Raw genomic sequence first — 57,671 nt, forward strand, 5'->3', positions numbered from 1 at the left:
ACCAACCCCAAAAACAGAAAACACCCCCAACCAACAACTGAGGGTGTTCACTATGTCGCGAGACATCTGTCCTCGATGTCTCGCGACATCACAGGGTGCGGGCGGAGGGACTCGAACCCTCAAACTCTCTCGAGCACCGGCACCTAAAGCCGGCATGTTTGCCAATTTCATCACGCCCGCGGCTTGCCGATCCTATCTCCCGACTGAGCGATAAATCTGTCGGCGGCCCCATTACCGTGACCATCACGGGAGGCAAGGGGCTGCCGGGTGCGATCCGCACGCGGCCGAGCTTGCACACAATCGCCGTCTACCGCAGGGCGGCTGTGACGTGTCTCGACGAATTTATTGGGCCGAAATCCTGAGGCACCACGCCTGTTTGGCATGCCTAACCTAACCCCGAAGTCCGACTCGGGTAAGGTCAGCAAACGATGAACGGAGCCGCAAGCACCCAGACCGATGATTCGTCGACCCAGGTACTCAAGCGTGAACGCAGGGACATCTCCGACGATGTCCGGCGAGTCGGCCCGCTTCCGGTCCCCGCGCTCGACTCGCCATACGGCCTGCGCGCCGCGGTCAGCGGTGACGCAGAAATGGTGTCGGAGTGGATGAATCGCCCGCATCTCGCCGAGACCTGGGAGTACGCCTGGCCGGTGTCACGCTGGCGCCGCCACCTCGATGCACAGCTCGAAGGGACCTATTCGCTGCCACTGATCGCCACTCTGCGCGGCGAAGCGTGCGCCTACCTCGAGATCTATTGGGCAGCTAAGGACATGATCTCGCGTCACTACGACGCTCGTCCCTACGACATCGGGCTGCATGCGGCCATCGCGGATCTGCGGCTGGTCAATCGCGGCTTCGGCCCGCGGGTGCTACCGCGAATCGTGGCCAGCGTGTTCGCACAGGAACCACGCTGCGACCGGATCATGTTCGACCCGGATCACCGCAACACCGCCGTGCGCCGGCTGTGCGAGTACGTCGGATGCCGATCGCTGGGTGAGCACGACGCGCCGAACCGGCGGATGGTGCTCTACGCGTTGGACCGCACGACCCAATCCTCGTAGCCGTCGTGGTCGGCCTTCATGCCGGCCGCGACCAATTCCCAGAGGACTTCGTCGGTACCGCCGCCGACCCGGGCCAGCTTCATGTCCCGCCACACCCGGCCCAGCGGTGTTTCGTCGACGAGATAGCCGGACCCGCCGAAGATGTGCATGCACTCGCCGATGACTTCTTCGCCGAGGCGTGCCGCGGTGACCTTGATCCCCGCGGCCGCCCGCAGATCGAGCCGCTTCTGAGCGGCGATGCCGTGCAGCGCGAAACGCAGCTGGTCGACCCGCGCCTGCAGGTCCGCCATCCGTAGCCGCAACGCCTGATGCTCCAACAATGTGTTGCCGAATTGGCGCCGATTCATCATGCGGGCCAAGGTAATTCCGATCACGCGCTGGCACGATGCCGCGATCTGGCCGGCGATCGACATGCGCTCGTGCGCCAATCCCCAACTGATGGCCGCCAGCCCGGTGCCGGCCCGCGCGACCATCGCGTCGGCCGGGACCCAGGTATCGATGTGGACCGCCGCGGTGTCCAGCGGTCCGGCACCCACCTTGTTGTACGGCTGCTGCACGACGACATGCGTAGTCGGTACCGCCACCACGACGACGTTGCCGTGCCGGCTGGACGAATCGTGGTCGACGCTGCGCGCCACGACCATGATGTGGTCGGCGATCGGAGACAGCGAGACGAACTTCTTGATGCCGCGGACCGCGAAACCGCCGTCGTGCGAACGGACCTCGGTTTCAACGATCTGCAGATCTGATCCACCGGATTCTTCCGAAGCACCGATGCAGAGTACGGCCTCGCCGCGAATGGCTTTCTCGCAGATGTCCTTCAGGTAGTCCGATTTGCCGAACCGGCGCAGCACCGCGATGGCCGAGTCGTGCAGGCTGACGCCCACTCCGATACCGGCCGACGCCAGGTGGCCCAGCGCCAGGGCAAGCTCGACGAGCTTGCTGACGTCGGGGTGGACCTGGTCGGTCCACTTGGCGGCAAAGACTCCGCTTGCTCCCAGATGCTCGATCAGCTTACGCGGAAAGCGTTGCTGCGCTTCGGCTTCTGAGGTCCACTCAGTGACGCGGTCGTCGAACGCCTCGGAGAGCAGCACGCGATAGTCGGCATCGAAAACCATCTGACCTGTCGCGGTCACGTCAGTCCACCAGCTCGAGGGTACGGCGCACTTCCAGCCGACGCAGCTTGCCCGACGAGGTGCGCGGCAGGGAACCCGGCGACATGAAAACCACGTCGGCCGGCACGATTCCGCATACCGACGCGATGCGCTGGATCACTTCGGTGCGGGCCTGGGTCTGGTCGTCACCTTTGAACTCGGCGGCGACGACCAGGCCGGGGCGAGCGGACCGCTCGCCGGTACCCAGGGCGACCACGCAACCTTCTCGCACCCCGGTGACTTGAGCGGCGATCAGCTCGATCTCCGTCGGGAAGATGTTGCGTCCCGCAATCGAGATGATTTCCTTGACCCGGCCACACACGACCAGACCGCCGTCGCCCAAAAAGCCCAAATCGCCGGTGGGAAACCAGTCTTCACGGTCGATGGCCGGGTGCCCCAGGTAACCATCCATCATCGATGTGCCGCGAATCTCGATCTCCCCGATCTCACGGTCGGCCGTGCCGGCATAGCGATCGCTGGATACGACCCGGATTTCCATGCCCGAAAGCGCCTCGCCCACGACGGCGTATTTACGTGAACCGCTCTCGTCCGAGACGGTGGCGAAGGTCAATCCGGTACCGGGCGTGGGCAGGGCGACCGCGCAAGTGGACTCGGCGAGGCCGTACGACGGGGCCGGCGCACCAGCGTCAAACCCGAACGGCGCCATGGCTTCTGTGAACCGCGCAAACCTGTCGCAGTCCACCGGTTCGCCACCGTTGATGGCAACCCGCATGGCGCGGAGATCGACGCCGGACACCAGCGACGCGTACTTGCCGAGGATGTTGTAGGCGAGGTTGGGTGCGGCGGTGATCGTCGCACGGCTTTCCGAGAGCCACTTCAGCCAGTTGAACGGCGATGCGGAGAACGCCGTTGGCGACGACAGCCACAATGGCATCCCCGCCAGCGTCGCGGCGAGCACGCAGGTAAGCCCCATGTCGTGAAACAGCGGCAGCCATGAGCACACAACGTCACGGGACGGGTCGAGGGTGAATCGTTGATCGAGACCGCGCATGTTGCTGAGCACGGCGCCCGGCGACAGCATCGCGGTTTTGGGCGATCCGGTCGATCCCGCCGTTCCCTGCAGAATGGCCGGGCCGATTAGGTCGGCGTGGGGGATGCCCGAAGTCGAGCGGTTGGTGCGCGCCGCGGTGGCGAGGTCTTCGGTGACGATGCTCGGGCGCGCAGCAGTTCGCAGGCTTTCCAAGTGCGAGCCGTGGCTTAGTACAGCGCCCACCCCGATGCCGGCAAACCGGGTCAGCGTCGAGTCTGCCCAGTGCTGGGAGTCCGCGCCTCGTACCGGCCCCGGCAGGATCGAGATGGCTGCGCCGGTTAGCCACGCACCCTGGATCGCGGCGATGAACTCGACGGTCGGCTCGCCGACGAGACCGACCGCGGCGGGCCGGTCGTGGTCCAGTAGCCAGGCCGCGACCCCTTCGGCTAACCCGTGCACTTCCGGCCACGGGAGCCGCATCCAGTCCGACGACTCCTTATCGAAGACAGCCAATTCGGAGGTCGCGGTCTGCATCGACCGGGTGATTGCCGCCGCCAGTTCGCTCATTACGGTGTTTTCGCCGCGATCGCCGCGTCCAGATCGCCGACGGTGTTGCAGGTCAGCAGCTCTTCCTCGGACAGCGCGACGCCGAGCCGCTCTTCGATCGCAACCATGCCCACAGCAAAGGCCACCGAATCCAGGCCGACATCGTCGACCAGCCTGGCGTCCGGGGTGACCCGGGCCATGTCCACGTTGAGGTCGTCACGCAGAATGCTTTGCAGCGCAGTGGTCACCGCAGGGGAAGAGGAGGCCATGGCGAGCGACCTTACACGGCGAAATAAGGCAAGGCTAGCCTTCTATTACGCGGTGAGAGTTTTGCCACATTAGGCGCCCAGCGAACCCACCGCGCTGCTGTCACCGGGCGTCAACGGCGCGCGGTACCGTCGAGGGGTGTCCAGTGAGGCCCGTCGGGAGCGCCATCACCGGCCCGCACTGATCGTGTTGGCGATCGTCGCGGCCGGTGGCTGCCTGGCCTTGGGCTGGTGGCAGTGGACACGCTTCGAGTCCCCGTCGGGCACGTTCCAAAACCTCGGCTACGCATTGCAGTGGCCGTTGTTCGCGTGGTTCTGCGTCTACGCGTACCGCAACTTCGTCCGCTACGAAGAAGCCCCGCCGGAGCCGCGCAGTCACGGGGCAATCACCGAGATCCCGGCCGGGCTGCTACCCGAGCGCCCCGCTCCCGCGCAGCAACCATCCGACGACGACCCCGCCCTGCGGGAGTACAACGCCTATCTGGCCCAGCTCGCTGCCCAAGATGCCGAAAAGCAGAACAGGACCACCGCATGACCGCACCCGAGACACCCTCCGAGACCAGCGGAACCGTCTCCGCTGACCGCATCCGCCCCGCCCTGCTCGGCTACCGGATCATGACGTGGACGACGGGTCTGTGGCTGATCGCGCTGTGCTACGAAATCGTCTCGCATCTGGTGTTTCACCACGAGATCCGGTGGATCGGAATCGTGCACGGCTGGGTCTATTTCGCTTACGTGCTAACGGCTTTCAATCTGGCGATCAAGGTGCGCTGGCCGATCGGCAAGACCCTCGGCGTGCTGCTGGCCGGCACGATCCCGCTGCTGGGCATCATCGTCGAGCATTTCCAGACCAAGGACATCAAGGCCCGCTTCGGGCTGTAGCGGCGAGTCACATCCGCACGCTCGGGGACAACACTTTTTGCCCGCCGCCGAGCGACAAATCGCGTTGAGCCCGGTTGCGCGGGCCGGCGGTCGTCGCGTTGTCGCTCGGAGGCGGGCAAGTCGCCTGTTGGGTCTGCGGCGGCCCTTCGGCCACCCACCGCTTAGGCCAACGCGCGCAACGCGGGCAGCAGCAGCGCCAGGGCTCGACCACGATGCGAGACCGCGTCTTTCTGCGCGGGACTCAACTCCGCCGCGGAGCGCTCGGAGCCGGCTGGGATGAAGACCGGGTCGTAGCCGAATCCGCCGTCGCCGCGCGGCGCGTGGGTGATCGTGCCCGGCCACTCGCCGCGGACCACGACTTCTCCCCGGTCCGACACCAGTGCGCAGGCTGACACAAATGCCGCGGAGCGCCGTTCGTCGGGCACATCACGCAACTGGGCAAGCAGTAGCGCGGTGTTGCCGGCGTCGTCGCCGTGACTGCCCGCCCAGCGGGCCGACAGCACGCCGGGCATACCGCGCAGCGCCGCCACCTCCAGGCCGGAGTCATCGGCGACGGTCGCTATCCCGGTGGCCGCGAACGCATCCCGCGCCTTCGCCAACGCATTGTCCTCGAAGGTCGCACCGGTTTCCGGCGCCTCGTCGAACGGCGCCACGTCGTCGAGCGACACCAGCGTCAGGCCCGTCAGCCCGGCGCCATCCAGCACCCGGCGCAGTTCGGCCAGCTTCTTGGGGTTGCGGCTGGCGACGAGCAGCCGGGTCAGCTGCCGAACGCCTTCGACTGCCCGGGCCCCTCGGGAAGCACCCCCGGATATGGCAACTCCAGCGCCTCGCGCTGGGCGGCGAAGAGCGTGTCACAAGCGCCGAGCGCCATATCGAGCAGCTTGTCGAGCGTCGAGCGCGGGAACGTCGCACCCTCGCCGGTGCCCTGGATCTCCACCAGGGTTCCGGTGTCAGTGGCGACGACGTTCATGTCGACCTCGGCGCGCGAGTCCTCCTCGTAGGGCAGGTCGACGCGGATCCTGCCGTCGACCACACCTACGCTGACCGCCGCGATCGCGCAGGACAACGGCCGCGGATCCGACAGCTTGCCCGCCGCCGACAGGTAGGTCACGGCGTCGGCCAGCGCCACATAGGCACCCGTGATCGCCGCCGTGCGGGTACCGCCGTCGGCCTGCAGCACATCGCAGTCGACGGCGATTGTGTTCTCCCCCAGCGCCGCCAGATCGATACACGCGCGCAGCGATCGACCGATCAGCCGACTGATTTCCTGGGTGCGCCCGGACAGCCGGCCCTTCACCGATTCCCGATCGGAGCGAGTGTGGGTGGCCGACGGCAGCATGGCGTATTCCGCGGTCAGCCAGCCCAGGCCAGTCCCCTTACGCCAGCGCGGTACTCCCTCGGTGACACTCGCGGTGCACAGGACTTTGGTTCCACCAAATCCGATCAGGACCGAACCCGCGGGATTCTCGGTGAAGCCCCGCGTGATGACTAGCGGGCGAAGCTCGTCGTCATTGCGACCGTCTTCTCGTTTCGACACGACGCCACCCTAGCCCGCCGGTGCGTCACGCAGGCAGGTCGGCTGAATCAGACTCGTTCGGAGTGCCGAACGTCGAATGTCTCGTTGCACACCACGGCGTGCACCGGACCGTCGAACTCGGCCTTGGCCTCGCTGATCACGTCCTCCCGCGAGGTCCACGGCGGTATGTGGGTCAGCAACAGCTCGCGGACCCCGGCCTGTGCCGCGACCCGGCCGGCCTCGGTGCCCGACAAGTGCAGGGCGGGCGGACGATCCGGCGCGTGCGTCCAGGACGCCTCGCACAGGAACACGTCGGCGTCGCGCGCCAGCTCGACGAGCTGATCGCAGACTCCGGTGTCCCCGCTGTAGACGAACGACGCGCCGCTGGGATCGGTGATCCGCAAACCGTAGGACTCGGTGGGATGCGCGACAATGCGTGGTGTCACGGTGAGGGCACCGACTTCGACCGGCTCGCCGTCGACCCAGTGACGGACGTCGAATATGTCCGAGCAGTCGTCGATTTCGCCGCCGTAGGGCGACGACGCGGCACCCAACCGCGACCAGGTGTCGCTGGGGCCATACAGCATCGCCTTGCCGAGGGGCTTCGACGACGGGTGGTAGCGGCGCCACACGAACAGCCCCGGCATATCCAGACAATGGTCGGCATGCAGATGAGACAACAGCACGTGCACGGAACCCGGGTCGGCGTAACGCTGTAACGCGCCGAGCACACCCCCGCCGAAGTCCAGGACCAGCGGCGGAGTGTCCGGAGCCCGAAGCAAATATCCCGACGCTGGCGAGTCCGGACCGACCACGCTGCCCGAGCAGCCGAGCACGGTTATTCGCACAGGCACTACTGTGCCATGCCCGGAACGACCATGAGAAAAACATCGCGCGATTGATGTGATGAGAATCTCGCCACGGGCTAACCGATCGGCGAGTGGTGCACGGGCCGCACGCCACTGACGGCGGGACCCAGGAATCGCGCCGCCAGTTTCGTGAAGGCCTCCGGATCGCCGGTGGCTTCGAAGACGCGAGTGGCCGGCGGCGCGTCATGCGGGCGCAGCAAATCCTGTTCGGTGAGCACCCGGAGTACTTCCTTCGCGGTTTCCTCGGCGCTGGAAACCAGCGTCACGTTCTCGCCCATCGCCAGCTGAATCAGCCCCGACAGCAGCGGGTAATGCGTGCAGCCCAACACCAGCGTGTCGACCTGAGCGCGCTGCAGCGGCTCCAGATAGCCCTCGGCCAGTCCCAGCACCTGACGCCCGCTCGTCACGCCGCGCTCGACGAAGTCGACGAAGCGCGGGCAGGCCACCGCGGTGATCTCGGTGTCGCGGGCGGCGGCGAACGCGTCCTGATAGGCATGCGAGGTGATGGTCGCCTGGGTGCCGATGACGCCGATGCGGCCGGTGCGGGTGGTGGCCACGGCGCGGCGCACCGCCGGCAGGATCACCTCGACGACGGGCACGTCGTAGCGCTCGCGGGCATCGCGCAGACAGGCCGCCGACGCGGTGTTGCAAGCGATCACCAACGCCTTGACGCCGCGGCCGACCAGATCGTCACCGATGGCCAGCGCATGGGCGCGGACCTCGGGGATGGTCAGCGGGCCGTAGGGACCGTTGCCGGTGTCGCCGACGTAGACGATGTCCTCGTCTGGCAGTTGGTCGATGATCGCGCGGGCGACCGTCAGTCCCCCGACGCCGGAGTCGAAGACCCCGACGGGCGCTAGCGGCGAGTTCATGTGTGCGTGCCGGCTTTTCGCTTCGCCCGGGCCTTGCGTTCGGGGGCGGACAACAGATACGCCGCGACAACGCCGGCGATGGCGCCACACAGGTGGCCCTGCCAGGACACCCCGCCGCATTGACCGAGCACCGGCATCGCGCCGAGCAGCACGCCGCCGTAGATGAACAGCACCACCAGCCCAATGACGATGTCGACGAACCGGCGCACGAATATCCCGAAGACCAGCAGAAAGGCCAGCCAGCCGAAGATCAGCCCGGAGGCCCCGATATGGTCCGTCGGCCCGCAGTTGCTGCCCCAGTCGCCGATCAGCCAGGTGCCGAAGCCGCCCAGGATCCACACGATCGCCGTCGCCCACACGAAGCGGGACAACCCGGCCAGGGTCATCAAAAACCCCAGCACCAGCAGGGGAACGGTATTGGCCATCAGGTGCTGCCAGTTGGCGTGCAGCACGGGCGCGAAGACGATGCCCCACAGGCCGTCGGCTTCCAGCGGCCTGATGCCGTTTGCGTCCAGGGAATGCCGCGAGAGTTGGTCGAACAATTCGATCAGGTAGAGCAGCGCCACGAAGGTGAGGATTGTGGCCCCGCCCACCACCCACTCGGGCCGGTTTTTTTGGGTAGCGGGTACGCGTTGCTGTCTGGGGCTCATGCCCATAACTGCCCTTCTGAAGCGTCCACGGCATCATCCAGGCTACCGGCACAGGCGCCGCGAGCCTGGTACTTCCGCCCAGCGTCGGCACGGATCACCAGCACCTCAGCTCCCTGTCCCGAATGCACCCGGCAAGGTGTCGCGGTAGGTCGGTATTCCGGCGACCGACTCGGCCGACAACACACCGACCAGCACGGCACGGGCCAGGCAATCGGCCGCGGCCGCGCCCACCTCGGTGACCAGGGGCGTCTCCGGGGACATCGCCGCGGGCGCATCGGCCGGCGGCGGCACCTCGACCGCCCCGGTCGCCAACGCGAACACGGTGTCGCCGTCCAGCGGGGTGTGCGCCGGGCGGATGGAGCGGGCCAGGCCGTCCTGGGCGGCGATCGCGACCCGTCGGCACGCCGCAGAACTCAGCGCCGCGTCGGTCGCGACCACCGCGATCGTCGTGTTGAGCGGTTCCAGCGGCGACGGTAGCTGCGCGAGCGCGTCGATCTGGTCGGCCGGCGGCGGCGTCAACGCGAACGCCTTGATCGCATCCGCCATCCACGGCAGGCCGGTGGTCCGGTCGACGACCTCGCCGGCGGAGTTGACCGCGACGACCGCGCCGACGGTGACGCCCGACGGCAATGTCGTCGACGCCGTGCCGATGCCGCCTTTGAGCACGCCGGCCCGCGCCCCCACCCCGGCGCCGACCGTGCCGACGGCCACCGTCGCGCCGGCGGCCTCGCAGGCCGCTTCGCAGGCGGAGTAGCCGAACTCCGCCGTCGGCCGGCAATCCCAGCCGCCGACCGGCAGATCGAATATCACCGCACCCGGGACGATGGGCACCAGTCCACCCTTCATCGCCACGCCGCGCTCGTGTTCCTCCAGCCAGCGCATCACGCCGTCGGCGGCCGCCAAACCGTAGGCGCTGCCGCCGGCCAATAGGACCGCGTCGACGAACCGCACCGTGTTGGCTGGATCCAGCAGATCGGTCTCCCGGGTGCCGGGTGCGCCGCCGCGGCAATCGACCGCGCCGACGGTCCCCGGCGGGGTCAGCACGACGGTGACGCCGCTGGCCCACCCGGCGCCCAAGGACGCGTCCGGATCCAGGCGCTGATAGTGGCCAACGCGGATGCCCCCGACGTCGGTGAGCGCGTTCATCCGGCCTGCTTACCCATCAGCACCAACACCAGGTACTCCTGCAATACGGTCAGCCACTGGTAGACGTCGAAGTGGGTGGCCATCGGATGGTCGGCCGACAGGCGTTCCGGCCCGTGCGGCCCGATTTCGAGCATGACTCCCAGCGCCAGCCGAATGTCGTTGACGGCCGAGATCCAGGCGTTGGCCTGGTCCTCGCTGAGCTCGAATCGTCCGCCGCTATCCGGAATTGTGCGCAACAGATGCTGTGCCGCAACGCGTTTGGCGTCGATAATCTCGGGCTCGTGCAGACTGCGCAGCGCCGAGTTCAGGCCTTCGGGTGTTTGCGACCCGGTGCTCGTCGTGTCCTCGTCGTCGGGCCGGAAGAAGTCCGGCAGCAGCCGTCGCAGCGTGGGGTCTTGAGGCGGCTCGGAATTTCCGGTCTTGATGCCGGTGATCTCCTCGAGTTCGTCTGACGGCGAAGAGGATTCGCGCTCGTCGAGCAGGCCGATCAACGCGCCGACCAGATTCTTCAGCAGCTCCGCCTCATGCGGAGCCAGGGAGGACCGGAAACGGGGACCATCGGCGGTCTCAACCCGCTTCCATTTGCGCACCGGAAATCGATCTCAGCGGTCCTGCTGCAGCGTCGCCCACAAACCTGCGGCGTGCAGCTTGGATACGTCGACTTCCATCGACTCGCGGCTACCTGCCGACACCACTGCCTTGCCTTCGTTGTGCACCTGCAGCATCAATTTGGTGGCATGCGGCTCGCTGTAGCCGAACAACTTCTGGAACACGTAGGTCACGTAGGTCATCAGATTGACCGGGTCGTCCCACACGATGGTGACCCAGGGACTGGCGGTGACCTCGACTGGAGCGGACTCGCGTTGCCCGGTGGTACCGGGCTTGGTGGGCGCTGATGCGGCAACCATGGCCTCCAGGATACCGAGAGACCGGCCGCCCGCCGCCAGCCGTTACCGTTGGCAGAATGAACGAGCCGGCCTTAGCTGGGCTGTTAACCGACAAGTACGAGTTGACGATGCTGGCAGCGGCGCTGCGCGACGGCACGGCAGAGCGCCGTACCACGTTCGAACTGTTCGCCCGCCGCCTTCCCGCGGGCCGTCGCTACGGTGTGGTCGCCGGCACCGGCCGGTTGCTGGAGCTCTTGCCGCAGTTCAGGTTCGACGACGACGCGTGCCGACTACTGGGGCAATTCCTCGACGCCGACACGGTGCGTTATCTCCGCGATTTCCGGTTCACCGGCGATATCGACGGCTACGCCGAAGGCGAGCTCTACTTTCCGGGCTCGCCGGTGCTGACGGTGCGCGGCAGCTTCGCTGAATGTGTGATGCTCGAAACGCTGGCGCTGTCGATCTTCAACCACGACGCGGCGATCGCCTCCGCGGCGGCGCGCATGGTCAGTGCGGCCGCCGGGCGCCCGCTGATCGAAATGGGATCCCGGCGAACCCACGAACGATCTGCCGTCGCCGCAGCCCGCGCGGCCTACATCGCCGGTTTCGCCGCGTCATCGAACCTCGAAGCCGAGCGTCGCTACGGCGTACCAACCGAGGGCACCGCCGCACATGCGTTCACGATGCTGCACACCGGCGAGGGTGGGCCCGATGAGCTCGCCGCGTTTCGGGCCCAGGTCGACGCGCTGGGCGTGGACACCACCCTGCTGGTCGATACCTACGACGTGACCACCGGCGTGACCAACGCCGTGGCCGCCGCCGGGGCGACGCTCGGCGCGGTGCGACTGGACTCCGGCGAGCTCGGCGTGCTGGCCCGCCAGGTGCGCGAGCAGCTCGACCAGCTGGGCGCCACCCGCACCCGCATCGTGGTGTCCGGCGATCTCGACGAGTTCTCCATCGCCGCGCTGCGGGCCGAGCCGGTGGACAGCTACGGTGCCGGCACCTCGGTGGTGACCGGCTCGGGCGCCCCGACCGCGGGCATGGTCTACAAGCTGGTCGAAGTCGACGGCATACCGGTGCAAAAACGCAGCAGCCACAAGGAGTCCCAGGGCGGCCACAAAGAAGCGCTGCGACTGTCCCGCCCAACCGGCACGATCATCGAAGAGATCGTGCACCCCGCGGGCCGGCCCCCGGCGACCACCGAGCCGTTCCGGGTGCTGACCGTCCCGCTCGTCCGCGGCGGCGAGGTGGTCGCGAACACCGGCGGCGTGGCCCTGTCCGCCGCCCGGGACCTGGTGGCGTCCGGGCTGCACAGCCTGCCCTGGGAGGGCCTGAAATTGGCGCACGGCGAACCGGCGATTCCCACGACGCGCGTAGCGGTCTGATCGATACGGTTTAGCTAGCCGAATCCGCGCGCAACCAAGGGAGTTATCACGCCAGAGGTGTCTGTGCCCGAGCTGCTGGCGATCGCCGTGTCCGCGCTCGGCGGCAGCGAACGCAGCGGCCAGCTGGAGATGGCCACCGCGGTCGCACGCGCATTCGAAACCGGTGAACACCTCGCCGTGCAGGCTGGCACCGGGACCGGTAAGTCGCTGGCCTACCTGATTCCGGCGATCGTGCACGCGATCACCGACGAGGAACCGGTCGTGGTGTCGACGGCGACGATCGCCCTGCAGCGCCAGCTTGTCGATCGCGACTTGCCGCGGCTGGCAGATTCGCTTGCCGACGCGCTGCCGCATGAACCGCAGTTCGCGTTGCTCAAGGGACGGCGAAACTATCTGTGCCTGAACAAGATTCACAACGGCTCTACCGAAGAGCCCGACGGCGACGAGACACGACCGCAGGAGGAGCTGTTCAATCCGATGGCGGCCAGCGCCCTGGGCCGCGACGTGCAGCGGCTCACCGCGTGGGCCGCGACGACGGATACCGGTGACCGTGACGACCTCAAACCCGGTGTGCCGGACCGATCCTGGTCGCAGGTCAGCGTCTCGGCGCGGGAATGCCTCGGGGTGAGCCGCTGCCCGTTCGGCTCGGAGTGCTTCTCCGAACGTGCTCGCGGGCGCGCCGGTGTGGCCGACATCGTCGTCACCAATCACGCCCTGCTGGCCATCGACGCCGTCTCGGAATCGACGGTGCTGCCCGAACATTCGCTGCTGGTGGTTGACGAGGCGCACGAGTTGGTCGACCGGGTGACGTCGGTGGCCACCGCGGAGTTGACGTCGGCCGCCCTCGGGGTCGCGGCGCGGCGGATCACCCGATTGGTGAACCCGGAACTGGTCGGACGCCTGGAAGCGACCACCACAACCTTCGCCGCGGCGATCCACGACGCCACGCCGGGGCGCATCGATCACCTCGACGACGAGCTGGCGACATACCTGCGGGCGCTGCGCGACGTGGCCAGCGCGGCGCGCGCCGACATCGACACCACCAGCGACGCCAAGGCGACCGCGGCGCGCGCCGAAGCCGTTGCGGCACTGAGCGAGATCTCCGATACCGCGTCGCGGATCCTGACGTCGTTCGGCCCCGCCATCCCCGATCGCACCGAGGTGGTGTGGCTGGATCACGAGGACAACCGGGGCTCGACGCGTCCCGTGCTGCGGGTTGCTCCCCTGACGGTGGCCGGCTTGCTGCGCAACCATGTCTTCTCGCGCTCGACGACCGTGCTGACCTCCGCCACGCTGACGATCGGCGGTTCCTTCGATGCGATGGCCTCGGCGTGGGGCCTGGCCGGACCCGACGATGCGACGCAACGCCCGCCCTGGCGGGGCCTCGACGTCGGGTCGCCGTTTGACCACGCGAAGGCCGGAATCCTTTACGTGGCAAAGCATCTGCCGCCGCCCGGCCGCGACGGCACCGGCTCGGCCGAACAGCTGACCGAGATCGCCGAACTGATCACCGCGGCCGGCGGTCGCACCCTGGGCCTGTTCTCGTCGATGCGCGCCGCGCGTGCCGCCACCGATGCCATGCGCGAACGGCTGTCTACGCCGGTGTTGTGTCAGGGCGACGACAGCACCTCGGCATTGGTCGAGCAGTTCAGTGCCGACCCCGAGACCTCGCTATTCGGCACGCTGTCGCTGTGGCAGGGCGTCGACGTGCCGGGGCCGTCGCTGTCGCTCGTGCTGATCGACCGCATCCCGTTCCCGCGTCCGGACGACCCGCTGCTGGGTGCCCGCCAGCGCGCGGTGGCCGCACGCGGCGGCAACGGTTTCATGGCCGTCGCGGCCAATCATGCGGCGCTGTTGCTCGCACAGGGCTCGGGACGGCTGCTGCGCCGCGACACCGACCGCGGAGTGGTGGCGATACTCGACTCGCGAATGGTCACCGCCGGGTATGGCGGTTATCTGCGGGCCTCGCTACCGCCGTTTTGGCAGACCACCAACGCCGAGCAGGTCCGCGGCGCCTTGCAGCGCCTGCGCACCGCGCCCGACACCTAACGGGCGAGCGCCACCAGGCCGAGCTCGTTGCCGGCCGCCAGCATCGGGTGATGCGGCAGCACCCGAACGGTGTATCCGACCGCCCCCGCCACCGGCAGTGAGGTGGTCGTCGAGAAGACCTGGTTGCCGCCTTCGGCCGTTCCGGTGTAGGACATTTGGACGGTGACCGGGTCCAGCAGGGCATCGCCGGAATCGACCCGGCCCACCACCGCCTCCACGGTGACCTCGTCGGGCGCCAGACCGCCCAGTTGCACGGTCGCGGTCAGGGTGAGCTTCGACCCGAGCACCGGAGTATCGGGCAGACCGGTGGAGTCGACGTCGGTGATCGCGACCTTCGGCCACGCCGCACCGGCGCGCCGCCGGTAGTCGGCCAGCTCACGCGCCGCGCCGAAAGCACCCTCGCCGGTGTCGGCAATGGTTTTGCGCAGCGACTGCGCCGCCGGCGTGTAGTACTGCTCGACGTAGTCGCGCACCATCCTTGAAGCCAGCACCTTGGGCCCGAGCGTTTGCAAGGTGTGCCGGACCATTTCGATCCAGCGCGGCGGCACCCCGTGTTCATTGCGCTCGTAGAACTTCGGCGCCACCGCTTGTTCGAGCAGTCCGTACAGGGCGCTGGACTCCAGCTCGTCGCGGCGTTCCTCGTCGCTCACCCCGTCGGCCGACGGTATCTCCCAACCGTTTTCGCCGTCGTACCATTCGTCCCACCAGCCGTCGCGGATGGACAGGTTCAGCCCACCGTTGAGCGCGCTCTTCATTCCCGACGTGCCACAAGCCTCCAGCGGCCGCAGCGGGTTGTTCAGCCAGACGTCGCAGCCCCAGTACAGCAGCCGGGCCATGGACATGTCGTAGTCCGGTAGGAACGCAATGCGGTGGCGCACCTCGGGCCGATCGGCGAAGCGCACCACCTGCTGGATCAGGGCCTTGCCCCCGTCGTCGGCCGGGTGTGACTTGCCCGCCACGATCAGCTGGATCGGGCGATCCTCATTGAGCAGCAGGCGCTCCAGGCGGTCGGGGTCGCTCAGCATCAACGTCAACCGCTTGTAAGTCGGGACCCGGCGTGCAAAACCGACGGTGAGCACGTCTGGATCGAAAGCCTTTGCGATCCAACCCAACTCAGCATGTGGCGCGCCGCGCTCCAGCCACGAGCGGCGCAACCGCCGCCGGACGTCGTCGACCAGCAGCGCACGCAGTTGGGAGCGGATCCACCACAGATGACCGGCGTCGACTTCCCGCAGCCGCAACCACACACCCGGATCGCTGAATGCGGCGTCGTCCGGCCCGGCCAGCTCGCGGCCCAGCTGCAGCCATTGCGGCGCCGCCCAGGTGCGGGCGTGCACACCGTTGGTGATCGACCCGATCGGCACCTCGGCGCGGTCGAATCCCGGCCACAGTTCGTTGAACATGCCACGGCTGACGCGGCCGTGCAGCAGCGAGACACCGTTGGCGCGTTGCGCGAGCCGCAGCCCCATGTGCGCCATGTTGAATTTCGTCTCATCGTCCTCGGCGCCGAGCGCGAGCACCCGATCGATCGGCACGCCCGGCAGCAACGCGAGCTCCTGATCGTCGAGGTCCTCGTCGGAATGGTCGTCGAAGTACAGCCGCACCATCTCGACCGGGAATCGGTCGATCCCGGCGGGCACCGGCGTGTGGGTGGTGAACACGGTGGCCGAGCGCACCACCGTCAGGGCGGTGTCGAAGTCCAGTCCCTGATCGGTGATCAGCTCGCGAATGCGCTCCACACCGAGGAACCCGGCGTGCCCCTCGTTCATGTGGAACACCTCGGGAGCGGGCAGGCCTTCGATCGCGGTGAACGCGCGAATCGCCCGCACGCCGCCGATCCCGGCCAGGATCTCCTGGCGCATCCGGTGCTCCTGGTCGCCGCCGTACAACCGGTCGGTGACGCTGCGCAGATCGTGCTCGTTCTCGGGGACGTCGGAATCCAGCAGCAGCAACGGAACCCGGCCCACCTGTGCCACCCAGATCCGCGCGGACAGCCGCGCGGAGTCGGGCAGCGTCAGTTCGACCAGCGCGGGATACCCGCCGGCGTCGGTGAGCAGCCGCAGCGGAAGACCCTGCGGATCCAGCGACGGGTAGGTCTCGTTCTGCCAGCCTTCCGCGCTCAACGACTGCCGGAAGTACCCCGAGCGGTAGTACAGGCCGACCGCGATCAGCGGCACGCCCAGATCGGACGCGGACTTGAGGTGATCGCCGGCCAGGATGCCCAGGCCACCCGAGTAGTTGGGCAGCACCTCGGCGACGCCGAACTCCATCGAGAAATACGCGATGCCGGTCGGCATCGCGATACCGGCTTCCTGCTGTTGCTGGTACCACCGCGGACGGGTCAGGTAGTCGTTCAAGTCGGCGCAGAGCTCGTCGAGCCAGCGCAGGAAGCCCTCATCCAACGCCAATTCGTCGAGACGGGCCGGGCTGACCGCGCCCAGCAGGGCCACCGGATCGTTGCCGCAATTCGCCCACAGCGTCGGGTCGATGCTTGCGAACAAATCTTGCGTCGCCTTGTCCCAGGACCATCGCAGATTGGTGGACAGCTGTTCGAGTGGGGCAAGCCGCTCGGGCAGGTGGGCGCGGACGGTAAAGCGGCGGAGAGCTTTCACGCAAGACAACCTTACTAAGGATTGGCCGGCTCGCAGGGTCAGTCTTCGTCGGTTCGCCGCCGGTCGTGTGTGACCAGACACTAGGGTGGGTACGGGTAGTAATTGGGGCCGCAAAGACGCTTCCCCTGCACAGGAACTTTCCCCACGTGACGATGTTTCCTCAGACGGCAAGCATTCCGCGCCGCAGCACAATCCGCGGTTTGCCCGCAAACAATCGGACGGAACGGAGTGGTGGTGCCCGGTCGTGTCGAGATCGATAACGTCGCACCCGTAATTTCCTGCGGCGCGTACCCCGCCAAAGCGGTGGTCGCAGAGGTGGTCCCCGTGAGTGCCGCGGTGTGGCGGGAAGGCCACGACGCGGTCGCGGCAACCCTGGTGGTCCGCTACCTGGGGACGCGCTACCCGCAGGTCAACGAGACGCGCCGGGTTACGGCGGTGCAGGCTCCCGAGAAGCCGCTAACCGCGGTCGACGCCGAGCCGCGCGAGCGGGTCAAACCGCTGCAGCTGCCGATGACGATGGGCCTCGAGCCCTTCGTGTTCCACGGTCAGTTCACGCCCGACCGGGTGGGGCTGTGGACTTATCGCGTGGACGGCTGGGGTGATCCGATCCACACCTGGCGGCACGGACTGCTGGCCAAGCTGGACGCCGGTCAGGGCGAGAAGGAGCTGTCCAACGACTTGCTGGTGGGTGCCGCTTTGCTCGAGCGCGCCGCCACCGGGGTGCCACGCTCGGCGCGCGAGCCGCTGCTGGCCGCCGCGGCGGCGTTGCGTGTCCCGGGCGATCCGGTGACCCGCACCGCGCTGGCGCTGGCGCCCGATATCGAGGAGATCCTCGGCACCTATCCGCTGCGGGAGATCGTCACCCGCGGCGAGCAGCACGGCATCTGGGTGGACCGGCCGCTGGCCCGCTTCGGCTCCTGGTACGAGATGTTTCCGCGCTCAACCGGCGGCTGGGACGCCGACGGAAAGCCGGTGCACGGCACCTTCGCGACGGCGGCCGCGGACCTTCCGCGCATCGCCGAGATGGGCTTCGACGTCGTGTACCTGCCGCCGATCCACCCGATCGGCAAGGTACATCGCAAGGGGCGCAACAACTCCCCCACCGCGGCTCCCGGAGATGTGGGTTCGCCGTGGGCGATTGGTAGCGACGAGGGCGGCCACGATGCGATCCACCCGGAACTCGGCACGATCGAGGACTTCGACAATTTCGTCGCCGCGGCCCGCGATCTGGGCATGGAAGTTGCCCTGGACCTGGCGCTGCAGTGCGCCCCTGATCACCCGTGGGCGCGCGAACACCGGAACTGGTTCACGGAGTTGCCGGACGGCACCATCGCTTACGCGGAGAACCCGCCGAAGAAGTACCAGGACATCTATCCGATCAATTTCGACAACGATCCCGCCGGGCTCTACGACGAAGTTCTGCGCGTGGTCCGGCACTGGGTCGACCACGGCATCAAGTTCTTCCGGGTGGATAACCCGCACACCAAGCCGCCCGACTTCTGGGCCTGGCTGATCGGTCAGGTCAAAGACTCCGATCCCGACGTGCTGTTCCTGTCCGAGGCGTTTACCCCGCCGGCCCGGCAGTACGGCCTGGCCAAGCTCGGGTTCACCCAGTCCTACAGCTACTTCACCTGGCGCACCGCCAAATGGGAACTCACCGAATTCGGCAACGACATCTCGGATCTCGCGGACTTCAGGCGGCCGAATCTGTTCGTGAACACCCCCGACATCCTGCACGCGATACTGCAGCACAACGGCCCCGGCATGTTCGCCATCCGCGCGGTGCTGGCGGCGACCATGAGTCCGGCCTGGGGTGTCTATTCCGGCTACGAGCTGTTCGAGCACCGCGCGGTACGCGAGGGCAGCGAGGAATACCTTGACTCGGAGAAGTACGAACTGCGCCCCCGCGACTACGCGGCGGCGCGCGCCGAGGGCCGGTCACTGGAACCATTTCTGAAGCAGCTCAACGCAATTCGCCGGGTCCATCCCGCGCTCGAGCAGCTGCGCACCATCCACTTCCACGGGATCGACAACGACGCGTTGCTGTCCTACAGCAAGTTCGACCCGGCCACCGGCGACTGCGTGCTGGTGGTGGTGACCCTCAACGCATTCGGGCCCGAGGAGGGCACGCTGTGGTTAGACATGGCTGCATTGGGTATGGAGCCGTATGAGCGGTTTTGGGTACGCGATGAGATAACCGGCCAAGAATTCCAGTGGGGGCAGTCTAATTACATTCGCATCGACCCCGGGCAGGCGGTCGCCCACATCATCAATATGCCGATCATCCCGCAGGAGTCTCGAAACACGTTGCTGCGCAGGAGGTAAGAGGGCCCGGAAGGGGATACCAGCATGAGTCGAACCGAAAGCCGAACCGATACGCACCTGGCGCCTGACCCGGGCGACTTGGGCCGGCTGGTGAGCGGCACCCACCACAACCCGCACAGCATCCTGGGCGCTCACGAGTACGGCGACCACACGGTGATCCGGGCCTTCCGCCCGCATGCGCAGGAAGTCGTCGCGCTGGTCGGTGACGACGAGTTCGCAATGGAACACCTAGACGCCGGATTGTTCGCCGTCGCGTTGCCGTTCACGAACCTGATCGATTACCGGCTGAAGATCGACTACGGCTCCGGCGCGCATGTGACCGCCGACGCGTACCGCTTCCTGCCCACGTTGGGCGAGGTCGACCTGCACCTGTTCTCCGAAGGCCGCCACGAGCGACTCTGGGAAGTCCTCGGTGCCCACCCCCGCTCTTTCACCACGGCCGATGGCGTCGTCGACGGCGTGTCGTTCGCGGTGTGGGCGCCGAACGCCAAGGGCATCAGCCTGATTGGCGAGTTCAACGGCTGGACCGGTACCGAGGCCCCGATGCGGGTGCTGGGCTCCACCGGCGTCTGGGAGCTGTTCTGGCCCGGGTTCGCGCCGGACGGCCTGTACAAGTTCCGGGTGCACGGCGCCGACGGCGTCGTCACCGAACGGGCCGACCCGTTCGCTTTCGCCACCGAGGTGCCGCCGCATACCGCGTCGCGAGTGACGACGAGCACGTTCACCTGGACCGACGCGGACTGGATGACGCAGCGCGCCAAGCGCAATCCGGTGTTCGAACCGATGAGCACCTACGAGGTGCATCTCGGCTCGTGGCGGCCCGGACTCAGCTACCGCCAACTCGCCTCCGAGCTGACGGATTACGTTGTCGAGCATGGCTTTACCCACGTAGAGCTGCTGCCGGTGGCCGAGCATCCCTTCGCCGGATCGTGGGGATATCAGGTCACGTCGTACTACGCGCCGACATCGCGATTCGGCACCCCCGATGATTTCCGGGCACTCGTCGACGCCCTGCACCAGGCCGGCATCGGCGTGATCGTGGACTGGGTTCCGGCGCACTTCCCCAAGGACGCGTGGGCGTTGGGCCGCTTCGACGGCACTGCGCTCTACGAGCACTCCGACCCCAAGCGCGGTGAGCAACTCGATTGGGGCACCTACGTTTTCGACTTCGGCCGCCGCGAGGTACGCAACTTCTTGGTCGCCAACGCGCTGTACTGGCTCGAGGAATACCACATCGACGGCCTGCGGGTGGACGCGGTGGCGTCGATGCTCTACCTGGACTACTCGCGGCCCGAGGGCGGCTGGACACCCAACATCTACGGCGGACGAGAAAACCTCGAAGCAGTCCAGTTCCTGCAGGAGATGAACGCCACGGCGCACAAGGCCGCGCCGGGGATCGTCACGATCGCCGAGGAGTCGACGTCGTGGCCCGGCGTAACGCGACCGACCAACCTTGGCGGGCTGGGCTTTTCGATGAAGTGGAACATGGGCTGGATGCACGACACGCTGGACTACATCAGCCGCGACCCGATCCACCGCAGCTTCCACCACCATGAGATGACCTTCTCGATGTTGTATGCGTTCAGCGAGAACTACGTGTTGCCACTCAGCCATGACGAGGTGGTGCATGGCAAGGGCACGCTGTGGGGCCGCATGCCGGGAAACAACCACGTCAAGGCCGCCGGGCTGCGTAGCCTGCTGGCCTATCAGTGGGCCCATCCGGGTAAGCAATTGTTGTTCATGGGACAGGAATTCGGCCAGCGCGCCGAATGGTCCGAGCAAAACGGCTTGGACTGGTGGCAGCTCGACGAGCAGGGCTTCTCCAACGGCATACTGCGTTTCGTGCGTGACATCAACGCCATTTACCGCGAGCACCCGGCGCTGTGGAGCCGCGACACGACGCCCGAGGGTTATTCCTGGATCGACGCCAACGATTCCGGCAACAACGTCTTGAGCTTCCTTCGCTACGGCAACGACGGCTCGGTCATGGCGTGCGTGTTCAATTTCGCGGGAGCCGAGCACAGCGGCTATCGACTCGGTCTGCCCAGCGCCGGCCGCTGGCGCGAGGTGCTCAACACCGACGCGACGGACTACAACGGTGCCGGCATCGGCAATCTCGGCGGAGTCGACGCCACCGAGGACCCGTGGCATGGCCGTCCCGCCTCGGCGCAGCTGGTGTTGCCGCCCACGTCGGCGCTGTGGTTGGAACCCGAGTAGTCCTGCGCGGTGTGGAGACGGAAGAACAAGGACGCCGGCGCGGCGCCGATTGCGGTGACAAGCACGGTTTGGCAAGAACAGTTCGACGAGCTGTGGCGCTTGCTGGTGCCGCAGGCCGGTGCCGCCGCGAACGAGCAGGGCGAAGTGATTCGCCTGGCGGGCAAGCTTTCACGCGAGATCCTGGATAACGGCGCCATCAACTGGGACGCAGATTTCTGCGCTATGGCCGACCACCTGACGCAGTTGCTGGCCGGTGGGCATTCGGTGGCCGATCGCAGCGAACTGAACACATTGAGAGACACCGTCCGAACCGGCGGAGGTGGAAAGGCCGAGTTGTACCGACTCGCCGAGTTGGCGGTCTCCTGGGTGCTCGCCAACCCGATCCCCGTGCCTACGGCCCCGGCCCCCTACGGCAACTGAGGTTTGCTCTAGTAGAGCGCGTTGGCGAGGTTTCGACGGCCGGCGATGACCTCGGGGTCGGCGGGATCGAAGAGTTCGAACAACTCGATCAGCCGGGTTCGGACCCGGGTGCGCTCATCGCCGGAAGTGCTGCGCACCAACGCCGTCAATCGCTCGAATGCCGCGGTCACGTCCTGGTTGAGGATCTGCACATCGGCGGCCGCGAAGGCCGCCTCGATGTTGCCCGGCGCGCCATCCGCGACGGTCACCGCATCCGGACGCTGTGCGGTTGCGCGCGTAAGGAAGTCGATCTGACGGATCGCACCCTTGGCCTCGACACTGTCCGGATTGATGTCCAGCAACGCCTGATACGACTGCTTGGCCGCCTCGAAGTCACCGGCCTCGAGCTGCTGGCGAGCCTGGGCCAGGGCCGGGTCGACCTCGGCGTCGTCCTCGGAACCGGTTGCGCCCTTGAGCTTTCCGGCCGTCGCCGACAGCAGTTGGTCCAGCCAGCGGCGCAACTGATCGGCGGGCTGCGAACCCTGGAAGCTGGACAGTGGCTGGCCGGCCGCCAGGGCCACGACGGTGGGAACGGCTTCGACACCGAAGATCTGGGCCACCCGTGGCGCCACATCGACGTTGACCGTCGCCAGCGCCCATTTGCCGCCGTCCTGGGCGGCCAGACCGGACAGCGTGTCGACCAGCTCGACGCAGGCCTCGCTGCGCGGCGACCACAGGGCGACCACCACGGGCACCTCGTCGGAGCGGATCAGCACCTCGGCTTCGAAATTGGCCTCGTTGACCTCAGTGGTCCCCGGCCCCGCAGCCGTCGGCCGGCCCGCGGCACCGGCGGCCGAAGGGCTCTGCTGGGCACGTTGCTTTAGACCGGACAAGTCGACCGCACCGGCAAGCGCGGGCCCGATCGAGGATCTCGGACGCGTCACGCCGTCAAGTCTGTCATGCGCGCCGACCATCAATCCACCCGGTTGCGCACGCGCTCCCGCACGGGCAAATTCGACCGAAAACCGGCCCCGCCAAGGCCCCTGGTCGCCTCATGAGAGCAACATCACAACGCGCCCCGAAGCCGGGCTGCCAGCAACGCTGACCGCTGGTCAGTTCCGGGTTAGCCAGCCCGCAGAATCAGTGCGTCGCCCTGGCCCCCGGCGCCGCACAGGGCCGCGACGCCGTAACCCGAACCGCGCCGCGCCAGTTCCAGGGCGACATGCAGCGTGATCCGGGCGCCTGACATGCCGATCGGATGTCCCACCGCGATCGCACCGCCGTTGACGTTGACGATCTCGGGGTCGATCCCGAGTTCGCGCGTGGAAGCCAGTGCAACCGCCGAGAACGCCTCGTTGATCTCCACCACATCGAGCTGGTCAGCCGTGATGCCCTCGCGGCCCAGCGCCTTCTTGATCGCATTGGCGGGCTGGGACTGCAGCGTCGAATCGGGCCCCGCGACGACTCCGTGAGCGCCGATCTCCGCCAGCCATGACAAACCCATTTCCTGCGCCTTGTCCTTGCTCATCACCACGACCGCCGCGGCCCCGTCCGAGATCTGCGACGCCGAGCCGGCGGTGATGGTGCCGTCACTGCGGAAGGCCGGTTTCAGGCCGGCCAACGACTCGACCGTGGTGTTTGCCCGAATGCCCTCGTCCTCGGCGAACTGCAACGGATCGCCTTTGCGCTGGGGGATGTTCACCGGCACCACTTCGTCGGTGAAGACGCCGTCCTTCCACGCCGCAGCCGCTTTTTGATGCGACCGCGCAGCGAACTCGTCCTGCTCGGCGCGGGTGAACTTGTCGACGTCGTTGCGCTGCTCGGTCAGCGCGCCCATCGGCTGGTCGGTGAACACGTCGTGCAGGCCGTCGTAGGCCATGTGGTCGAGCACAGTCACGTCGCCGTACTTGTAGCCGGCGCGGCTGTCCATCAGCAGGTGTGGGGCCTTGGTCATGGACTCCTGGCCGCCGGCCACCACGACGTCGAACTCCCCGGCCCGGATCAGCTGATCGGCCAGCGCAATGGCGTCGATACCGGACAGGCACATCTTGTTGATGCTCAGTGCCGGGACGTCCCAGCCGATGCCGGCGGCCACCGCGGCCTGACGGGCGGGCATCTGGCCCGCGCCAGCGGTCAGCACCTGGCCCATGATCACGTACTGCACCGCGGAGGCGGGCACATTGGCCTTCTCCAGCGCACCGGCGATCGCGATCGCACCCAAATCGCTGGCCGAGAAATCCTTCAGCGAACCCATCAACTTGCCGATCGGGGTCCGTGCTCCAGCAACGATCACCGATGTCGTCATAACAACCTCCTAGCGACGCATGGACGGCCCGTTCGGCCTCCCGGAGAAGCGCAATCTTTGCCGCCAGGTTACCGTTATGTGATGACGACCGATCAAGTTGACGCCCGTCAGATCCTGGCCACCTCGCTGGTGACTGCGATCGATCACGTCGGCATCGCAGTCGCCGACCTCGATGCAGCCATCGCCTGGTACCACGACACCCTCGGCATGGTCTTGGTGCACGAGGAAGTCAACGAGGACCAGGGAATCCGCGAAGCCATGATCGCCGTCCAGGACGGCGAGCCCGGCACGGCGCAGATCCAATTGATGGCCCCGATCGACGAGTCCTCGACGATCGCCAAGTTCCTGGACAAGCGCGGCCCGGGCATCCAGCAGATGGCGGTGCGAGTCAGCGATTTGGACGCGCTCTGCGAACACCTGCAGTCCCAGGGCGTCCGGCTGGTCTACGAGGCCCCACGTCGCGGCACAGCGAACTCGCGGATCAACTTCATCCACCCCAAAGACGCCGGCGGCGTGCTGATGGAGTTGGTCGAGCCGGCTTCCTAGCCGCTCTGTCGTTCACAACCATTTTCTGGTCGGGCCGCGGTTTGCCCGATTCGTCCAGCACGGCGTGTGCCAATGCCGACGGTCGTCCACGCCGCCCAGTGGTGAGTCCGCTGGCCATACCACCAGATGTGCTGTGCCGGAGCGGATTTCGTGATCGCAGCCGGGGCATCGGTAGGTCTTGAGTGCACGCGCCGCGGCAATCGGGCGTACCTCGTAGTCGTCACCGCCGGGCCCGGTTTCCACCCGCCGCAGCGCCGGCGACAGCGAAGGCAGCTGTTGCCGGCGGGGCGGGGTGCGGCGCCGAGCCATGCCGACAAGTCTAATCGGGCAAGTCAGAACAGCCGGTATTCGTCGCTGTCCATTCCGCGCATCTTGTCGTAATCCAGTGTAAGACAACGTATTCCGCGGTCAGTGGCTAAAGTTCGCGCCTGAGGCTTAATCTGCTGCGCCGCGAACACACCCTGGACCGGCGCCAGCACGGTGTCGCGATTCAGCAATTCGAGGTAGCGGGTGAGCTGCTCCACGCCGTCGATCTCGCCGCGCCGTTTGATCTCCACGGCCACCGAGCCACCTTGGGCGTCGCGGCACAACAGATCGACGGGGCCGATCGCCGTCATGTATTCGCGGCGCACCAGCGTGTATCCGTCGCCCAGCAGCTGGACGTGTTCGGCGAGCAGCGCCTGCAGATGCGCCTCGACACCATCCTTGACCAGCCCGGGGTCGACGCCCAGATCGTGGCTGGAGTCGTGCTCGACCTGCTCGACGGTGATGCGCAGCTGTTCGCCCGTCTTGTTCTCCACCACCCACACCGGCGTCTCGCCGACGACCTCTTCGGTCAACCAGCACGGCGGACTCATCCAATTCAGCGGCTTGTAGGCGCGGTCGTCGGCGTGCACGCTGACCGATCCATCGGCCTTGAAGAGCAACAACCTACGCGCCGACGGCAGATGTGCCGTGAGCCGGCCAACGTAGTCGACGGTGCACTGGGCGATCACTAGACGCACCCGACTCACCTTAGAGCGTCGCCGACGAATTAGGCTGACGCCACCATGTCGGCGAACAAGAGCATGGCGCAACGCTTGGGACGGGTGCTCGAAAGGGTCACCCGTCAGAGCGGCCGGTTACAGGAGACGCCCGCCTACGGTTCGCTGCTGCTCGGGCGGGTGAGCGAGAGCCAGGCCCGCCGGCGGGTGCGCATTCAGCTCATCCTGACCACCTTCATCCTGATCACGAATCTGATCGGGATCGGCGTGGCCGTGCTGCTTTTGGCCGTCGCGTTGCCGTCGCCCAGCATCTTCACCGACGCGCCGGCGTGGATCACCTGGGCCGTCGGGCCCGGATACGTCGCCGTCGCGCTGGCGCTCGGCACCTTCTGGATCACCCACCGGACCACGGCCGCCCTGCGGTGGGCGATCGAGGAGCGCGCGCCCACCCTCGACGACGAACGCAACACCTTCCTGGCCCCGTTCTGGCTGGCGATCGGGGTGCTGGTGCTGTGGGGCATCGGGACCGCGTTGCTGACGACGCTCTACGGACTGACCAACACGCTGTTCATCCCGATCGTGGGCTTCTCGGTGAGCTTCTGCGGCATCTTGGTGGCCACCGCGTGCTACTTGTTCACCGAGTTCGCCTTGCGACCGGTGGCCGCCCAGGCGCTGGAGGCCGGCCGCGTACCGCAGCGGCTGGCGCCGGGCATCATGGGCCGCACGCTGACGGTCTGGCTGCTCAGTTCCGGCGTGCCGGTGCTCGGCATCGCGCTGATCGCGTTCTTCGCGCTGGTGCTGCACAACCTGACCGAGACCCAACTCAGCGTCGCGGTGCTGATCGTCTCGATCGCGACTCTGATCTTCGGCTTCATCCTGATGTGGATCCTGTCCTGGCTGACGGCGACACCGGTGCGGGTGGTGCGCGCGGCCCTCAGGCGTGTCGAGCAGGGCGATCTGCGGGGTGACCTGGTGGTGTTCGACGGCACCGAACTCGGCGAGTTGCAACGCGGTTTCAACGCGATGGTCGACGGCCTGCGCGAGCGCGAGCGAGTACGTGATCTCTTCGGCCGGCACGTCGGTCGAGAAGTCGCGCTGGCCGCCGAGCGCGAGAAACCGAAACTCGGCGGCGAGGAGCGCCACGTCGCGGTCGTGTTCATCGACATCGTCGGCTCCACACAATTGGTGACCAGTCAACGCCCGACCGAGGTCGTCAATGTGCTCAACCGGTTCTTCGCGATCGTCGTCGAGGAAGTCGACCGGCACCACGGATTGGTCAACAAGTTCGAAGGCGACGCATCGCTGGCCATCTTCGGCGCCCCGAATCACCTCGACTGTCCCGAGGACGAGGCGCTGGCCGCGGCACGCGCGATCTGCAATCGGCTGGCGCACGAAATGTGTGAGCTCGAGGCCGGGATCGGCGTTGCCGCCGGCCAGGTCGTCGCGGGCAACGTCGGCGCCAAGGAACGCTTCGAATACACCGTGATCGGCGAACCGGTCAACGAGGCGGCCCGGCTGTGCGAGCTGGCCAAGTCACACCCGGGTGGACTGTTGGCGACCGCGGACACCGTCCAGGGTGCGAGCGAAAGCGAAAGTGCCCGTTGGTCTTTGGGTGAGACTGTGACACTACGTGGACACGATCACCCCACCCGGCTGGCCTCGCCCGAACGCGGCGAGTAGCGGAGCTGTTCAGTGGCAACCCTCGTCGCCTTTCACGCGCATCCAGACGACGAGGTGGTCCTCACCGGTGGCACGCTCGCCGCCGCGGTGGCGGCGGGGCATCGAGTTGTCCTGGTGACCGCGACCGACGGCCGGGTGAACGACGAGGACGACGACACTCGAATAGACGAATTACTGACGAGCGCAAGCATTCTCGGCGTGCACCGAGTCGAGTGCCTTGGCTACGCCGACAGTGGCTACGGGCCGATCTTCTACCCGGACCCACCCGGCCGGATCAGGTTCGCGCGGGCCGACGTCGAAGCGGCGGCGCAACGACTGGCCACCATCCTGCGCGACGAGGACGCACAACTGCTGCTGAGCTATCAGCCCAACGGCGGATACGGACACCGGGATCATGTGCAGGTCCATCACGTCGGCAAGCGTGCCGCGGAGTTGGCCGCGACCCCACGGCTTCTCGAGGTCACCATGCCACGCGAATTGCTGCAGCGCGTCTCCAATGTGCTTCGCTTGCTCCGACTTCCGGCGCCCTACGAGGCCGACACGGCACGCACCGCATACGCGCCGCGAGCCGCGATCACGCACCGCATCGACGTCCGGCGATTCGCCCGGCAGAAGCGGGATGCGTTCGCTGCCCACCGCTCGCAGATCGGCGGCGGACGGGGCGCGCGTCTGTTCGGGCTGGTGATGCTGTTGCCGCCGCAAGTGTTCGGACTGGTGCTGCGCCATGAATGGTTTGTCGATCCGGGCGCCCAACCGGGCACCGTGCGCCGCGATATCTTCGACCGCTAGGACAGACCGCGGACCCGCACGGGCACCGCGGCTCTGACCAACGACGTCACCAGTAGCAGGGCCAGGATCAGCAGCGTTCCCACAAACCAGACAGTGGCCCGCCAGCTGCCCACGCTGTAGACCAGCCCACCGACCGCCCCGGCCACCGACCCGCCCAGGTAGTAGCTGAACAGGTACAGCGCAGACGCCTCGGCGCGATCACGGCGTGCCACGGACCCCACCCAACCGCTGGCCACCGCGTGCGCGGCGAAGAACCCGCCGGTGAAGACACCGGTCCCGACGACAATTACCGGCAGCGCGTCCGGCAGCGTCATCAGCAGCCCCGTGACTGTGATCGGCAGGGCGCCCCCCAGCACGACCAAGCGCCCCCGGCGGTCGGCAAGCCGTCCAGCCACGACCGACGTCCAGGTGCCCACCAAGTACAGCAGGAACAGCAGGCCCACCACCGACGGCTTCAACCCGAACGGCGCGGCGGCAAGCCGGTAGCCGAGGTAGTTGTACACGGTGACGAATCCGCCCATCAGCGTGAAAGCCAGGACAAAAAGCTTCAGCAACAACGGGTTTCGCAGGTGCGTCAGCAAACGCTGCATGGTCGCGCGAATGCTCACCGGCTTCGGGGCGAAGAACTGGGACTTCGGCACCAGCAGGGCGAATACCACCGTCGCGGCCAGCGTCGTCACCGAAGACACCAACAGCGCGACCCGCCAGTTGCTGACCTCGAGCACCAGCGCCGGGATGATCCGTCCCGCGCAGCCACCGATCGTCGTCCCGGCCATGTAGCGCCCCATCGCCGATCCCAGCGAGGACGCGTGCACCTCCTCGGCGAGAAACGCCATCGCGACCGCGGGAATCCCGGCGAGCGCGACGCCTTGGGCCGCCCGCTCGACCAGCAGCACACCGAGCGTGGGGCTGAACGGCAGCAGCAAGCCGATCACGCTGGAGGCGACCCCCGAGATCAGCATCACGGTGACCCGCCCATACCGTTCCGAGAGCACGCTGGCCGGAACGATGGACAGGGCCAGCATTCCGGTGGTGAGCGAGACAGTCAGCGCCGACGTGGCCGGGGAGATCCGGTAATACGCCGACAATGCCGGAAGCAGCGCCTGCGTGCAGTACAAGGCGGCGAAACTGGCCAGACCGGCGCCGACGAGAGCCGCAGTGATGCGTCGGTATCCGCGGCTGCCGGCGTGGTGCGCACTGGGGGTCGCGGTGAGCTGGGGCATAGACCTGATGGTCCGCTCCGGCCTGCTCGATCGGAAATGAATTATTTCCCATATTATGATGCGGATTCGACATAAGTAGAGGTGGCGGTGCATGGCCGACGGCGACTACGAGTGGTTCCTCACACTCGCCGAGCTGCAACACGTCACAGCGGCGGCCCAACAACTGCATATCGCGCAGCCGACGCTGACGCGGATGCTGGCGCGCCTGGAACGCCGGCTCGGGGTAACGCTGTTCGACCGCCACGGCCGCCGACTCTCGCTGAGCACCTACGGCCGGATTTTCTACGAGCACGCGCGGCGGGCGCAGTTGGAGCTCGATTCGGCCCGACGCGAAATCGAGGACCTGAGCAACCCCGCGGCCGGTGAGATCCGGCTGGGCTTCTTGAGTTCGTTCGGCTCGGTCGTCGTGCCGCGGTTGATCGCCGGGTTCACGAAGGTGGCGCCGCGCGTGACGTTCACGCTCGAGGAGGGCGCGGCCGAGTCGATCAGTGATCACGTGCTGGAGGGGTTTATCGACGTCGCGGTGGTATCGCCTCGACCACAGAAGCCAACCCTGGCCTGGCGCAGCCTGTTGCGTCAGCGCCTCGGCGTCGCGGTGCCCCGCGACCATCGGCTCGCGGGCGCGACGGCGGTGTCGATGTCGGATCTCGCCGACGAGCCTTTCATCACCATGCATCCGGGATTCGGCATGCGACAGTTACTCGATGAGCTTTGCGCCGCAGCACAATTCCAGCCACGCATCGCTTTGGAATCGGCGAACCTGACCACCAACGCGGGGCTGGTGGCCGCGGGCCTGGGCATCAGCCTGACACCGATCGACGGCAGCGAGCATGCGCCCGGGGTCTGCGTACTGCACCTGGCCGACGCGGACGGTTACCGCGACATCGGGATGATCTGGGACTCCTCGCGGCCGTTGTCTCGCGCCGCCCGAGACTTCATCGCATCCGCCGCGACGGCTTAGCGGCCGGGTCGCCAGAGCACGTCCGCCCACCATCATGTCGCTTTTCCGCCAGTCTTGACGGCCCTCTGGTGTAACTGTGGAGGTGTGCACGACGATTTCGAGCGCTGTTACCGGGCGGTCCAGTCCAAGGACGCCCGGTTCGACGGCTGGTTCGTCACCGCGGTGCTCACCACCCGCATCTACTGCCGGCCCAGCTGCCCGGTGCGTCCGCCGTTGGCCCGCAATGTGCGCTTCTATCCGACCGCGGCGGCCGCGCAGCGGGCGGGCTTCCGCGCGTGCAAACGGTGCCGACCCGACGCCTCGCCGGGGTCGCCCGAATGGAACGTGCGCGGCGACGTCGTGGCGCGCGCCATGCGGCTCATCGCCGACGGAACGGTGGACCGCGACGGAGTAAGTGGTCTGGCCGCCCACCTCGGGTACACGACCCGGCAGCTGGAGCGGCTGTTGCAGGCCGAGGTCGGCGCCGGTCCGCTCGCGCTGGCTCGCGCGCAACGAAGCCAGACCGCCCGGCTACTGATCGAGACGACCGACCTGCCGTTCGGCGACGTCGCGTTCGCCGCCGGCTTTTCCAGCATCCGCCAGTTCAACGACACTGTGCGCCTGGTGTTCGAGAGCACACCGACCGACCTGCGCACGCGCGCGGCGTCCCGGTCGGGGTCTTCGAAAGCCGCAGTGACTTCGCCTGGGACAGTGTGTCTTCGGCTACCGGTGCGCACTCCCTTCGCCTACGAGGGTGTCTTCGGACATCTGGCCGCGGGCGCCGTTCCCGGTTGCGAGGAAGTGCGCGACGGCGCCTACCGGCGCAGCCTTCGGCTGTCGGCCGGCAACGCCGTGGTCGCGCTGACGCCGGCCGTCGATCACGTCCGCTGCCTGCTCGTGCTCGATGACTTTCGCGATCTCACGACCGCGATCGCCCGCTGCCGGCGGTTGCTCGACCTCGACGCGGATCCGGAAGCGATCGTGGATACGTTGAGCCGCGACCCGCTGCTGGCCCCCGTCGTGGCCAAGGCGCCGGGACAACGCATTCCGCGCGCGGTCGACGAGGCCGAACTCGCGGTGCGAGCGGTGCTCGGTCAACAGGTCTCCACCAAGGCCGCACGCACCCACGTCGGCCGATTGGTCAGGGCGTACGGGCCGCAAGTCCACGACCCCGAAGGCACACTCACGCATGCCTTCCCGTCGATCGAGCAACTCGCCGAGATCGATCCCATCCATCTGGCGGTGCCCAAGTCGCGGCAACGGACGATGACCGCGTTGGTCGCCGGGCTCCTCGAAGGCAGCGTGGTGCTGGACGCCGGCAGCGATTGGGACAGCGCGCGCACTCAGCTGCTGGCACTGCCGGGGGTGGGTCCATGGACCGCCGAGGTGATAGCGATGCGTGGTCTGGGCGACCCGGACGCGTTTCCCGCCAGCGACCTTGGGCTCCAACTCGCCGCCAAACAGCTGGGCTTGCCGACGAATCAACGCAAATTCATTGAGCACAGCGCACATTGGCGCCCGTGGCGCTCGTACGCCACCCAGCATTTGTGGACCACGCTCGAGCACCCGGTGAACCAATGGCCGCCACAGGAGGTCGCATGATCCAGTACCGCACCATCGACAGCCCGATCGGGCTGCTGACCCTGGCCGGCGACGGCACGGTGCTGACCAATCTGCGGATGGTCGACCAGACCTACGAACCGAGTCGCGCCGACTGGTCGCCCGATCCGGAAGCGTTCGGCGCGGCCGTCGAACAATTAGTCGCGTACTTCACCGGCGAGCTCACGACTTTCGACATCGAGCTCGACCTGCGGGGCACCGAATTTCAGCGACGGGTCTGGAAAGCGCTGCTGACGATTCCATATGGACAAACTCGTTCGTATGGAGAAATCGCCGAACAGATCGGGGCCCCAGGTGCCGCACGAGCGGTCGGACTGGCCAATGGCCACAATCCGATCGCGATTGTCGTGCCCTGCCATCGCGTCATCGGCGCCAATGGCAGCCTGACCGGTTTCGGCGGTGGACTCGACCGCAAGCGCACATTGCTCGAATTGGAAAATCAACGGTCGAATTTAACGCTATTCGATTAAATGGGAACGCAAAGATGCCCCCTTTGCAGGGGGCATCTTTGTGTGTGTTCGGCGGTGTCCTACTTTTCCACCCGATAGGGCAGTATCATTGGCGCTGACAGGCTTAGCTTCCGGGTTCGGAATGGGACCGGGCGTTTCCCTGTCGCTGTGGCCGCCGTAACTCTATTTATTTTTCATTCAAGTGTTCTGGTGGGGGGTGTGGTATCGAGATTTTTCGCGGCAAATGCCGCAGAAAAAAATAGTGGTTGCGATTGTGTTGGTAAGTTTTCGGCCGGTTAGTGCCAGTTCCCTGCACTCATTGCTGAGCTTCTAGGTCTGGCCTATCAATCCCGTGGTCTGCGGGGGGCCTTATCCCTCTAAAAGGGTGAGAAACCTGATCTTGGAGAAGGTTTCCCGCTTAGATGCTTTCAGCGGTTATCCTGTCCGAACGTAGCTATCCAGCAGTGCCTCTGGTGAGACAACTGGTGCACTAGAGGTTCGTCCGTCCCGGTCCTCTCGTACTAGGGACAGGTTTCCTCAAGTTTCTGACGCGCGCGGCGGATAGAGACCGAACTGTCTCACGACGTTCTAAACCCAGCTCGCGTGCCGCTTTAATGGGCGAACAGCCCAACCCTTGGGACCTGCTCCAGCCCCAGGATGCGACGAGCCGACATCGAGGTGCCAAACCATCCCGTCGATATGGACTCTTGGGGAAGATCAGCCTGTTATCCCCGGGGTACCTTTTATCCGTTGAGCGACACCCCTTCCACTCGGGGGTGCCGGATCACTAGTCCCGACTTTCGTCCCTGCTTGACGTGTAGGTCTCGCAGTCAAGCTCCCTTGTGCACTTACACTCAACACCTGATTGCCGTCCAGGTTGAGGGAACCTTTGGGCGCCTCCGTTACATTTTAGGAGGCAACCGCCCCAGTTAAACTACCCGCCAGGCACTGTCCCTGAACCCGATTAGGGTTCGAAGTTAGGTGTCCAATACGGTCAGAGTGGTATTTCAACAACGACTCCGCTCTAACTGGCGTTAGAGTTTCACAGTCTCCCACCTATCCTACACAAACAGTACCGAACACCAATACCAAGTTGTAGTGAAGGTCCCGGGGTCTTTTCGTCCTGCCGCGCGTAACGAGCATCTTTACTCGTAGTGCAATTTCGCCGAGTCTATGGTTGAGACAGTTGGGAAGTCGTTACGCCATTCGTGCAGGTCGGAACTTACCCGACAAGGAATTTCGCTACCTTAGGATGGTTATAGTTACCACCGCCGTTTACTGGGGCTTAAATTCTCCGCTTCACCTTACGATTAACGGGTCCTCTTAACCTTCCAGCACCGGGCAGGCGTCAGTCCGTATACATCGTCTTGCGACTTCGCACGGACCTGTGTTTTTAGTAAACAGTCGCTTCCCACTGGTTTCTGCGGCCGGTTCCCGCTCCCAGCGCAAGGCTGTTCACGGTAAGCCGGCCCCCCTTCTCCCGAAGTTACGGGGGCATTTTGCCGAGTTCCTTAACCATAGTTATCTCGTACGCCTTGGTATTCTCTACCTGACCACCTGTGTTGGTTTGGGGTACGGGCCATGTATGCGCTCGCTAGAGGCTTTTCTTGGCAGCTGAGGATGACCGAATTCGCCTCAATCGGCTATGCATCACCTCTCAGGAACATGAACGACGGATTTGCCTATCGTTCTCCCTACAGGCTTGCCCCAGTATTACCACTGACTGGTACGGCTACCTTCCTGCGTCACCCCATCGCTTGACTACTACCCACCCGGGTCCCACGCAGCCGGCGGTCTTCGCACCCCGAAGGGATTGATAGACCACCATTTGGGTGGTTAGCAGAATGGATTCGTCAGGGACGCTCATACACGGGTACGGGAATATCAACCCGTTGTCCATCGACTACGCCTGTCGGCCTCGCCTTAGGTCCCGACTCACCCTGGGCGGACTGGCCTGGCCCAGGAACCCTTGGTCTTTCGGCGGGCAAGGTTCTCACTTGCCTAATCGCTACTCATGCCTGCATTCTCACTCCCCCAAACTCCACCATCGGTTACCCGACAGCTTCTCTGCATGGGGGACGCTCCCCTACCCAACCTTGCGGTTGCCGCGGCTTCGGCGGTGTGCTTGAGCCCCGCTACATTATCGGCGCACAATCACTTGACCAGTGAGCTATTACGCACTCTTTCAAGGGTGGCTGCTTCTAAGCCAACCTCCTGGTTGTCTCTGCGACTGCACATCCTTTTCCACTTAGCACACGCTTAGGGGCCTTAGCCGGCGATCTGGGCTGTTTCCCTCTCGACGTACGGAGCTTATCCCCCGCCGTCTCACTGCCACGCTATACACCACGGCATTCGGAGTTTGGCTGACGTCAGTAACCTAGTAGGGCCCATCGGCCATCCAGTAGCTCTACCTCCGTGGTGAAACACGTAACGCTGCACCTAAATGCATTTCGGGGAGAACCAGCTATCACGGAGTTTGATTGGCCTTTCACCCCTACCCACAGCTCATCCCCTCAGTCTTCAACCTAAGTGGGTTCGGGCCTCCACGCGGTCTTACCCGCGCTTCACCCTGGCCATGGGTAGATCACTCCGCTTCGGGTCCAGAACATGCCACTCAAGCGCCCTATTCAGACTCGCTTTCGCTGCGGCTACCCCACACGGGTTAACCTTGCGACATGTCCCTGACTCGCAGGCTCATTCTTCAAAAGGCACGCCATCACTCCACAAGGAAGCTCTGACGGATTGTAGGCACACGGTTTCAGGTACTATTTCACTCCCCTCCCGGGGTACTTTTCACCATTCCCTCACGGTACTAATCCGCTATCGGTCATCGAGAAGTATTTAGGCTTACCGAGTGGTCTCGGCAGATTCACAGCAGATTTCACGGGCCCGCTGCTACTCGGGAGTTGATACAAGGCAGGTGCCGGGTTTTCGCGTACCGGGCTCTCACCGTCTGCGGCAGACCATCCCAGGCCACTTCCGCTAACCACGACACTTTCTGACTGCCCCCCAGCTAGGTAGAGCTGAGAAATATCAATCCCACAACCCCGCACACACAACCCCTACCCGGTTACACATGCATGCGGTTTAGCCTGTTCCGCTTTCGCTCGCCACTACTCGCGGAATCACTTTTGTTTTCTTCTCCTACGGGTACTGAGATGTTTCACTTCCCCGCGTTACCTCCCGCACCCTATATATTCAGATACGGGTAACACGACATAACTCGTGCTGGGTTTCCCCATTCGGAAATCCTCGGATCAACGCTCGGTTGACAGCTCCCCGAGGCATATCGCAGCCTCCCACGTCCTTCATCGGCTCTCGATGCCAAGGCATCCACCATGTGCCCTTAAACACTTACGAACACAAAAACCAAAAGAAAAATTACACATTTTTGACGAATACGCAGCCCGAGGGCAACGCATCCGTCTAGATGCTCGCAACCACTATTCAATGCTCAAACACCACACCCCACCACCAAGATGGAGGGACACCACATCGACCAAAGCCGGCCGAGTGTTGTCTCAGGGCCCAATAGTGTGTCTGGCGATTGCCTGCTGTTGTGCACCCGGCTCCCGTCCACTACAGACGAGAACCCCTCACGGCTCACACCCCACCAATTGGAGTGTTTCTCGTGGTGCTCCTTAGAAAGGAGGTGATCCAGCCGCACCTTCCGGTACGGCTACCTTGTTACGACTTCGTCCCAATCGCCGATCCCACCTTCGACAGCTCCCTCCAAAAGGTTAGGCCACTGGCTTCGGGTGTTACCGACTTTCATGACGTGACGGGCGGTGTGTACAAGGCCCGGGAACGTATTCACCGCAGCGTTGCTGATCTGCGATTACTAGCGACTCCGACTTCACGGGGTCGAGTTGCAGACCCCGATCCGAACTGAGACCGGCTTTAAAAGGATTCGCTTAACCTTACGGCATCGCAGCCCTTTGTACCGGCCATTGTAGCATGTGTGAAGCCCTGGACATAAGGGGCATGATGACTTGACGTCATCCCCACCTTCCTCCGAGTTGACCCCGGCAGTCTCTCACGAGTCCCCGCCATTACGCGCTGGCAACATGAGACAAGGGTTGCGCTCGTTGCGGGACTTAACCCAACATCTCACGACACGAGCTGACGACAGCCATGCACCACCTGCACACAGGCCACAAGGGAACCGACATCTCTGCCGGCGTCCTGTGCATGTCAAACCCAGGTAAGGTTCTTCGCGTTGCATCGAATTAATCCACATGCTCCGCCGCTTGTGCGGGCCCCCGTCAATTCCTTTGAGTTTTAGCCTTGCGGCCGTACTCCCCAGGCGGGGTACTTAATGCGTTAGCTACGGCACGGATTCCAAGGAAGGAAACCCACACCTAGTACCCACCGTTTACGGCGTGGACTACCAGGGTATCTAATCCTGTTCGCTCCCCACGCTTTCGCTCCTCAGCGTCAGTTACTGCCCAGAGACCCGCCTTCGCCACCGGTGTTCCTCCTGATATCTGCGCATTCCACCGCTACACCAGGAATTCCAGTCTCCCCTGCAGTACTCCAGTCTGCCCGTATCGCCCGCACGCCGAGGGTTAAGCCCCCGGTTTTCACGAACAACGCGACAAACCACCTACGAGCTCTTTACGCCCAGTAATTCCGGACAACGCTCGCACCCTACGTATTACCGCGGCTGCTGGCACGTAGTTGGCCGGTGCTTCTTCTGCAGGTACCGTCACTTGCGCTTCGTCCCTGCTGAAAGAGGTTTACAACCCGAAGGCCGTCATCCCCCACGCGGCGTCGCTGCATCAGGCTTGCGCCCATTGTGCAATATTCCCCACTGCTGCCTCCCGTAGGAGTCTGGGCCGTATCTCAGTCCCAGTGTGGCCGGACACCCTCTCAGGCCGGCTACCCGTCGTCGCCTTGGTAGGCCGTCACCCCACCAACAAGCTGATAGGCCGCGGGCCCATCCCACACCGCAAAAGCTTTCCACCACAAAGCATGCGCTAAGTGGTCCTATCCGGTATTAGACCCAGTTTCCCAGGCTTATCCCGAAGTGCAGGGCAGATTACCCACGTGTTACTCACCCGTTCGCCACTCGAGTACCCCCGAAGGGGCCTTTCCGTTCGACTTGCATGTGTTAAGCACGCCGCCAGCGTTCGTCCTGAGCCAGGATCAAACTCTCCAAACAAAAACTCCTCGACAAGCGAGGTGAATTTCGAATCAGAGAAAATCTGACCTAACAAAAAGACGCCATATAACTGGCATCAAAATAAACGACCACATCCCTATCACACGGGGAGTGTTTTGGGAGTGGTCAAAAAACAACAACAAACAAAAACACCAAACACACTATTGAGTTCTCAAACAACACTCTTGCTTATTTCTGCCCGCTTCGGGGCAACCCTGCCAGCTTAATACAGATCTGGCAGAGGCGTCAACCCCCAATTTCTTGCGATCGTGGTGATCGCTGCGAGGGCAGCCGTGCCAGGTTAGTACCAATCCGGCGAGGGAGTCAAGCCCCGGTCTCGGTCTCCTTCGAGTGGTGACCGCGCCTGTGGGGCACTGACTTTGGTTACTGTACCCGCTCGATCTCCGCTCCCAAAATCGCCAGGTTTTCGACGAACAACGGGTAGCCGCGATCGATGTGAAAGACGTCGTGGACCTCGGTGTCGCCGTCGGCGACGAGCCCGGCCAGCACCAGACCGGCACCTGCGCGAATATCCGAACACCAGACCGGTGCGCTGGAAAGTTGCGGCAGGCCCCGGACCACCGCGTGGTGGCCGTCGGTGCGCGCGTCGGCGCCCAGCCGAATCATTTCTTCGACGAATCGGAAGCGCGCCTCGAACACGTTCTCCGTGATCATCGAGGTGCCGTCGGCGATCGATGCCAGCGCGATCGCCATCGGTTGCAGGTCGGTGGGGAATCCGGGGAACGGCAGCGTCGCGACGTTGACGGCCTTGGGCCTCTCGTACTGGACGATGCGAAAACTGTTGTCTGTCTGAGTGACGGTGGCACCCGCGTCATGCAGTTTGTGCAGCACCACCTGAAGGTGCGCCGGATCAATACCGCTGACCGAGATGTCGCCGCGGGTGATCGCGGCGGCGATCCCCCAGGTGGCGGCGACGATCCGGTCACCGATCACCCGGTGCTCGGTGGGGTACAGCCGTGCCACCCCGGTAATCGTCATGGTCGGCGAACCCGCACCCTCGATCTGCGCGCCCATCTGATTGAGCATCGTGCAGAGGTCGACGACGTCGGGTTCGCGCGCGGCATTGTGGATCGTGGTCACACCCTCGGCGACCACGGCGGCCATCAGGATGTTCTCGGTCGCACCCACCGAGGGGAATTCCAGCTGAATCTCCGCGCCGCGCAACGTATCTGCGTGAGCGACCACACACCCATGCTCGATATTGCACGTTGCACCCAGCTGCCGCAGACCCGCCTGATGCATGTCCAGCGGACGCGAGCCGATCGCGTCGCCGCCCGGGAGCGCCACCCTGGCGCGCTTGCACCGGCCGACCAGTGGCCCGAGCACGCAGACCGAGGCGCGGAACTGCCGCACGGCCGCGAAGTCGGCGTCGTACTTGGGTTCGTCGGGTGAGGTGATGCGCGCGACGTCGCCGTCGAGTTCGACGGTGGCCCCCAGGCCGCGCAGCACCTCGGCCATCAGCGGCACATCGAGAATGTCGGGGCAGTTGGTGATCGTGCTGGTGCCCTCGGCCAGCAGGGTCGCGGCCATCAGCTTGAGCACGCTGTTCTTGGCGCCCCCTACTGCGACTTCGCCTGACAACCGATTACCGCCGGTTACCACGAATCGCTCAGCCACCCGCGTCAGTCTAGTGAAGGGGTATCGGCTTGTCAGTCAGCTAACTCACTTCGCCGAGTACGGTTTGATCATGGCAGTACATCTGACCCGCATCTATACCCGGACCGGCGACGACGGAACCACGGGATTGAGCGACTTCTCCCGCGTCTCGAAAAACGACCCCCGCCTGGTCGCATACGCCGACTGCGACGAGGCCAACTCCGCGATCGGCGCCGCGATCGCGCTGGGCCGGCCAGATTCCGAAGTCACAGCCGTATTGCGGCAGATCCAAAACGATTTGTTCGACGCCGGTGCAGACCTGTCGACCCCGGTGGTGGAAAACCCGAAATACCCTCCGCTGCGCGTCGCCCAGTCCTACATCGACCGGCTCGAAGGATGGTGTGACAAATACAATGAGCCGCTGCCGGCGCTGAATTCCTTTGTGCTGCCTGGCGGTTCGCCTTTGTCAGCTCTGTTGCACATCGCCCGCACCGTGGTGCGTCGCGCCGAGCGATCGGCCTGGGCCGCAATCGATTCCGCACCTGGCGAAGTCAACGTGCTGCCGGCGAAATACCTGAATCGGTTGTCGGATCTGCTCTTCATCCTGTCCAGGGCCGCCAACGTGGATGGCGATGTGCTTTGGAAACCAGGCGGTGGAGCCTGAATGGGTTGAGCTGCTGGGCTTTTCGTCAGACGCTGCGACGGCGTGCGCGCGGTGATGGACGAGACTCCAGCCACGACAAGAACGCGGTCAACGCACCCTGATCGAGGGCCAGTTCGTAAGCCGACCTGCGCTCCTGGGTGGTGTCGCGCAGCTCCAGCACCACGATCTCGTCAGTCATGATGTCGAATTCATCGCCGCGCGGCGCGCGCCGGGCGACGATCTCGACACCTCGGCGGGACACCCGCCGATCCGGCCACAGGCGCAGGCTGGACAGCCGATAGAAAGCGGCTTCACCGCCGCGGTACCGGATCACGCCGTGCCGCCAGCCATGACCTCCCACCGCTGGAATGTCGCGCATGATGCCGGCCGTGCCGCCCTGCCGCAGCTTCCATAGCCGGTAGCTCAGGGCCAGAACGGCCGCCCCCAGCACGACGACGAGCACGACCATGCCAATCATGGGCGCGCTCATCCTGGGCGGCTAGTCGATTGCGCCGACGGCGCGCAATCTGGCGCGGCCCCTAGCGGCAACACGAGGATCGTCGGACTCGGAATCCTGCTTGGCCGCGGCCTCGTCGATCTCCGAGGCGAATTCGGCTGACTCGGCGAGAATGGTGACGCTTTCCTCGGTCACCGACAAAAATCCACCGTCCACCGCGACCCGCAGGTCGTCCTGGCCGTCGCGCTCGACGCGCACCATGGCGTCGTCGACCAGCTGGGCCACCAACGGGATGTGCCGGGGCAGGATGCCGATCTCGCCGACAGTGGTGCGGGTGAACAAGAACGTTGCCTCACCCGACCAGATCTTTCGGTCGACGGCGACGATCTCAACGTTCAATTCAGCCATGCCGCACCACCTTTCGACTCGTCGGAGTCCCTAGAGCTTGGCGCCAAGGCTCTCGGCCTTCTTGGCCAGGTCGTCGAGACCACCGATCAGGAAGAACGCCTGCTCGGGCACGTGGTCGAACTCACCCTTGGTCAGGCGATCGAACGACTCGATGGTCTCCTTCAGCGGGACCGTCGAACCCGGCTGACCGGTGAACTGCTCGGCCGCCATCATGTTCTGGGACAGGAACCGCTCGATGCGACGCGCCCGCTGCACCAGCTGCTTGTCCTCTTCCGACAGCTCGTCGATACCGAGGATCGCGATGATGTCCTGAAGATCCTTGTAGCGCTGCAGGATTCGGATGACTTCCTGCGCCACCCGGTAGTGCTCGTCACCGACGACACTGGGGTCGAGGATGGTCGAGCTCGACGCCAGCGGGTCCACCGCCGGGAAGATGCCCTTGGAGAACACCGAACGCGACAGCTCGGTGGTGGCGTCCAGGTGGGCGAACGTGGTGGCCGGCGCCGGGTCGGTGTAGTCGTCGGCGGGCACGTACACGGCCTGCATCGACGTAATCGACTTACCACGCGTCGAGGTAATGCGCTCCTGCAGCTCGCCCATTTCGTCGGCCAGCGTGGGCTGGTAACCCACCGCGGACGGCATCCGACCGAGCAGCGTCGAGACCTCGGAGCCCGCCTGGGTGAACCGGAAGATGTTGTCGATGAACAGCAGCACGTCCTGGCCTGCCTCGTCGCGGAACCATTCCGCCATCGTCAGCGCCGACAGCGCCACCCGCATACGGGTGCCGGGCGGCTCGTCCATCTGACCGAACACCAGCGCGGTGTCCTTGAGCACGTTGGCTTCCTGGAGCTCGACCCACAGGTCGTTGCCCTCACGGGTGCGCTCCCCCACGCCGGCGAACACCGAAGTACCACCGAAGTTGCGGGCAATACGGTTGATCATCTCCTGGATGAGCACCGTCTTGCCCACGCCGGCACCGCCGAACAGCGCGATCTTGCCACCACGCACGTACGGGGTCAGCAGGTCGACGACCTTGAGGCCCGTCTCGAGCATCTCGGTACGCGGCTCGAGCTCTTCGAAGGGCGGCGGCTTGCGGTGAATCGACCAGTGCTCGAAGTCTTCTCCGTAGCCCGGCTCGTCCATGCAGCGGCCCAGCGCGTCGAACACATGGCCCTTGACTTCCTGACCGACCGGCACCGAGATCGAGGCCCCGGTGTCGGTGACGGCGACGCCGCGCACCAGTCCGTCGGTGGGCTGCAGCGAGATGGTGCGGACCAGGTTGTCGCCGAGGTGCTGTGCGACCTCGAGGGTGAGCGTCTTCTTGAGCTCTTCGAAGGTGATCTCGGCGTGCAGCGCGTTGAACAACTCCGGGACGGAGCCGCGCGGGAACTCGACGTCGACGACCGGACCGGTGATCCGCACCACGCGGCCGTTGGTGTCGGTATTGGTCGACTTCTTCTTTTCGGCAGTCGCAGTCATATTTTCTTCGCTTCCTCGTGGTGCTATTTGGCTCGGGCGTCGGCGAGTGCGTTTGCGCCACCGACGATTTCACTGATCTCTTGGGTGATCTGGGCCTGCCGCTCACGGTTCGCCATCAGCGTCAGGGCCTTGATCAAGTCGTCGGCGTTGTCGGTGGCCGACTTCATTGCCCGTTGGCGCGACGCCAGCTCCGACGCCGCGGATTCCAGGAGCGCGGTGTACACGCGGGTGGTCACATACCGCGGCAACAACGCATCGAAAAGTGTTGTCGCATCGGGCTCGAACGAATACAACGTGTGCAGCGCCTCGGGTTCTTCGGCGTATTCGACGACCATCGGCGCCATCCGGTGGGCGGTCGTCGACTGCGACAGCATCGACTTGAATTCCGTGTAGACGATGTGCAACTCGTCGACACCTTGGGATTCGTCGTCGCTGCCTTCGCTGCCGGGAATGAACGCATCCACCAGCGTCGAGGCAACCTCGGCAGCCTTCTCCACCGTGGGTTGCTCCGAGAAGCCGGTCCACGATTCGGTGATGGTCCAGTTGCGGAAACTGTAGTAGCCCAGTGCTTTACGGCCGACTACGTACAGCACGGGAGTCTTGCCTTCCTCCCGCAGGAGGGAAAACAGCTCCTCGGCGCGGCGGAAGACACCGGAGTTGTAGGCGCCACACAGACCGCGGTCCGACGACACCACCAACACGGCGGCCCGCTTGGGCTCGGGCCGTTCGACCAGCAGCGGATGATCGAGCGCTGCCTCGCTGGACAGTGTGGTCAGCATGTTGGTGATCTCTTCGGTGTACGGGCGAGCAGCCTGAAGCCGAGCCTGAGCCTTACCGATACGCGATGTCGCGATCAGCTCCTGGGCTTTGGTGATCTTCTTGATCGCACCGGCGGAACGGATCCGTCCGCGCAACTCGCGAAGTGTGGCAGCCATCGAGTACTACTTCTTCTTCTCTTGCTTCTTCTTGTCTTCCGGCGCCGGCTTGTTGACCTTGACCGACTCCTTGGCCAGGTCCTCTTCGTCGAGAGCCTCGACATGCTCGTCCGGCACCACCGACCCGCCACCCGTAGCGGCGAAGCCCTTCTTGAACTTCTTGATGATCTCCTCAAGCTGGCTCTCGGCCTCTTCGGAAAGCTTTCCGCTATCCCGGATTCCGGTCAGGAACTTCTCCTCGGAGGCCCGCATGTGGTCCAGCAGCTCGGTTTCGAAGCGGCCGACATCCTCGACGGGCACCGAGTCCAGGTGGCCGCCGGTGCCCAGGAAGATCGAAACCACTTGCTCCTCAACGGGCAACGGCTGGTACTGCGGCTGCTTGAGCAATTCCACCAACCGGGCGCCGCGGTCCAGCTGCGCCTTGGAGGTAGCGTCCAGGTCGGAGGCGAACGCGGCGAACGCTTCCAGCTCGCGGTACTGCGACAGATCCAGACGCAGCGACCCGGCCACTTCCTTCATGGCCTTGATCTGCGCCGCGCCACCCACGCGGGATACCGAGACACCGACGTTGATGGCCGGGCGTACACCCTGGTTGAACAGGTCGGATTCCAGGAAGCACTGGCCGTCGGTGATCGAAATGACGTTGGTGGGAATGTAAGCCGAGATGTCGTTGGCCTTGGTCTCGATGATCGGCAGGCCGGTCATCGAACCGCCACCGAGCTCGTCGGACAGCTTGGCACAGCGCTCGAGCAGCCGCGAATGCAGGTAGAACACGTCACCGGGGTAAGCCTCGCGGCCCGGCGGGCGGCGCAGCAGCAGCGAGATCGCGCGGTACGCCTCGGCCTGCTTGCTCAGGTCGTCGAAGACGATCAGCACGTGCTTGCCGTCGTACATCCAGTGCTGCGCGATGGCCGAACCGGTGTACGGCGCAAGCCATTTGAACCCGGCGGAGTCGGATGCCGGCGCCGCGACGATGGTGGTGTAGTCCATCGCGCCACCCTCGTCCAGAGCGCGACGCACCGAGGCGATCGTGGTGCCCTTCTGGCCGATGGCGACGTAAACGCAGCGCACCTGCTTCTTCTCGTCGCCGGTTTCCCAGTTCTGCCGCTGGTTGAGGATGGTGTCGACGCAGACCGCGGTCTTGCCCGTCTTGCGGTCGCCGATGATCAGCTGACGCTGGCCGCGGCCGATCGGGGTCATCGCGTCGATGGCCTTGATTCCGGTCTGCAGCGGCTCGCTGACGCTTTGCCGCTGAACCACCGAGGGCGCCTGGATTTCCAGCGCGCGACGGGTGTCGGTCTCGATGTCGCCCTGGCCGTCGATCGGCTCGCCGAGCGGGTTGACCACCCGACCCAGGAACGCGTCACCGACGGGCACCGAAAGGACCTCGCCGGTGCGCTTGACCTGCTGGCCTTCCTCGATCTTCTCGAAGTCACCCAGGATCACCGCGCCGACGCTGTGCTCGTCGAGGTTGAGCGCGACGCCGAGGACGCCGCCGGAGAACTCCAGCAGCTCCTGCGTCATGACCGAGGGCAAGCCGTCGACGTGCGCGATGCCGTCACCGGCGTCGACGACGCTGCCGACCTCCTCGCGGGAGCTGTCGGAGGTGAAGGAGCCTACGTACTCTTCGATCGCGCTTTGAATGTCATCAGCGGAGATTGTCAACTCGGCCATGGCTTTTCGTCTTCCTACTTGATTTCCGGCGTTCGCGGGGGTGGTGGTGGCTGATTCGGGTTAGTCGGGTAACTGGGCCTCGGCTGCGGCCAGACGCGACGAGAGTGACCCGTCGATCACCTCGTCGGCGACAGCGATGAGTAACCCGCCCAACAGGTCGGCATCGATCTCTAGCTGAACCGTCACCGGATGCCCGTAAATACGACTGAGAACTTCGGTGAGACGGGTGCGCTGGGCATCGCTGAGCTCGGCGGCTGCGCGGACCGCGGCGACGACCTCACCGCGGCGAGCCACCGCAACTTCCGCCAGGAACTGCACGGCCTCTTCCGCCTGCTCACCCCGGAGCAGCTCGACGGTCTGCGACAGCAGCGCGACGACGAGCGGATTGACCGCACTGCCGCTGGAGTCGAGCACCTTGTGCAGCAACTCCACCCGCTTCTCGGCCGGAGTTGCGTAGTCGCCCAACAGAATCGAGAGCCGCGGCTGCGCGTCCAGAATCCGGGAGAACCGAAACAACTGGTCTTCGACCTCGTCGACCTTTCCGTCGCGTTCGGCAACCTCCAGCAGCGCCTGGCGTGACATGTGTTCGATCGCGTCAACCAAGTCGGCGTTGGCAGACCAACGTTGCGAGACGGCCGCGCGCAGCACCTCGAGCGTGGCGTCGCCGACCTTGCCGGACACCAGCCGCTCGAGCAGCCGGATCCGCGGTGCCGCGTCCTCAGCCGGCACGGTCAGGTACCGGGTGACGACGATCTCCTCGTCGAGCAGCTGGCCCACCGACACCAGTTCGCTGGACAGCTTCGAAAGTCCGGGTTTGTCAAGATCTTTGGCAATGATGGTGAACCGGTCCGACAGGTTGCGCAGCGCTTCGCGACTCGACGAACGCATCTTGGTCATCAGCGGGTAGGAGACCTCCGCCGACGCCGGCGCCATTGCCTCGAGTTCGTCCAAAAACCGATCCACGGTGCCAGACTGCTGCGTCGCATCGGCGACGTAGGTCTGTACCAATTCCTTTGCCTGGCGCACGGATTCGTGCCCAAGCTCCAGGCGAAGCTGACGGGTCAGCTGGGCCCGCAGCAGCTCTACCTGGCGAGCACCCTGTCCCGTGATGCGTTCGGCCTCGACTTCGGCCTGCGCGCGCAACTGCTCGGTGATGCGCTGGGCGTCGGTCTTGGCTTCTTCGACGACGTGCTCGGCTTCTGACTTCGCGGACTCCACTGCCTTGCTATGGGCGGTAGTGGATTCCGTCAGCCGGTCGGCAGCCTTGGCCGCGTCTTCCAATTGCTGGCGCACCGTGTTCTGACGAGCGGCCATCAAATTGCGTACTGGCGGCACGACATAACGCACCACCAAGAAAACAATGGCGGCGAATCCGATCAGCTGCCCGATAAACGTCGACATTGATAGTTACCTTGTCGCGGCAGTGGTTGTGACGTCGACGCCGAGGATGCGACTGGCCAACGTTGCCGACATGGTTGCCACGTTGGCACGCAGATCCAATTCCACAGCGTCCCTTTCGCGCTTGAGTTGCTCGGCTGCCGTCTGCACCGTCGAAGCGACCTGTTGCTCGGCTTTGGCCCGCGCGTCCTCGACGACCTTACGACCTTGCGCCCGGGCGTTGTCGCGCAACGACGACGCCTCGACCCGGGCTTCCCTCATGGCGTTCTCGTAATCGGCTTGGGCGGCCTCGAACTGCTCGTTCGCCTTCTTGTTGTCGGTGGCGGTCTTGGCGACCATCGCGTCGCGTTCGCGCAACACCTTCATGACCGGCGGCACGACGAACGTGCCGATGACGGCCAGCACGATCAAGAAGATCGCCAGCACGAAAAAGAAAGTGCCGTTGGGGACGAGGAAGTTGTTGCCTCCCTCGGCTACTGACTGGCTGGACGCCAGAACGCTGCGGCTCGCGTCACCCATCACTGCGAACTAGCCGACGGGGGTGGCGAAGACGAACAGCGCCATGAAGGCCAGGTTGATGAAGTACGCCGCCTCAACCAGACCGACGGTGATGAAGAACGGCGTGAACAACCGGCCTTGCGCTTCCGGCTGACGGGCAATACCCGCAACCAGCGCGTTACCGGCAATACCGTCACCGATACCGGCACCGATTGCGCCGCCGCCCATGATGATTCCACCGCCGATGAGTGCAGCGGCAGCGACTTGGGGGTCCAGGGCCATTCTTATCCTCCTTATAACTGGTAGTTGTCTACCAGGCTTCTGTAATCGTGTGTGGCTCAGGCCGATTCAAAGATGGTCTCAGTCATGGTGATCCTCGATCTCCATGGCTTGGCTGAAGTACAGGATGGTCAGGATCGAGAAGATGAACGCCTGGATCGCGCCGACGAACAGGTCGAACGCTTTCCAGATCGCGTTAGGCGCCCACATGATGTAAGGCGGGAAGAGCGCGATCAGCGCGACGAGGATGCCGCCGGCAAAGATGTTGCCGAAAAGTCGCAGGGACAACGAGATCGGCTTGGCGAGTTCTTCGACGAGGTTGATCGGAGCCAGGAACGCCACGTGGCCCTTGAGCACCGCGAGCGGGTGCCCGACGATGCCGCGTCGCCAGATACCGGCCACGTGGTAGCAGACGAATACGAAAAGAGCCAGTGCGAGTACATAATTGATGTCCGCGGCCGCCGAGCTGAGTAACTCGGTGGTGCGCCCGGATTTGTCGGTGTACTGCAGCGGCAGCACCGACAGCCAGTTGGAGATCAAAATGAACACGAAGATGGTGACCGCCAGCGGCAGGACGAAGGGCGCGATCCGCATCCCGACGGCCGCCTCGATCTGGTCGCGCATCTGGACGGTGATGGCCTCCCAGAACAACTGGACTCCGCTGGGCACCCCGGTCGAGGTGATCTTCGCGCGCAGGTAGAAGGCGAGTGCCAGGACGATCAGAGCGGCGATCCCGGTCGACAGGATCGTGTCGGTGTTGACGGTCAGCCCAAGCCAGGTGGCATGGGTGTGCTCGCCGACCTCGATTGCGCCCTCGGCCAGGAACCTCGTCTCACTCATCGCTGGTGTTCCCTCTTTCGGTACCTTCGGATGCGGGCTCCGCCCAGTCGCCGGCGCGCAGCTTCTTCCAGACCGGCAGGGCGGTCGAGAGCACCAACACCACCTGGAACAGGGCCAAGCCGAACACCACGCCTAAGCCGGCGGGCCGGAAAATGTAAGCAATGATCAGGCCGATGACGGTGATGATCGCCAGCCGAGTCGCCGAGTTCAGCGCCATCGAGCTTTTCATCGGATGTTCTTTCGCCGTTATCGACGCAACGGAGCGACGCACCAGCAGCGCGTTGAGCAAACCCAGCAGCAGTCCGACGCCGAAGAACACTCCGACCATCAGATGACCCGAGAAAGCGGCCCCAGCTACCGCCACCGCGGTGATCGCACCGCAAACCACCAGGAGCCGAGACGGATTGAATGCAACAGACGGAAACACCAACGGCGCGTCCTGCGCTGGTGTCGTCACTGCAGCACCTCAATCCGGGTTGGCGGAGCGGAAAACTTCCGACCGACTGATCGGTAGCCCGCCGAGCGTATCGCACGTCACAGGGGATTCACTCAAGGGGTATCTCCCTGCGTCGGTCGTCGATCGGCACGGTCGGAAAACGATCCGGCGGGCCGACTGGCCGGCAACCCTCACGATTCTTTTTGGGGTTCTACCAGCACCGTACCACAAGGTCAGCGGCACTACTACTGCCCGTCGTAGTCCTCGTCCGGGTAATCGTCGCGGCGGCGCAACAGCGGAATTACCGTCGCGACGCCGGCAACCACGATCGCGCCCAGCATCACCGCGCCGGTATCGCGCGGGTTGAAGAAGATCGTGCTGGCGGCGCCGAACGCGACGATGCCGACCCACAAATAGATGAGCAGTACCACCCGGCGATGCGAATGGCCGATCTGCAGCAACCGATGGTGTAGATGCATCTTGTCGGGGCTGAATGCGCTGCGGCCCGCACGGGTGCGCCGCACGATGGCCAACAGCAGGTCGAGCATCGGCACGAACATCACCGCGACCACCAGCAGGAACGGTGACAGCAGAGCAAAGACGTCACGGGCACCGTAGGCATTTTGCGAGATCGGTCCGGCCGCGGTGGTGGACGCGGCAGCAAGCATCAAGCCGATCAGCATCGAGCCGGAGTCGCCCATGAAGATCTTGGCTTTATGGAAGTTGTGGGGCAGAAAGCCCAGGCAGGCCCCCGCCAGTACGACCGAGATGACGGCCGGCGGATAGAACAGCACGTCGCCGCCATGGTCACGCAGCAGACCGACCGAGAACACGCAGATCGCCAGCGCGGTGATCAGCCCCAGCCCGGCCGCCAGCCCGTCGAGCCCGTCGACAAAGTTCATCGCGTTGACAATCGACACCGTCAGCGCCAGCGTCAGCAGGATCGACGACGCCTGGTCCAGCACGATGGTGCCGACACCCCCGAACGGGATGTACAGCACGCTCCATGCGACACCCATCGTGACCAGCACGCTGGCCGCGGTGATCTGGCCGGCGAATTTCGTCAGGGCGTCCAGGCCCCAGCGGTCGTCGATGAGTCCGATGCCCATGATCACCGCACCCGCCACCAGAACCGCTGGCATGCCGGTGGAATAGACGAAACCGCGGGTGAGCGCCGGGAGCTGGGATGCCAGGAACACCGCGGAGAGAACACCGACGAACATCGCCAGCCCGCCCATGCGTGGGGTCGGCGTGACGTGCACATCGCGCTCGCGTGGGTAGGCGACCGCGCCTAAACGAGTGGCCAGCACCCGCACCGGTCCGGTCACGAAGTAGGTGATGATCGCGGCCGTCAGCCCGACCAACGCCAGCTCGCGCAGCGGGACCCCGGCGCCACGGTCGGACAGGGTGTGCAGACCAGCGGCAACGCTGACGAGATTGCTGGCTGGGTCGCTGGACACCACGAGACCGTACGCCACCTTCCTGAGACCTGAGGTCTCGCTTCATCACCGCTGCGCCGCTAGGCGATCAACCGTCCCGGGTCCATTCCAAGCACTTCCGCGATGCGCTCGACGCTTACCGGTCCGGCGCGCAGCAGGCGCGGAGTGTCGCCGGTGAGGTCAACGATCGTCGAGGCCGCCTGCTGCTGCGAGGGTCCCGCGTCGAGATAGACATCGACGAGATCGCCGAGTTGGTCACGCGCCTCGACGGCGTTCACCGCCGGCGGGTGACCGGAGACGTTGGCGCTGGATACCGCCATCGGCCCGACCTCTCGCAGCAGCTCGATCGCCACCGGGTGCAACGGCATCCGCAGCATCACCGTGCCACGGGCATCCCCGAGATCCCACTGCAGCGATGGCGCTTGGGCCACAACCAGACTCAGCGCACCGGGCCAGAACGCGCGGATCAATTCGCGGGCCCCGTCCGGCATCGTGTACACCAGGCCCTCAATGGTGTGCCACGAACCCACCAACACGCCGACCGGCATGTCGCGCCCGCGGCCCTTTGCCGCCAGCAGCGCGGCCACCGCGGTGTTGTCGAACGCGTCGGCGCCGATGCCGTACACGGTGTCGGTCGGCATCACGACCAGTCGGCCACCCTTGAGCGCTCCAACAGCCGAGCTGATTCCAGCCGAACGCTGTTCGGGCTCAGCACAATTGAACACCTCAGTCACGGGCGCTCCTACAGGCGGTCACGAATCTTGGCCGGCCGGTGAGATCTTGCCGCGCCCGGACGTCTTCGAAAAGACCTGTGCACTTGATCAATTCGACAGTCCGCGACGAGGTGGTGTCGTCGTGCTCGACGGCGAATGCGCCGCCGGGACGCAGCCAGCGTCCAGCGAGGTCCACCACCGCACTGATCACGGTCATGCCGTCCGGGCCGCCGAACACCGCGCGTGGCGGATCGTGCTGGGCGACTTCGGGATCCAGCGCAGCGTCATCCGGTACGTAAGGCGGGTTGGCCACGATCAGGTCGACTCGTCCGTCCAGCTCGGGCAGCAGGCGTTGCTCGGTGACGTCGGCGCGGATCAGCTCGACCGCGGTGCCCTCGACGTTACGCCGCGCATAGTCCAGGGCCGCATCGGAATCGTCGATGGCGATCACCCGCGCCGCCGGCCGATGCCGGGCCAATGTCACCGCCAACGCACCGGATCCCGTGCATAAGTCGACGATCACCGGCGCTGCGCCGAGCCGCCGCGCGATGGCCCACTCCAGAATTGCCTCGGTCTCCGGGCGCGGGATGAAGACGCCGGGGCCGACGTGCAGCAGGACCGGTCCGAACGCCGCGGTTCCGGTGAGATGCTGCAACGGCACTCGCCGCGAGCGGGCGGCGACGATGTCGCGGTATCGCACCACGAACTCGTCATCGATCGACTCGATCAAGGTCAGCCGACCGCGCTCGGCACCTGCCACATGAGCGGCCAATTCCTCGGCATCCCAACGCGCAGAATCTATTCCGGCCTCGGCGAGCACCGCCGCAGCAGAGTCGATTGCGCGCCGCAGGACGGTCATGCCTGTTGCAACCGGGCCTGTTTGTCGGCGGCGCTCAATGCGTCGAACAACGCATCCAGGTCGCCGTCGAGGACCTGGTCGAGATTGTGCGCCTTGAAGTTGATTCGGTGGTCGGCGATCCGGTTCTCTGGGAAGTTGTAGGTCCGGATTCGTTCGCTGCGGTCCACCGTGCGGATCTGGCTCGCGCGGTCCGCCGACGCGTCGGCCGACGCCTGCTCCTCGGCGAGCGCCTGCAGGCGCGCGGCCAGCACCTGCATGGCGCGAATCTTGTTCTGCAGCTGCGATCGTTCGTTCTGGCAGGTCACCACGATCCCGGTGGGCAAGTGGGTGATCCGCACCGCCGAGTCGGTGGTGTTGACGCCCTGCCCGCCCTTGCCGGACGAGCGGTAGACGTCGATGCGCAGATCCGACTCGTCGATCTGCACCTCGCCGACCTCCTCGGGTTCCGGGTAGACGAGCACGCCCGCGGCCGAAGTATGCACGCGCCCTTGGGATTCCGTCACGGGGACGCGCTGCACGCGGTGCACACCGCCCTCGAACTTCAGCCGCGACCACACCCCGTCGGCCGAGTCACCCTTGCTGGCAATCGTCAGCGTCGCGTCCTTGTAGCCACCTAGGTCGGAGGTGGTTTCGTCCAGCATCGTCACGGTCCAGCCGTGCCGCTCGGCGTAGCGGATGTACATCCGGGCCAGATCGGCGGCGAACAACGCCGATTCCTCCCCGCCCTCACCGGATTTCACCTCGAGCACGACGTCGTCGGCGTCATGCGGGTCGCGCGGCGCGAGCATGTCGGTCAGTTGCGTGTCCAATTCGGCGACCCGCGTTTCCAGTTCGACGACCTCGTCGGCGAACGACGCGTCGTCGGCAGCCAGCTCGCGCGCGGCCTCCAGGTCGCCACGGGCCGCCGCCAGCTTGCGATGCGTCGCGACGATCGGGGCCAACCGAGCGAATCGGCGTCCGGCCTTGCGAGCCTCGTCGGGATTGCTGTGCAGCTCAGGGTCGGCCAGTCGCCGCTCCAGTTCGGCGTGTTCGGCAAGCAGCACGTCAATCGTCTGTACCGGCTGCGTCATCTCACACCTCCTCCCCCGGTCCCACCGAGCTTATTTACCGCAAACGCGAACCGACGCCCGGCCTGCGCAGCTTCGTGCACAGTTCGGGCGTCGGTAAGGCAGCTATTTGTCGGCCGATTCGGCCTTGTCGGCTCCGCCCTTACGCTTTCCGTAGCGCTTTTCGAAGCGCGCCACGCGGCCACCGCTGTCCAGAATCTTCTGCTTGCCGGTGTAGAACGGGTGGCACTGCGAGCAAACCTCGACGGTGATGTGACCGCCGTCTTTGGTGCTACGCGTCTGGAACGTGTTACCGCAACCGCAGAGCACGGTGGTCTCCCCGTAGGCGGGATGAATGTCAGCTTTCATGATGTCCTCTTCGATCGTTGTCGCCCCGGCGCGAACTCCTGGGACCTGAACTGGTCCTTGGGGGTAGTCGACCGTCGATTATGCCAGGTCAACCTACATCAGCCCAAACAGCGAGATACGCCCGCGCATTCCCGGCGGCGGTCAGCCTGGGACGCTAGTCGTTGTCCATGTTCCCCGGTGTCGTCTTGGACACCTGGACCAGGAACTCGTAGTTGGTCTTGGTCTTGCGCAGCTGCGACATCAGCAGGTCGATGGCCTGGTGGGAGTCCAGACCCGACAGCACGCGGCGCAGTTTGTGCACAATGCCGAACTCGTCGGGCGAGAGCAACAGCTCGTCCTTGCGAGTACCGGACGGGTTGACGTCGACCGCCGGGAACACCCGACGCTCGGAGATCTTGCGGTCCAGCTTGAGCTCGGCGTTGCCGGTGCCCTTGAACTCCTCGAAAATAACCGTGTCACCGGTGGACCCGGTCTCGACCATCGCCGTGGCGATGATGGTCAGCGATCCGCCTTCCTCGATGTTGCGCGCCGCACCGAGGAAGCGTTTCGGCGGGTACAGCGCAGTGGAGTCGACACCACCGGACAGGATGCGGCCCGACGCGGGTGACGCGTTGTTGTACGCGCGGCCCAGGCGGGTGATCGAGTCCAGTAGCACCACGACGTCCTTGCCCTGCTCGACGAGCCGCTTGGCGCGTTCGATCGCCAGCTCGGCGACCGACGTGTGGTCTGACGGCGGCCGGTCGAAGGTCGAGGCGATGACCTCGCCCTTCACCGAACGCGTCATGTCGGTGACCTCTTCAGGTCGCTCGTCGACGAGCACGACCATCAGGTGGCATTCCGGGTTGTTCTTGGTGATCGCGTTGGCGATGTCCTGCAGGATCGTGGTCTTACCGGCCTTGGGGGGCGACACGATCAGGGCACGCTGACCCTTACCGATCGGCATGATCAGATCGATGACCCGCGTGGTCAGCCGGTCGGGGGTGGTTTCCAGGCGCAGCCGCTGATTGGGGTAGAGCGGCGTCAACTTCTGGAAATCGGGACGCTTTTTGACGTCTTCGACCGGTCCACCGTTGACACTGTCCAGGCGAACCAGCGGATTGAATTTCTGCCGCTGGTTGGGCTGCTCGCCCTCTTTGGGCACCCGCACCGCGCCGGTCACGGCGTCGCCGCGGCGCAGGCCGTTCTTGCGCACCATATTCATGGACACATAGACGTCGTGCGGGCCGGCCAGATATCCCGAAGTGCGCACGAAGGCGTAATTGTCGAGGACGTCAAGAATGCCGGCTACCGGTTGAACGACGTCATCCTCACGCAGTTCGGCCTCGCCACCGCCGCCGCCCTCGCCGGAGCGCTCACCGCGACGCCGGCGGTCACGGAACCGGCGGCCACGCCGGCCCCCACGGCCGTCGCCGTCGTCATCCTGCTGGTTCGAGGCGCCGCGGCCTTGCTGGCTGCCCGAGCCTTGCTGATCGCCGGAATCTGATCCGCGGTCGTCGTTCTTGGATTCCTTGTTGCCCTGGCCTTGGCCGGCGTCGCGCTTGTCAGCCTGGTTGCCGTCGCGCTTGTCGGCTTGGCCGCCGTCGCGCTTGTCGGCCTCGCGAGCAGCGGTGCCGTTGCGGCTCGCCGAGCCCTCGCCGTCCGCCTCGTCGGCGGTGCGGGGGGCCGATCCCGCTTCGCGGGAGGCGCCGCGCCGTTCCCGGCGCTGGCTGCCCTCGTTCGCCGAATCCTTCTGTTCCCCTTGGGCAGTCGGTTCTTCGGCGGCAGTTTTCTCTTGGTTCTTGTCCTGTTCGGACTTGCCGGTGTCCTCGGACGGGGTGGCGGCGGATTTGCCGTTGGTCTGTCCCCTGATTTCCTTGATCGCGGCAATAAGTTCGTTCTTACGCATCCCCGACGTGCCCTTGACGCCGGCCTGATTAGCCAGCGCACGCAGTTCGGGCAGCACCATGGTGGACAGGGAGCCGGCCGAAACGTTGGTTTTCACGTCCGGAGTGTCGGTGGTCACGGCGTTCGGCAGCTGATTGCTGTCGGTACTCTCGTCAGCCGTGAACAGGTCCGTATCAGTCACGGATTTCCTTTCTTTCCCTCGTTGATCACGTCATACGAGGGGTTCGTCGCATTCAGCCAAATTGCCGAGTGCACCCAATCATCGACTCTGCAACGGTGATCGCCTGGGATGGCGGAGAAAACGGCGAACCTCGTCCACGAGAAGAATTGGTGTTATCCCAGCGGCAAGGCAGTATGTATGCAGATGCAGATGCTGCGATTGCTGGACGATGCCGAGGATAACCCGCATCTGTGCTCGAAGCAAGCAAACCCTCCGGTGAGCTTGTGGATTAGCGTGCGACTGTGACACCGGGGCTCCAGCGAGCCCCTTCGCCGACCGTCACCTCGGTGATGGTGAATCCATGGGCAACGCCGCAGTCCAACGCCTCCGAAGGCAACTCCGACTCGGTAGTCAATGCGATAACGGACGGACCCGCCCCAGAAAGCGTCGCTGACACATTAAGACGCCGCAGCAGCCGCAGATATTCCGCCGACGCCGGCATGGCCGGGGCCCGTTGCGGCTGATGAAGGACATCTTCGGTGGCCGCCATCAGCAGATCCGGGCGTTGGGTCAGCGCGACCACCAGTAACGCGGCGCGGCTGACGTTGAATCGTGCATCCTCGTGGCTGACCTGGGCGGGCAGCAGTACCCGCGTCTCGGCGGTCGATGACCGCTCCTCGGGGATCGCGCAGAACAGGCGGATATCGGGGTGCAGCGCCAGCGGGACGGCCGAGTAAGCCGGCGCGTCGTCGGCCCGCTCGGTCCACGAAACCACCGCGCCGCCCAGCACCGCGGCCGCGGCATTGTCGGGGTGACCCTCGAACTCCGAGGACAGCTGGATCAGCTGAGCCTCGTTGAATGGGGTGGAATCAGTCTGCGCGACAAGGCCATTGACCGCGGCAAGGCCGCTGACCACCGCCGCCGCGGACGACCCGAGACCGCGAGAATGCGGGATGGCATTGCGACAGCGCACCGCCAGGCCGGCCGCACGGACCCCGGCGGCCTGTAGCCCGCGCTCGATGGCGCGCACCACCAGGTGCTCGGGCCCCAGCGGCACCTGGCCGGCGCCCTCTCCCTCGACCTCGACGACCAAGCCGGAATCGGTTGTCTCCAGCACGATCTCGTCGTACAGACTCAATGCGAGACCGATGCTGTCGAAACCCGGCCCAAGATTGGCGCTGGACGCCGACACCACGGCGCTGGCCACCAGCCCGGCGGGCAGCAGCTGATTCACCGGCCAGCGCTCGGATCTAATGCGTGCCGACCCGCTTCGCCCGGCTTCGCCGCGCTTGCGATCGTCACGACGCGAGTCCCAACTTCTCGACGACTAGTACAGGATCCACCGGCAGCGGGGAAACGCTCGGCATATCCTTCAGCGCCGTGTCGGGGTCCTTCAGACCGTTGCCGGTGACCGTGCACACCACGGTCGACCCGCGGGGCACCCAGCCGTCTTCGACAGACTTGAGCAGGCCCGCGATGCTGGCCGCCGAGGCGGGCTCGACGAACACGCCCTCGGATTCGGCCACCAGGTGGTAGGCCGCCAGGATCTCCTCGTCGGTCGCCGCCAGGAAGCGGCCATTGGATTGCTCCTGAGCCGCAACGGCGGCCGTCCACGACGCCGGCGAACCGATCCGGATCGCGGTGGCGATGGTCTCGGGGTTCTTGACGGGTTTCCCGTGCACCAGCGGTGCGGCTCCGGCCGCCTGGGTGCCCAGCATGCGCGGCAGCTTCTCGAACACGCCGTCCTGGTGGTACTCGGTGTAGCCCTTCCAATACGCGGTGATGTTGCCGGCGTTGCCGACGGGCAGCGAGTGGATGTCGGGCGCGGTGCCCAGCGCGTCCACGATCTCGAACGCCGCCGTCTTCTGGCCCTCGATACGCACCGGGTTGACCGAGTTGACCAACGAGATTGTCGGGAAGTCGGCGGCCATCTTGCGGGCCAGCTCTAGGCAATCGTCGAAGTTGCCGTCGATCTGAATGATCTTGGCGCCGTGCATAACCGCCTGCGCGAGCTTGCCCATCGCGATCTTGCCCTGAGGTATCAGGACCGCGCAGGTGATGCCGGCGCGCGCCGCATAGGCCGCCGCCGACGCCGAGGTGTTTCCGGTGGATGCGCACAGCACAGCCTGCTGTCCGCGCGCCACGGCGTCGGTGACCGCCATCGTCATGCCCCGGTCCTTGAAGGAGCCGGTGGGGTTGAGCCCCTCCACCTTCAGGTGGACCGTGCAGCCGGTCTGCTCCGACAGCCGGGTGGCCGGGATCAACGGCGTGCCACCCTCGAGCAGTGTGATCGCCGTCCAGTCGGCGCCGACCGGCAACCGGTCGCGGTAGGCGGCGATCAGGCCCGGCCAGGGCTTGTGGACGGCGGTGCGCGGCGTGCTCATATGCTGGTTCCTTCCAGTCTCAGCACGCTTGCCACACTCTGCACGACGTCCAAATCGGCCAGCGCATCAACGGTTTCCGATAGTGCGGCATCGGTGGCGCTGTGCGTGACCACCACGATGCGCGCCCCCACGCGCCGCCCGCCCTCGTCCGCGACGCCTTCCTGACGGACCTCGGCGATGCTGACCTCGCGCTTGGCGAATTCGGCCGCCACCGAGGACAACACACCGGGCTTGTCCGCGACGTTCATGCTCACGTAGTAGCGCGTGGAGATGAAACCCATTGGTGCGATCGGCAACTGGGCGTATTTCGACTCTTTCGGCCCGCGACTGCCCAGCACCCGGTTGCGAGCGGCCATCACCAGGTCACCGGTCACCGCGGATGCGGTCGGCGCACCACCGGCCCCCTGGCCGTAGAACATCAGCCGGCCCGCCGCCTCGGCTTCCACCACCACAGCGTTGAAAGCGCCGTTGACGGTGGCCAGCGGATGTTCCAGCGGCACCAGTGCGGGGTAGACGCGCGCCGAAACCCGTTGCTGGCCATCGTCGGTCGTGATGCGCTCGCAGATCGACAGCAGCTTGATCGTGCAGCCCAACGCGTGCGCGGACGCGAAGTCGGCCGGGGTGATC

The 57,671-nt window shown here is 65.4% G+C and carries 52 protein-coding genes, 1 tRNA gene, 3 rRNA genes and 1 pseudogene (1 of these 57 running past the window's edge); 15 read left to right on the top strand and 42 right to left on the bottom strand.

Going from position 1 to position 57,671, the window contains the following annotated elements; all coding sequences use genetic code 11:
• Positions 1-96 precede the first annotated feature (96 nt).
• Positions 97-180 (bottom strand) — tRNA-Leu (locus tag AAHS21_RS26570).
• A gap of 248 nt (positions 181-428) precedes the next feature.
• Between AAHS21_RS26570 and AAHS21_RS26575 the strand changes: the two genes are divergently transcribed.
• The gene (locus tag AAHS21_RS26575) at positions 429-1,061 is read left to right on the top strand and encodes a GNAT family N-acetyltransferase (RefSeq protein ID WP_342930513.1); all 633 of its coding nucleotides are present in this window, start codon (positions 429-431) and stop codon (positions 1,059-1,061) included.
• Here the strand turns inward: AAHS21_RS26575 and mbtN are convergent.
• The 3 genes from mbtN to AAHS21_RS26590 are packed head-to-tail and all read right to left on the bottom strand — an operon-like array spanning position 1,028 to position 4,021.
• A complete protein-coding gene (mbtN, locus tag AAHS21_RS26580; RefSeq protein ID WP_342930596.1) occupies positions 1,028-2,179 on the bottom strand; it encodes a mycobactin biosynthesis acyl-ACP dehydrogenase MbtN in 1,152 nt (383 codons plus the stop codon). The genes AAHS21_RS26575 and mbtN overlap by 34 nt on opposite strands.
• A gap of 19 nt (positions 2,180-2,198) precedes the next feature.
• Positions 2,199-3,773, bottom strand: coding sequence for a long-chain-fatty acid--ACP ligase MbtM (mbtM, locus tag AAHS21_RS26585; protein WP_342930514.1), 1,575 nt, complete (start codon positions 3,771-3,773; stop codon positions 2,199-2,201).
• Positions 3,773-4,021, bottom strand: coding sequence for an acyl carrier protein (locus AAHS21_RS26590; RefSeq protein WP_342930515.1), 249 nt, complete (start codon positions 4,019-4,021; stop codon positions 3,773-3,775). The genes mbtM and AAHS21_RS26590 overlap by 1 nt, the downstream gene beginning before the upstream one ends.
• 136 nt (positions 4,022-4,157) lie before the next feature.
• On the opposite strand from AAHS21_RS26590, the gene AAHS21_RS26595 reads away from it, so the two are divergent.
• Both AAHS21_RS26595 and AAHS21_RS26600 read left to right on the top strand, forming a co-directional pair.
• Entirely contained in the window at positions 4,158-4,553 is a 396-nt protein-coding gene (locus AAHS21_RS26595; protein WP_342930516.1) for a hypothetical protein, read from the top strand.
• Entirely contained in the window at positions 4,550-4,900 is a 351-nt protein-coding gene (locus AAHS21_RS26600) for a DUF3817 domain-containing protein (RefSeq protein WP_342930517.1), read from the top strand. Before AAHS21_RS26595 ends, AAHS21_RS26600 begins: the two co-directional genes overlap by 4 nt.
• A 161-nt stretch (positions 4,901-5,061) precedes the next feature.
• On the opposite strand, the gene rdgB is transcribed toward AAHS21_RS26600, so the two are convergent.
• The 9 genes and pseudogenes from rdgB to clpS all read right to left on the bottom strand — a co-directional run bounded on the left by rdgB (position 5,062) and on the right by clpS (position 10,861).
• A complete protein-coding gene (rdgB, locus tag AAHS21_RS26605) occupies positions 5,062-5,712 on the bottom strand; it encodes an RdgB/HAM1 family non-canonical purine NTP pyrophosphatase (protein WP_342930597.1) in 651 nt (216 codons plus the stop codon).
• Positions 5,658-6,437, bottom strand: coding sequence for a ribonuclease PH (gene rph / locus AAHS21_RS26610; protein ID WP_342930518.1), 780 nt, complete (start codon positions 6,435-6,437; stop codon positions 5,658-5,660). The genes rdgB and rph overlap by 55 nt, the downstream gene beginning before the upstream one ends.
• Positions 6,438-6,484: 47 nt before the next feature.
• Positions 6,485-7,270: a cyclic nucleotide-degrading phosphodiesterase gene (locus AAHS21_RS26615; RefSeq protein ID WP_342930519.1), complete on the bottom strand. Its 786-nt coding sequence runs from the start codon at positions 7,268-7,270 to the stop codon at positions 6,485-6,487.
• Between the two features lie 71 nt (positions 7,271-7,341).
• Positions 7,342-8,157: a glutamate racemase gene (gene murI, locus AAHS21_RS26620; RefSeq protein WP_342930520.1), complete on the bottom strand. Its 816-nt coding sequence runs from the start codon at positions 8,155-8,157 to the stop codon at positions 7,342-7,344.
• Positions 8,154-8,813, bottom strand: coding sequence for a rhomboid family intramembrane serine protease (locus AAHS21_RS26625; RefSeq protein ID WP_342930521.1), 660 nt, complete (start codon positions 8,811-8,813; stop codon positions 8,154-8,156). Before AAHS21_RS26625 ends, murI begins: the two co-directional genes overlap by 4 nt.
• A pseudogene (gene cysM / locus AAHS21_RS26630) lies at positions 8,804-8,917 on the bottom strand (cysteine synthase B); the annotation flags it as partial. The pseudogene cysM and the gene AAHS21_RS26625, both read right to left, overlap by 10 nt.
• A complete protein-coding gene (locus AAHS21_RS26635) occupies positions 8,913-9,953 on the bottom strand; it encodes a P1 family peptidase (protein WP_342930522.1) in 1,041 nt (346 codons plus the stop codon). The pseudogene cysM and the gene AAHS21_RS26635, both read right to left, overlap by 5 nt.
• Positions 9,950-10,543, bottom strand: coding sequence for a DUF2017 domain-containing protein (locus tag AAHS21_RS26640; RefSeq protein ID WP_342930523.1), 594 nt, complete (start codon positions 10,541-10,543; stop codon positions 9,950-9,952). The genes AAHS21_RS26635 and AAHS21_RS26640 overlap by 4 nt, the downstream gene beginning before the upstream one ends.
• A gap of 12 nt (positions 10,544-10,555) precedes the next feature.
• Positions 10,556-10,861: an ATP-dependent Clp protease adapter ClpS gene (clpS, locus tag AAHS21_RS26645; protein ID WP_090605063.1), complete on the bottom strand. Its 306-nt coding sequence runs from the start codon at positions 10,859-10,861 to the stop codon at positions 10,556-10,558.
• A gap of 56 nt (positions 10,862-10,917) precedes the next feature.
• On the opposite strand from clpS, the gene AAHS21_RS26650 reads away from it, so the two are divergent.
• Entirely contained in the window at positions 10,918-12,225 is a 1,308-nt protein-coding gene (locus AAHS21_RS26650) for a nicotinate phosphoribosyltransferase (RefSeq protein WP_342930524.1), read from the top strand.
• Between the two features lie 45 nt (positions 12,226-12,270).
• Positions 12,271-14,274 (top strand): ATP-dependent DNA helicase, encoded by a 2,004-nt coding sequence (locus AAHS21_RS26655; protein ID WP_342930598.1) that lies wholly within the window; start codon positions 12,271-12,273, stop codon positions 14,272-14,274.
• Here the strand turns inward: AAHS21_RS26655 and glgP are convergent.
• Positions 14,271-16,886 (bottom strand): alpha-glucan family phosphorylase, encoded by a 2,616-nt coding sequence (gene glgP / locus AAHS21_RS26660; protein WP_342930525.1) that lies wholly within the window; start codon positions 16,884-16,886, stop codon positions 14,271-14,273. The two genes, AAHS21_RS26655 and glgP, sit on opposite strands and share 4 nt — an antisense overlap.
• Positions 16,887-17,120: 234 nt before the next feature.
• On the opposite strand from glgP, the gene AAHS21_RS26665 reads away from it, so the two are divergent.
• From AAHS21_RS26665 to AAHS21_RS26675, 3 genes are read left to right on the top strand one after another with little or no spacing between them, the layout of a single operon-like run.
• Positions 17,121-19,211, top strand: a complete 2,091-nt coding sequence (locus tag AAHS21_RS26665) for an alpha-1,4-glucan--maltose-1-phosphate maltosyltransferase (RefSeq protein ID WP_342930526.1) — start codon at positions 17,121-17,123, stop codon at positions 19,209-19,211.
• Positions 19,212-19,235: 24 nt separating this feature from the next.
• Positions 19,236-21,428: a 1,4-alpha-glucan branching protein GlgB gene (gene glgB / locus AAHS21_RS26670; RefSeq protein ID WP_342930527.1), complete on the top strand. Its 2,193-nt coding sequence runs from the start codon at positions 19,236-19,238 to the stop codon at positions 21,426-21,428.
• Between the two features lie 9 nt (positions 21,429-21,437).
• Positions 21,438-21,848 (top strand): hypothetical protein, encoded by a 411-nt coding sequence (locus AAHS21_RS26675; RefSeq protein WP_342930528.1) that lies wholly within the window; start codon positions 21,438-21,440, stop codon positions 21,846-21,848.
• An 8-nt stretch (positions 21,849-21,856) separates the two neighbouring features.
• On the opposite strand, the gene AAHS21_RS26680 is transcribed toward AAHS21_RS26675, so the two are convergent.
• Positions 21,857-22,771, bottom strand: coding sequence for a co-chaperone YbbN (locus AAHS21_RS26680; RefSeq protein WP_342930529.1), 915 nt, complete (start codon positions 22,769-22,771; stop codon positions 21,857-21,859).
• 179 nt (positions 22,772-22,950) lie between these two features.
• A complete protein-coding gene (locus AAHS21_RS26685) occupies positions 22,951-24,132 on the bottom strand; it encodes an acetyl-CoA C-acetyltransferase (RefSeq protein WP_342930530.1) in 1,182 nt (393 codons plus the stop codon).
• A gap of 78 nt (positions 24,133-24,210) precedes the next feature.
• On the opposite strand from AAHS21_RS26685, the gene mce reads away from it, so the two are divergent.
• Positions 24,211-24,678, top strand: a complete 468-nt coding sequence (gene mce, locus AAHS21_RS26690; protein ID WP_342930531.1) for a methylmalonyl-CoA epimerase — start codon at positions 24,211-24,213, stop codon at positions 24,676-24,678.
• Positions 24,679-24,690: 12 nt separating this feature from the next.
• Here the strand turns inward: mce and AAHS21_RS26695 are convergent, their stop codons facing one another.
• A complete protein-coding gene (locus AAHS21_RS26695) occupies positions 24,691-24,987 on the bottom strand; it encodes a hypothetical protein (RefSeq protein WP_342930532.1) in 297 nt (98 codons plus the stop codon).
• 23 nt (positions 24,988-25,010) lie between these two features.
• Positions 25,011-25,682, bottom strand: a complete 672-nt coding sequence (gene nucS / locus AAHS21_RS26700; RefSeq protein ID WP_342930533.1) for an endonuclease NucS — start codon at positions 25,680-25,682, stop codon at positions 25,011-25,013.
• A gap of 45 nt (positions 25,683-25,727) precedes the next feature.
• Between nucS and AAHS21_RS26705 the strand changes: the two genes are divergently transcribed.
• Both AAHS21_RS26705 and AAHS21_RS26710 read left to right on the top strand, forming a co-directional pair.
• Complete coding sequence (locus AAHS21_RS26705) at positions 25,728-27,341, top strand: adenylate/guanylate cyclase domain-containing protein (protein WP_342930534.1); 1,614 nt, start codon at positions 25,728-25,730, stop codon at positions 27,339-27,341.
• A 12-nt stretch (positions 27,342-27,353) separates the two neighbouring features.
• Positions 27,354-28,130 (top strand): PIG-L family deacetylase, encoded by a 777-nt coding sequence (locus AAHS21_RS26710; RefSeq protein WP_342930535.1) that lies wholly within the window; start codon positions 27,354-27,356, stop codon positions 28,128-28,130.
• Here AAHS21_RS26710 and AAHS21_RS26715 read toward each other — a convergent pair.
• Positions 28,127-29,353, bottom strand: a complete 1,227-nt coding sequence (locus AAHS21_RS26715) for an MFS transporter (RefSeq protein WP_342930536.1) — start codon at positions 29,351-29,353, stop codon at positions 28,127-28,129. The genes AAHS21_RS26710 and AAHS21_RS26715 overlap by 4 nt on opposite strands.
• Before the next feature lie 91 nt (positions 29,354-29,444).
• Here AAHS21_RS26715 and AAHS21_RS26720 point away from each other — a divergent pair, with 91 nt between their 5' ends.
• The 3 genes from AAHS21_RS26720 (at position 29,445) to AAHS21_RS26730 (ending at position 32,383) form a co-directional block, all read left to right on the top strand.
• On the top strand, positions 29,445-30,314 hold the full coding sequence (locus AAHS21_RS26720; RefSeq protein ID WP_342930537.1) for a LysR family transcriptional regulator: 870 nt from the start codon (positions 29,445-29,447) through the stop codon (positions 30,312-30,314).
• Positions 30,315-30,398: 84 nt separating this feature from the next.
• Positions 30,399-31,895 carry a DNA-3-methyladenine glycosylase 2 family protein gene (locus tag AAHS21_RS26725; RefSeq protein ID WP_342930538.1) on the top strand — a complete coding sequence of 499 codons (1,497 nt, stop codon included), beginning with the start codon at positions 30,399-30,401 and terminating at the stop codon, positions 31,893-31,895.
• Complete coding sequence (locus AAHS21_RS26730) at positions 31,892-32,383, top strand: methylated-DNA--[protein]-cysteine S-methyltransferase (RefSeq protein ID WP_342930539.1); 492 nt, start codon at positions 31,892-31,894, stop codon at positions 32,381-32,383. Before AAHS21_RS26725 ends, AAHS21_RS26730 begins: the two co-directional genes overlap by 4 nt.
• A gap of 46 nt (positions 32,384-32,429) precedes the next feature.
• Here AAHS21_RS26730 and rrf read toward each other — a convergent pair.
• The 4 genes from rrf to murA form a co-directional block, all read right to left on the bottom strand.
• A 5S ribosomal RNA gene (gene rrf / locus AAHS21_RS26735) occupies positions 32,430-32,542 on the bottom strand.
• Between the two features lie 96 nt (positions 32,543-32,638).
• Positions 32,639-35,722, bottom strand: a 23S ribosomal RNA gene (locus tag AAHS21_RS26740).
• A 285-nt stretch (positions 35,723-36,007) separates the two neighbouring features.
• Positions 36,008-37,526, bottom strand: a 16S ribosomal RNA gene (locus AAHS21_RS26745).
• Together the 16S, 23S and 5S rRNA genes form the textbook arrangement of a ribosomal RNA operon.
• Positions 37,527-37,910: 384 nt before the next feature.
• Positions 37,911-39,164 (bottom strand): UDP-N-acetylglucosamine 1-carboxyvinyltransferase, encoded by a 1,254-nt coding sequence (murA, locus tag AAHS21_RS26750; protein WP_342930540.1) that lies wholly within the window; start codon positions 39,162-39,164, stop codon positions 37,911-37,913.
• A gap of 70 nt (positions 39,165-39,234) precedes the next feature.
• On the opposite strand from murA, the gene AAHS21_RS26755 reads away from it, so the two are divergent.
• Positions 39,235-39,807 carry a cob(I)yrinic acid a,c-diamide adenosyltransferase gene (locus tag AAHS21_RS26755; protein WP_342930541.1) on the top strand — a complete coding sequence of 191 codons (573 nt, stop codon included), beginning with the start codon at positions 39,235-39,237 and terminating at the stop codon, positions 39,805-39,807.
• A gap of 25 nt (positions 39,808-39,832) precedes the next feature.
• On the opposite strand, the gene AAHS21_RS26760 is transcribed toward AAHS21_RS26755, so the two are convergent.
• From AAHS21_RS26760 to AAHS21_RS26850, 19 genes are all read right to left on the bottom strand, one after another.
• Positions 39,833-40,276 carry a DUF2550 domain-containing protein gene (locus AAHS21_RS26760; protein ID WP_096289559.1) on the bottom strand — a complete coding sequence of 148 codons (444 nt, stop codon included), beginning with the start codon at positions 40,274-40,276 and terminating at the stop codon, positions 39,833-39,835.
• 9 nt (positions 40,277-40,285) lie between these two features.
• Complete coding sequence (locus tag AAHS21_RS26765; RefSeq protein WP_096289560.1) at positions 40,286-40,651, bottom strand: F0F1 ATP synthase subunit epsilon; 366 nt, start codon at positions 40,649-40,651, stop codon at positions 40,286-40,288.
• A 30-nt stretch (positions 40,652-40,681) separates the two neighbouring features.
• The gene (gene atpD / locus AAHS21_RS26770) at positions 40,682-42,130 is read right to left on the bottom strand and encodes a F0F1 ATP synthase subunit beta (RefSeq protein WP_096289561.1); all 1,449 of its coding nucleotides are present in this window, start codon (positions 42,128-42,130) and stop codon (positions 40,682-40,684) included.
• A gap of 23 nt (positions 42,131-42,153) precedes the next feature.
• On the bottom strand, positions 42,154-43,065 hold the full coding sequence (locus tag AAHS21_RS26775; RefSeq protein WP_342930542.1) for a F0F1 ATP synthase subunit gamma: 912 nt from the start codon (positions 43,063-43,065) through the stop codon (positions 42,154-42,156).
• 6 nt (positions 43,066-43,071) lie between these two features.
• On the bottom strand, positions 43,072-44,739 hold the full coding sequence (gene atpA, locus AAHS21_RS26780) for a F0F1 ATP synthase subunit alpha (protein ID WP_096289563.1): 1,668 nt from the start codon (positions 44,737-44,739) through the stop codon (positions 43,072-43,074).
• Between the two features lie 60 nt (positions 44,740-44,799).
• Positions 44,800-46,140: a F0F1 ATP synthase subunit B/delta gene (locus AAHS21_RS26785; protein ID WP_342930543.1), complete on the bottom strand. Its 1,341-nt coding sequence runs from the start codon at positions 46,138-46,140 to the stop codon at positions 44,800-44,802.
• A gap of 6 nt (positions 46,141-46,146) precedes the next feature.
• Positions 46,147-46,656: a F0F1 ATP synthase subunit B gene (locus tag AAHS21_RS26790; RefSeq protein WP_342930544.1), complete on the bottom strand. Its 510-nt coding sequence runs from the start codon at positions 46,654-46,656 to the stop codon at positions 46,147-46,149.
• Between the two features lie 9 nt (positions 46,657-46,665).
• Complete coding sequence (locus tag AAHS21_RS26795; RefSeq protein ID WP_090609504.1) at positions 46,666-46,911, bottom strand: F0F1 ATP synthase subunit C; 246 nt, start codon at positions 46,909-46,911, stop codon at positions 46,666-46,668.
• Between the two features lie 84 nt (positions 46,912-46,995).
• Positions 46,996-47,754 (bottom strand): F0F1 ATP synthase subunit A, encoded by a 759-nt coding sequence (atpB, locus tag AAHS21_RS26800; RefSeq protein WP_096289566.1) that lies wholly within the window; start codon positions 47,752-47,754, stop codon positions 46,996-46,998.
• Complete coding sequence (locus tag AAHS21_RS26805) at positions 47,747-48,211, bottom strand: ATP synthase subunit I (protein WP_342930545.1); 465 nt, start codon at positions 48,209-48,211, stop codon at positions 47,747-47,749. The genes atpB and AAHS21_RS26805 overlap by 8 nt, the downstream gene beginning before the upstream one ends.
• Before the next feature lie 224 nt (positions 48,212-48,435).
• The gene (locus AAHS21_RS26810) at positions 48,436-49,668 is read right to left on the bottom strand and encodes an MraY family glycosyltransferase (protein WP_342930546.1); all 1,233 of its coding nucleotides are present in this window, start codon (positions 49,666-49,668) and stop codon (positions 48,436-48,438) included.
• A gap of 41 nt (positions 49,669-49,709) precedes the next feature.
• Positions 49,710-50,363, bottom strand: coding sequence for an L-threonylcarbamoyladenylate synthase (locus AAHS21_RS26815; protein WP_342930547.1), 654 nt, complete (start codon positions 50,361-50,363; stop codon positions 49,710-49,712).
• Positions 50,356-51,201, bottom strand: a complete 846-nt coding sequence (prmC, locus tag AAHS21_RS26820) for a peptide chain release factor N(5)-glutamine methyltransferase (RefSeq protein ID WP_342930548.1) — start codon at positions 51,199-51,201, stop codon at positions 50,356-50,358. Before prmC ends, AAHS21_RS26815 begins: the two co-directional genes overlap by 8 nt.
• Positions 51,198-52,271 (bottom strand): peptide chain release factor 1, encoded by a 1,074-nt coding sequence (gene prfA, locus AAHS21_RS26825; protein WP_342930549.1) that lies wholly within the window; start codon positions 52,269-52,271, stop codon positions 51,198-51,200. Before prfA ends, prmC begins: the two co-directional genes overlap by 4 nt.
• Positions 52,272-52,373: 102 nt before the next feature.
• Positions 52,374-52,616: a 50S ribosomal protein L31 gene (rpmE, locus tag AAHS21_RS26830; RefSeq protein ID WP_342930550.1), complete on the bottom strand. Its 243-nt coding sequence runs from the start codon at positions 52,614-52,616 to the stop codon at positions 52,374-52,376.
• Between the two features lie 154 nt (positions 52,617-52,770).
• On the bottom strand, positions 52,771-54,681 hold the full coding sequence (gene rho, locus AAHS21_RS26835; RefSeq protein ID WP_342930551.1) for a transcription termination factor Rho: 1,911 nt from the start codon (positions 54,679-54,681) through the stop codon (positions 52,771-52,773).
• A 268-nt stretch (positions 54,682-54,949) separates the two neighbouring features.
• Positions 54,950-55,885, bottom strand: a complete 936-nt coding sequence (gene thrB / locus AAHS21_RS26840) for a homoserine kinase (protein ID WP_342930599.1) — start codon at positions 55,883-55,885, stop codon at positions 54,950-54,952.
• A gap of 73 nt (positions 55,886-55,958) precedes the next feature.
• The gene (gene thrC, locus AAHS21_RS26845; protein ID WP_342930552.1) at positions 55,959-57,044 is read right to left on the bottom strand and encodes a threonine synthase; all 1,086 of its coding nucleotides are present in this window, start codon (positions 57,042-57,044) and stop codon (positions 55,959-55,961) included.
• Positions 57,041-57,671: the 3' portion of a homoserine dehydrogenase gene (locus AAHS21_RS26850; RefSeq protein WP_342930553.1), read on the bottom strand. 695 nt of this gene lie beyond the right edge of the window; 631 of the gene's 1,326 nt are visible here — the last part of the coding sequence; the start codon falls outside the window, past its right edge — the gene reads right to left on this strand; it ends in the stop codon at positions 57,041-57,043. The genes thrC and AAHS21_RS26850 overlap by 4 nt, the downstream gene beginning before the upstream one ends.

Source organism: Mycobacterium sp. 050272 (assembly GCF_039023525.1).
Taxonomy (GTDB): Bacteria; Actinomycetota; Actinomycetes; order Mycobacteriales; family Mycobacteriaceae; genus Mycobacterium.

Excerpts from the sequence above, each read along its gene's own strand:
- AAHS21_RS26575 (WP_342930513.1), top strand. The coding sequence starts at position 429 with ATGAACGGAGCCGCAAGCACCCAGACCGATGATTCGTCGACCCAGGTA.
- mbtN (WP_342930596.1), bottom strand. The coding sequence starts at position 2,179 with ATGGTTTTCGATGCCGACTATCGCGTGCTGCTCTCCGAGGCGTTCGAC.
- mbtM (WP_342930514.1), bottom strand. The coding sequence starts at position 3,773 with ATGAGCGAACTGGCGGCGGCAATCACCCGGTCGATGCAGACCGCGACC.
- AAHS21_RS26590 (WP_342930515.1), bottom strand. The coding sequence starts at position 4,021 with ATGGCCTCCTCTTCCCCTGCGGTGACCACTGCGCTGCAAAGCATTCTG.
- AAHS21_RS26600 (WP_342930517.1), top strand. The coding sequence starts at position 4,550 with ATGACCGCACCCGAGACACCCTCCGAGACCAGCGGAACCGTCTCCGCT.
- murI (WP_342930520.1), bottom strand. The coding sequence starts at position 8,157 with ATGAACTCGCCGCTAGCGCCCGTCGGGGTCTTCGACTCCGGCGTCGGG.
- AAHS21_RS26625 (WP_342930521.1), bottom strand. The coding sequence starts at position 8,813 with ATGGGCATGAGCCCCAGACAGCAACGCGTACCCGCTACCCAAAAAAAC.
- AAHS21_RS26635 (WP_342930522.1), bottom strand. The coding sequence starts at position 9,953 with ATGAACGCGCTCACCGACGTCGGGGGCATCCGCGTTGGCCACTATCAG.
- clpS (WP_090605063.1), bottom strand. The coding sequence starts at position 10,861 with ATGGTTGCCGCATCAGCGCCCACCAAGCCCGGTACCACCGGGCAACGC.
- AAHS21_RS26650 (WP_342930524.1), top strand. The coding sequence starts at position 10,918 with ATGAACGAGCCGGCCTTAGCTGGGCTGTTAACCGACAAGTACGAGTTG.
- glgB (WP_342930527.1), top strand. The coding sequence starts at position 19,236 with ATGAGTCGAACCGAAAGCCGAACCGATACGCACCTGGCGCCTGACCCG.
- AAHS21_RS26685 (WP_342930530.1), bottom strand. The coding sequence starts at position 24,132 with ATGACGACATCGGTGATCGTTGCTGGAGCACGGACCCCGATCGGCAAG.
- AAHS21_RS26695 (WP_342930532.1), bottom strand. The coding sequence starts at position 24,987 with ATGGCTCGGCGCCGCACCCCGCCCCGCCGGCAACAGCTGCCTTCGCTG.
- AAHS21_RS26705 (WP_342930534.1), top strand. The coding sequence starts at position 25,728 with ATGTCGGCGAACAAGAGCATGGCGCAACGCTTGGGACGGGTGCTCGAA.
- AAHS21_RS26715 (WP_342930536.1), bottom strand. The coding sequence starts at position 29,353 with ATGCCCCAGCTCACCGCGACCCCCAGTGCGCACCACGCCGGCAGCCGC.
- AAHS21_RS26720 (WP_342930537.1), top strand. The coding sequence starts at position 29,445 with ATGGCCGACGGCGACTACGAGTGGTTCCTCACACTCGCCGAGCTGCAA.
- AAHS21_RS26730 (WP_342930539.1), top strand. The coding sequence starts at position 31,892 with ATGATCCAGTACCGCACCATCGACAGCCCGATCGGGCTGCTGACCCTG.
- AAHS21_RS26755 (WP_342930541.1), top strand. The coding sequence starts at position 39,235 with ATGGCAGTACATCTGACCCGCATCTATACCCGGACCGGCGACGACGGA.
- AAHS21_RS26760 (WP_096289559.1), bottom strand. The coding sequence starts at position 40,276 with ATGAGCGCGCCCATGATTGGCATGGTCGTGCTCGTCGTCGTGCTGGGG.
- AAHS21_RS26765 (WP_096289560.1), bottom strand. The coding sequence starts at position 40,651 with ATGGCTGAATTGAACGTTGAGATCGTCGCCGTCGACCGAAAGATCTGG.
- atpD (WP_096289561.1), bottom strand. The coding sequence starts at position 42,130 with ATGACTGCGACTGCCGAAAAGAAGAAGTCGACCAATACCGACACCAAC.
- AAHS21_RS26775 (WP_342930542.1), bottom strand. The coding sequence starts at position 43,065 with ATGGCTGCCACACTTCGCGAGTTGCGCGGACGGATCCGTTCCGCCGGT.
- atpA (WP_096289563.1), bottom strand. The coding sequence starts at position 44,739 with ATGGCCGAGTTGACAATCTCCGCTGATGACATTCAAAGCGCGATCGAA.
- AAHS21_RS26785 (WP_342930543.1), bottom strand. The coding sequence starts at position 46,140 with ATGTCGACGTTTATCGGGCAGCTGATCGGATTCGCCGCCATTGTTTTC.
- AAHS21_RS26790 (WP_342930544.1), bottom strand. The coding sequence starts at position 46,656 with ATGGGTGACGCGAGCCGCAGCGTTCTGGCGTCCAGCCAGTCAGTAGCC.
- atpB (WP_096289566.1), bottom strand. The coding sequence starts at position 47,754 with ATGAGTGAGACGAGGTTCCTGGCCGAGGGCGCAATCGAGGTCGGCGAG.
- prmC (WP_342930548.1), bottom strand. The coding sequence starts at position 51,201 with ATGACCGTCCTGCGGCGCGCAATCGACTCTGCTGCGGCGGTGCTCGCC.
- prfA (WP_342930549.1), bottom strand. The coding sequence starts at position 52,271 with ATGACGCAGCCGGTACAGACGATTGACGTGCTGCTTGCCGAACACGCC.
- rpmE (WP_342930550.1), bottom strand. The coding sequence starts at position 52,616 with ATGAAAGCTGACATTCATCCCGCCTACGGGGAGACCACCGTGCTCTGC.
- thrC (WP_342930552.1), bottom strand. The coding sequence starts at position 57,044 with ATGAGCACGCCGCGCACCGCCGTCCACAAGCCCTGGCCGGGCCTGATC.